We start from the raw sequence: 48,198 nt of genomic DNA, 5'->3' as shown, positions 1-48,198 counted from the left end.
TTAAACCTGTTTGGATAGCTGCAAGTGGAGAGAGGTATTTTGATACGATGAAATAAAGGAGAATGACGCTAATAATACTTGTAAAAATAACAATCGCGGTTTGTATAAATGCAATTTTATATATTGGAGATTCTATTTGTTCTATTGACTCCCCAATACAAGCAGTATAAACTCCAGAAACTTTTGCACATACAGCAAATCTTTCACTACCATCTTTTGGTCTAGTATACTCAAAAGGTTCAAAATCTTTCTTGGTTTTTGCAAGATTTGCAATTGCACTAATATCATAACCTTGTTGTAAAAGAGCTTTGTCTGTAGAAACAAATACTTTATTTTCTTCATCAAATACAAAAGTTCTACCTGGTAAATTTTCAAATTCAGCTTGCAAATCTACTGCAAGAACATCTATGGCCAAAACTCCCATAAATTTACCATCTTTATAAAGCGGAATAGAATATGTAAAGCAAGGTAAATTTGTAGTTACATCAATATAAGATGGGGTAATATAAAGTTTATTTGTTTTAACTGCTTCTATATAATATTCTCTTGTTCTAGCATCATAGTTATCGGCTTTTCCATAAGTTCCAAAATCTAAATTTTTAGCATCAGAGTCTGGATCGCTTACAACAAGTTCGCCATTTGGTTGAGCAATATAAACTGCTAAGAATCTTCCAGCATCTCTAAAATTCTTTAAATCTTTTCCAACATAATGCATTAAAGCATCTTGACTATCTAACTGTTCTACAGGATGCTTTAAAATACTCTTAGCCAAACTTTCAAGAGCTAAAGAATTTCTTGCCTTAAAAGACTCCATAGAATTTTTAGCCGTTTTAACATAATTTATTTCAGCATTCACAACTTCATGAAAAATTGCTTGCTTTACAAATATAAATGTTACAACACCTAAAATTATCAAACACACTACTGCGATTAAATTTGCAATCAGTGAAACCTTCAATTTTACGCTTTTCATAATTTAAGCGCTCCTTTCTAATATTATTTTATAGGGATATTTACATAAAATTTTAGAATTATAACTTTTAAATTTAAATTTTTACTTAAATTTAAAAGTTATAAAAAATTAATTTAATTAATATTAAATTAATTTATATTTATTATTTTTATTTAAATAAATATCGCTTCGAAAATTCTATGTATTAAGCTTAATATCGTTATAATTTAAAAAATTTATATCAAAGGAAATATTTTGAAAAAAATTATATTATTTATCTTATCTTTAGGGATATTTTATACTTTCACGCAAGCTAAAAACTTCGAACAAGATCAAAACAATAACAGCAATTTAGTTAGTGTCAGTATAGCACCTCAAGCATTTTTTGTTAAAAAAATAGCTGCAAATACTCTAGATGTCAATGTTATTTTGCCCCCAAATAGCAATGAGCATAATTTTGAATTTAAACCAAGCACTATGAAAAAACTTGAAAAAAGTGATATTTATTTCACCATGGGCTTAGAATTTGAAAAAGTTTTTACGGATAAATTTAAACAAAATTTTCCAAAACTTCAAGTTGTAAATATGCAAAAAAACATAGCTTTAATTCAAACTCATGACACTCACGAACACTCTCATGAACATGAGCATTTTGATCCTCATACTTGGTTAGATCCTATTTTGGTCCAAACTATGGCTTTAAATATTTATGACACCTTAATTCAAAAATATCCACAAAATAAAAATTTATATAAACAAAATTTAGATAAATTTTTAGCAGAATTAGATAGTTTAAATTTACAAATTGCCTCAAAATTAGAAAAATTAAAAAATAGAGAATTTGTAGTTTATCATCCTTCTTGGACATATTTTGCAAAACGCTATAATCTTACGCAAATTCCTGTAGAAATTTTAGGCAAAGAACCAAAAAGCAAAGATTTGCAAAAACTTATCACTCTAATGAAAGATAAAAATTTAAAAGTCATTTTTGTTCAAAATGGTTTCCCTGAAAATGCAGCAAAAACACTTGCTAAAGAATGTGATGCAAAAATTTACAAAATAGATCATTTATCTTATGATTGGGAAAATGAGCTTTTAAAAACTGCTGATGCCTTTTATCATAATTTATAATCAGGCTTTTTGATGCTTTTTTTTGAAATTTCTAATCTAAACTACGCTTATGATAATGAAATCATCTTAAAAAACATCAATCTTAGCTACGACAATAAAGATTTTCTCTCTATCATAGGTCCAAATGGTGCAGGAAAATCAACACTCGTAAAACTTATCTTAGGACTTTTAAAATCCAAAAATAAAATCCATTTCAAAGCTCTTCAAAGAAAAGAAATAGGCTATGTTCCTCAACACACTCTAGTCAATCCTAATTTTTATCCAAGAGTACTTGAAATCGTTCTTATGGGACTTGTAAGTAAAAAAATTTTTGGTTTTTATGGGAAAAAAGATAAAGAAAAAGCTATGCAAGCTTTAAGAAGCGTAGGGATGGAAAAATTTTGGAACAAAACCATTGATTCTCTAAGCGGAGGACAAAGACAACGTGTTTTTATCGCAAGAGCCTTAGCTAGTGAATGCAAAATGCTTATTTTAGATGAACCTACCGCAAGCGTTGATAACAAGTCTGCTATACAAATTTTTGAACTTCTAAGCTCTTTACACCAAAAAGGCATGGGAATTTTACTCATTTGTCACGATATCAACCTTGTATTAGCTTATAGCGATAAAATTGCACATTTAAACAAAGAACTTTTCTTGCATACCAACACTAAAGAAAAAGAAAAAAGTTCATTTTTAAAACATTTATACGAAAACCACTCTCATTTTTGTGATGTAGAAATGAGTTTAAATACTTGTTTTTGCGATGAAGAAAATTGCGATAGTAAAAAACTATGCGAACAAGAATTTACAAGAAGAAATTTGAAAAAAACAGAATTTAAAAAAGAAAATTTTTGTTTAAAATTTTCAAAGGAAAATAATGCTTGAAATTTTAAATTTCACCTTTTTTCAAAACGCTTTACTAGGAGCGATTTTAGTTAGTATAGCTTGTGGGATCATAGGTACTTTGGTGATGATAAATCGCCTTTTTTCTATGGCTGGAGGTATAACACATGGGGCTTTTGGTGGTATAGGTATAGCTTTTTATTTTTCTTTACCTATTTTATTAAGCACGGGAATATTTACTTTATTTTTGGCTTTTTTAGTAGCTTTTTTAGCTAAACACTATGAACACAGAAGCGATAGTATTATCGCTGTAATTTGGGCTTTTGGAATGGCTGTTGGGATTATTTTAATCGATTTAAGCCCTAGTTATAACACAGATTTAATGGCTTATCTTTTTGGGAGTATTTTGGCTGTAGGAACACAAGATTTATGGCTTATGGCTTTGGTTGATAGCGTGGTCGTACTTTTGATCTTTTTATTTTATAGACAATTTGAAGCATTAAGCTTTGATGCGGAATTTGCAAAAGTTCGTGGCATCAATACAAGTTTTTTTCATTATCTTTTAATCGCCCTTATGGCTTTTTGTATAGTTATTTCCATACGCCTTGTAGGGCTTATTTTAGTTATGGCTTTACTTAGTATCCCAAGCTTTATTGCTGAAAATTTCACTAAAAGACTTGGCTTTATCATGATTTTGGCAAGTTTTTTAAGTATGATTTTTTGTGTTTTAGGACTTATACTTAGTTATTATCTTAATCTTTCAAGCGGTGCTTGCATCATAGCTGTAGCTTGCTTTGGTTTTTTAGTGCATTTGATAGGCAAATTTTTAAAAAGGTAAAGGTGCAAAACACACTTGCACTTTTATATCTTTTTGCCCTTGTTCTTTAAAATACAAATGTTCGCTCGCCTTAAAAACAAAAAATTTTTCTGCGATTTTTCTTTGTAAATCTTGAGTTTTTTCACATAAAGGATACACAAGTTTAATATCATAAATTTTAAATTTGCAAGCATAAGCAAACATTTGATACAAATCGCTTTGTGCTATACCCTGTTTTTTCTCATCTTCGCTATCATTTGGAATTTTCCACTTGGTATCTAGGATCATTTTATTTTCTATATATAAATCAGGCTTTAGCATGAAACAATTTTCATCATTTTTTGAGATTAAATACTTTCCACTGTTTTGAATTTTAATATCTTGAGTTGGATTTACTTTTTTTAGCATATAAGCTACATAATCTTCAAAAATTTTCTCCATAGGAAAAAGCAAAGCAAAAGCTTCATTTTTACCATGATAAGGCATAAAACTTTCATTTTTTAAGAAAATTTTACACCACAAAAGCAAGTTTTCATAATAATCAAAATGTCTTGAAATTTTATAACTAAAATCTTTTTCATAATTTTTAGAAAATTCTACCTCATCAAGCATTTGCATGGCTTTTATAAGTCTAAATTTATTCAAACTTGTTTTGGATTTTAAAAAATTTAGCGTTGATTTTATCAAACGATTGGGTGCTATATCTAAAACAAACTCATCATTGCTTGTAAAAAATCTTTCTTTGTGTATCAAATTTTGCTTGATATGTTCGTTAAATAGTAATTTTCCCTTCAAAAAAGCCCTATTTTCTTCGCAACTTAGATAAGATCTCATCAAGCCTTTTTTATGCACGCTATCAAATTCATCTAAAAACATAGTGATAAACACTTCAAATAAAGGAATTTTAGAACTTTGCAAAGATGAAATTTGCGATTTTTTAAAGGGGGAGTTTTTTAAGGTTTTTAGCATATTTATCAAAAGATTTTTAGGATTAAATTTAAAATCTTTTTCATAAAAATCATTATTTTTAGAAATATTGTCTAATTCATAGTATCTTTTTAGTTTTTCTTTATCGTGATTTGAAGAGCTATCTTCTTTTTTATAGCTATCTAAATTCGTGCATTTTGGCAAGATCTCCAAAACCCCACTTTTAGTCTGTATAATGCCGACATAATTTTTAGCTTTTAAGGTATTTTTATTTTTAAAGCCTAGAAGACTTTCATTGTTTTTTGCAAAGTCTTCTAATTCTTTATAAAATCTTTCAGCTTTTTCTTTGAAAATTTCTTTTAAATCTTCTTTAGAAAAAGCTTGGTGTTCAATGATAGAAAAAGTGCTATTCATTTTCGTTTTTTAATTTATTTGCTATTTCATCATTATAAATTGCTTGATATATTTCTATTTTATCCCAAATTTTATCATCAAATGAAGCAATATTATAAATACTTCTCTCGCTATTAATACTATCTAGATTTTTTATTTTTTGAAGATATTTATCATCTTTTTTATCTTCAAAAATCATACCATTATCATTTAAAACCTCATTAATCAAAGCATAATCATTATAAAAATACTCTTGCAAAAGCGGGATAATTTTGTTTTGAAAAATACTTTTTAAATCATTTAAATTTTCAACACCTATAAAAAATGCATGACCTATGGTTTTTTCTCTATCTAGTAAATATTCTATACGAGTGTTTATAGCTTTTAATAATTCTTGTAAATTAATACCTTCGCAATCCATAGATAATTTGCTCACATCAGGCATCATCTCTACAAATTCAAATCTTCTTCGCAAAGCTGTATCAAGAGAAGTTATGCTTCTATCGGCTGTATTCATAGTGCCTATGATATAAACATTTTTAGGCACTCCAAATTTTTCACCGCTATAAGGCAAAGTCACTTTTAACTCTTCTTTTTCACCTATCCTTTTACTAGGCTCTATCAAGGTTATAAGCTCACCAAAAATCTTACTTACATTACCACGATTGATTTCATCTATTATGATTATAAAAGGCTCTTTTGTATTATCTTGTATAAGTTCTAGATTTTTTACGTTACTAATTTTATCTAATAAAATATTGGGAGAAATTCTCCATAGTTTATAAACTGTTTTTTGGGTTAAATTTATATTATCATTGAGTTCGTATATATTAACTTCATCATCTTTTGATATCCATTCTACTTCTCTATAGGTTTGATATTCACCTTGTTGAGTATATTTAACATCACTCTTAATTATACCTATGCCTTTTATTGTCTTTAAAGAATTAAAAACACATACTAAATCACCCAATTGCATTTCATTTTTAAAACTATTAATGGTATTTTTATCATTATTGCCTAGTTTTAAAAATTCATCTCCCATATTTTTTGGAATTTCATTCCATCCAATGCAAATTTTATTTTCTTTAAAACATTCTTCCCTTAATGAAGCATTATATCCTAATGAAATTTTCCATACAGATGAATAATTACTTATTAAGGTATCATTTTTTAATTTCTGTTCTTTATATAAAGCTTTCTTACAGAGTTTTTTAAAAATACCATCTTTAATTTTATATCTAATTTGTGAATTTTCATTTTCTTTATCTAAATCAGGCTTTATACCTTCTACAAATTCTTCATATCCATAGCTTTGATGAAAAGTAGTAAATACTATTTGTCCCTTTCTTACATACTCATCAAATTTTGCTTTTTTGTCATCTCTACTTTCTAAATTTTCGCCCAAAATTTCCAAAGCTTTATCTATAGTATGATAAGTTTTTCCTGTACCCGGAGGCCCATAAAGAATTTGATTTAAAGGTGGATTTAATTTATTTTTTTTAAAATAATTGTTTAAAAAATTATAATAATGATTTAAAACACCTATATATCGCCTTTTAACATTATCATTTATTTTATTAAATTTTTCATTATTTTCTATTTGCTGTTTGCAATATAAAAAATCATCTATACTATTACAATTTAATAAATTATTATTCTTTAAACAACTAGAAATTTTTTCAATATCTTTAATATATGTTTTTATAGTATCTTCTTTTAGCTTGCTATCGTTATCTTTTGATATATCCTCAAGATATTTTTTAAATAAATCTAAAATTTTATTTGTATATTTTTCCCTATATTGAAACCATAAAGGAATAGATAAATTTTCCACCATTTTGATTAATGATAAATTTTTATTTTCTAACAATTTTTCATAAATTTGATATGTTTTTAATTTTTCTTTAAATTCATTCAAAGATATTAAACCTAAAACATTTTTAGAAAAAATATTAACTATTTTTATATTATTTACATCTTGATAATGAAAAGCTATTTTCCATTTAATGGCGTCTCCAAAATCTATATTTTCTATAGTTTCTAAATCATTATTTTTACTTGCTTGTATTATATCTATAATTGTTTGTTTTATTTTATCAAAAGCTTCATCTTGATTATTTCCATATTTAGATAGCCAAGCATAATTATCATTGTAAATTTTACCTTTTAAATTTTCTTTATCATCATTAGAATTTCTTTTATATATACCAAATTTAAAACTTGAACCACCCCAAATACTTCCTATGTCATCAAGTATATTTTCTATCCAAAAAGTAAAATCATTCCTATCTTGATTATCTTTTTTAATACTAGTATATTCTTCAAGAGTCATACTTTCAACTTTTTCTAAAGTCCAAATTCTTTGAAATTCTAAAAATTTATTTTCTATGTTTTTCTTTTGTTCTTCATTTAAACTAGTATTCATTTAAATTCCTTAAAAACAAAAAATATTTAAATCACCACTCCACAAAGGTTCTAGCTTTTTTTATATCATTAAAATTTATAGTAGTTTTTTCTTTATTTTCTAAATTTTCTAAAGTGATATTTTCATCATCTACAGCAATGATTTTTGCTTCGAATTTTTCTTTTTCATTGGTTGTGATCTTCACAAGTTCACCTATACTTTTAGCAAAGTGTTCTATCTTACTCAGTTTTCTTTCAAGTCCTGGTGAAGATACTTCTAAAAAATACTCCCCATTTACAGGTGGTTCTACATCAAAAATAGGCGATAAAATTTCACTAAGCTTTGCACAATCATCAAGATTTACCCCGCCTTCTTTTTGCACATAAATTCTATAAATTTTTTTACCATTTTCACTTACTAGCTCATCATCATAAAAGCTAAGTTCTGCTTCTTTGCAAAGGGCTTCAAGATTCATTTTTATCCTTTTTTATTTTTTCAAAAAGTGCGTCCATATGGTTTTGATACTCAAGCCTGTCATCAAATTTAAAATGAAAATTCGGACACCTATACCAGCCCTGCTCGCTCATGCAATAATTTTGCAAAGCTCTACTTGCCTTTTTTAAAGAAGATAAAATTTTTTCTTGCTCATGAACATTAAAAAACATTTTATCAAGATACACAAAAGCATCGTATCTACCCTTTTTACATTCCACATCAATCACACAAAGATTTTTTAAATTTTCATCATCTAAATTTGCTAAAGCTTCAGGGATCAGCTCTTTTAAAATACTTTCAGTGCGTAGCTTTTTAATCTCACTTGGATTCATAGACTTGCTTGTTCCTCTACTTCTTTATAGCTTTCTATATAATCACCCACTCTCATATCATCGCACCCTTCTATACCTACGCCACATTCATAGCCTTTTGCCACTTCTTTAGCATCATCTTTAAAGCGTTTAAGCGAACTTACATTGCCTTCATAAACCACAACTCCATCACGGATAAGGCGAATTTTGGCTCCACGGTTAATCACCCCTTCAGTTACCATACAACCTGCGATTTGTCCGATTTTTGGTACATTGATCACTTGTCTAATCTCTGCTTGTCCTAATTGCTCTTCAGAAATAATCGGGCTCATCATACCACCAAGCAAGGCTTTTACATCGTCTAAAAGATTATAAATCACATTATAGGTTTTAATTTCTACGCCTTTATCTTTAGCACGCTCTTTAACTTCCCCTGTTGGGCGTATGTTAAAACCTAGTACGATAGAGTTTTCACTCGCACTTGCAAGCTCTATATCACTTTGTGTGATTCCACCTACTCCGCTATGAATGATATTCACTTTAATCTCATCATTTCTAAGTTTTTCTAAACTTGCTTTTAAGGCTTCTAAAGATCCTTGCACATCAGCTTTTAAAATAACAGGCAAGGCTTTTAGATTACCTTCTTTAATCTTAGCTCCAAGCTCATCAATGCTAACTTTAGTGGATTTGCTAAGTTCTTTTTGGCGATTGTATTCGTGGCGTTTATTAGCGTATTCTCTTGCTTCTTTATCGGTTTTTACTGCGATTAAAATTTCACCTGCATCTGCTACTTCGCTAAGCCCTACGATAACCCCACATTCACCTGGTTTGATTTCTTTTAAAGCTTTACCTTGATCATCACTCATCGCACGCACTTTTCCATAAGCCTCGCCTGCAACCACAGTACTTCCTACAGTAAGTGTTCCATTTTGCACGATGATAGTAGCCACAGCACCACGCCCTTTTTGCACAGAACTTTCTATAATGCTTGCTTTAGCAAAACTTTTTGGATTGGCTTTAAGTTCTAAAATATCAGCTTGTAAAAGCACGATCTCAAGCAAATCTTCAATCCCCATTCCTGTTTTAGCTGAAACCCCTACAAATTCATAAGATCCGCCCCATTCTACTGGCATGATTTCCATTTCTGCGAGTTGAGTTTTTACCATATCAGGATTTGCTGCTTCTTTATCCATTTTGTTAATAGCAATAATAATAGGCACACCTGCTGCTTTAGCATGATTTATCGCTTCTTTAGTTTGTGGTTTTACCCCATCATCTGCGGCTACAACGATGATTACAATATCAGTGATACTTGCACCCCTTGCACGCATAGCAGTAAAAGCTTCGTGACCTGGGGTATCGATAAAAGTAATTTTACGCCCGTTTTTTTCTACCATATAAGCACCCACGTGCTGAGTAATACCCCCTGCTTCACCACTTGCAACGCGTGATTTTCTAATATAATCTAGCAAAGAAGTTTTACCATGATCAACATGCCCCATGATAGTGATCACAGGTGCTCTAGTCACTAAATCTTTTTCATCAATCTCTTCTTCATAGTCTTTTACATAATCAAACTCATCAGCCTCGTTAATGATATTAATCTCTATACCAAATTCAGCAGCCAAAATTTCAATCGCATCTTCATCTAAGAAATCATTTTTTGTTGTCATCATTCCAAGCATGAAAAGTTTTGAAATCACTTCACTAGTGCTTTTTCCTATCTTATCAGCGAATTCATACACACGAATTTCTTTAGAAATAGAAACACTACTTACTTCTTCTACTTCCTTTTTTTCAATCTTTTTAGGTGGTTTTTTACGACTTCTTCTTTGAATTCCACCTTCAAGCCCAAAACCCGCAGAATTTCCAACAGCTTGTCTTATAAAATTAGGTTGTTTTTTATTGATATTTTGTGGTTTTTCTTGTTCTTTTACACTAAAATCAGGTAACACTACCTCATCTTCATCTTCTAAAGAAATATCACCAAAATCATGTTCATCTAAAAAATTCATTTTTTCGGTACTTTCTTTTTTACTCGCAACAAAAGATTTTTTTTCTTTTTTCTTTTTCTTTAAACTCTCATCAGCATTTGAAAACATAGTTTTTAAACTTAAGCGCTCTTCATTATTGATAGATATATCATTTGAATTTTTTACTTCTTCTTTTTTAACTTGAATTTCTTCTTCGTCTTTTTTCTTTTTAACAATGACAAGTCCGCGTCTTTTGGCTAAAGTTGCACTAGCAAGGCTTTGTGGCTTATGAGTATCAATAATTTCTTGTTTTTCTTCCTCTTTTGCATTTTCTTTTTCAACTTTTAATTCTTCTTTTTTAACTTCTTTTTTAAGCTTTTCTTCTTTTTTAGGTTCTTTTTTTTCAGATTCATTTAGCTTTTCTTGTTCTTTTATATTTTCTTTTTTAGGCTTTTTTGCCGTAGGAGTTTTGATATTTTTCTTAAAAGCTTCTGGAATTTCTCTTGTTTGTATATACTCATAAATAGCTGCTGCGATCTCAGGCTCTACAGCATTTGATGCTGTTTTAATTCCAAGTCCTAATTCATTTGCCTTTTCAATAATTTCCTTACTATCATAACCTAATTCTTTTGCGATTTCATGAATTCTAATCTTTGCCATTTAAAAATATCTCCTTAAGTCCTTGCTGAGTAATTTTAGTATTTAAATTTTTACATATTTTAGAAAATGCTTTTTGTAAGATTTTATCTTCTTTCTCAATACAATTTTGACATAAATATCCGCTTCTTCCATGTTCTGCTTTAGGCACAATATCTCCTAAAACAACTTTAAATCTAAATAACATATTTTGCTCAAAGCGGTTTTTACACACTATGCACATTCTAATTGGTATATGTTTTTTCAAAATTATATCTTTTTTTTATATTTTTTAGCAAATTTCAAAGCCATTATCATCAAATTCTAAATATTGCACACGAAAATCTTTAAATTTTGTTTGCATTTTCTTTGCCAAAGCTAAAGCATCATCTTTAAAAGCTAAAGAAAAAAAGCTCGATCCCGAACCTGAAAGTGTGCTCATTAAAGCTTTATTTTCTAAGGCAAATTTTTGCACTTCAAAAAGCTCGGGTAAGTTTTTCATACGATTGATTTCATGGAGCTTATCTTGACTTGCAAATTTTAAAAATTCATATTTTTTCTCCAAAAAACAAGCGGTTAAAAATGAAGCATGGGAAAGGTTGAAAACCGCATCATTAAAACTTAAATTTTTGGCCAAAGCTTGGCGTGATTGTTCTGTGCTCATTGCCAAATTTGGGATCACAACCACAGCAGCTAAATCTTTATCAATCTCTTTTTTGATACTATAAACTTTATTTTTTTCAACCAAAGAACACACAAAACCACCAAGAGTAGCTGGAGCGATATTATCTGGATGGTTTTCGTAAATTAAAGCTTCATCTAAAATACGTTCTTTTTCTACCTTAAATCCACTCATATAATAAGCACTGGCAATAGCTCCAACAATCACAGCTGAAGAGCTTCCTAACCCTCTTGAAAGAGGAATGTTATTTTGAAAAATAAAACGAAAATTATCTTTTTTTCCGCTTAGTTTTTCATAAATTTCATAAAAAATATTTACAAATATATTGTTTTTTTTAAGAAAAATATTATCACTGCCCTCACCTCCAATACTAATACTAAAAACACCTGATTTTTGGATTTGAGTTTCATTAAAAAGCTTTAAACTAAGTCCTAAACAATCAAAACCTGGCCCTAAATTCGCACTCGTAGCGGGAACTAAAATTTTCAAATTTCATCCTAAATTGCATCTAAAAAATAAAAGGGAAGATTATCATTATTTAGTTTAAGCTCTTGTAAATTTTTTGGTAAAAAAAACTCTGCTGGGATATTTTGCTCTAAACAAATTTCACCTTCCTTATATACAAAACAAAAATTTTTATTTGCACTTATGGGTTTATAGCCATTTAATTCAAAAGCACTCACCGCAAATAAAGGAATATTTTTTACTATACTTAAAGTACTCAAACTTACATAAGAAATTTTAATCCCCATATAAGAACCTGGACCATTAGCATAAATTAAACTTGTAAAATCATATTCTTTAAGCAATTCATCTAAAATTTTTGGTAAAAATTCGCTTGCTTTTTCTTCACTTTTATAAGTTTTTATAAGTTCATCATCTTGATAAATTCCGATCATTAAAGGCTTAGATAAAGCATTAAGCAAAAGAGAGATTTTTATGCAAATACCTTTTCATAAGCTTTTTGGGTTGTTTTTTCAAGGCTTACAATTTCATAAGCATCTTTATCTTTTAAAACTTCTTTAGTAAGCAAATGATTTAAATGATGACTCCCAGCATATGAAGTATAATCTCCAAAAACACGATATCCAAGTAAAGTTAAATCTCCAATTGCATCTAAAATTTTATGTCTTACAAACTCATCTTTGAAACGCAAACCCTCAGGATTTAAAATACGATTTTCATCTACCACTATAGTATTTTCTAAACTTCCACCTAGTGCTAAATTCATACTCCTAAGAGCTTGAACATCTTTTAAAAAACCAAAAGTTCTAGCCCTTGCTATGTTTTCTATATAATTTTTTTTGCTAAATTCAAAATTGTAACTTTGTTCACCTATAACAGCATTGTCAAATTTAATTGTGTAATTAATACGGGGTTCTTTAGTAGGAGTTAAACGCACAAATTTATTACCATCTCTTACTTCTATAGGCTTTTTAATTACCATAATTTTTTTAGGCGCATCAAGTTCTTTTACCCCTGCTTCATCAAGCATCATACAAAAACTAATACTTGATCCATCCATAACAGGAGCTTCATTTGCATTTAAAACTATGCGTACATTATCGATTCCATAAGCATTAATCGCACTCATTAAATGCTCTATTGTAGAAATAAATCCACGATCATCTCCTAAAACAGTTGCCATTTGAGTATTGATCACATTTTCAGGACTTGCCTTATAGCTTGCATTAAGATCGCTTCTAAAAAATACTATACCACTATTTGCTTCTAAAGGCTCTAAAGTAATTTCTATAGGTTCACCCTTATGAAGTCCTATACCTACGCCTTTGACAGTTTTTGCTAAAGTTAATTGTTTCATTAATTTTTTCCTAAAATTATCTTTTTACCATCATTTAAAATATTGTAAATATTATTTTCTATCCATTTTTTATCTTGCCATTGTTCAGGACGCGTTTCAACTCCTTGAACCAAAACTCCAAAATGCAAATGATCACCTAAGGCCAAACCACTTGTTCCTGTTTTGCCTATAATACTTTGTTTATTAATCATTTCATCTAAATCAACATTTTTAGAAGAACAGTGCCCGTAAAGACTATAAACACCAAAACCATGATAAACAATTAAATTTAAACCATAAATTCCATTTTCAGCAGCAAAAACAACCTTGCCCGCGTTATTACTTATGATAGGAGCTTGTGCTACGCTTGCTAGATCAAGCCCCATATGATAAGAATCACTCACAAATTGCCCATTATAAGAATAATACCTATGATCAGCAAAATCCGCTACTTTCATACCATTTTTAAGAGGTAAAAATAAATTCAAATCAAAATTATCAATTTTTTCCTCAGGTACTTTTGAAGTGATTTCATGGATAAGTTTTTCATTACTATTTCTTAAAGTTTCATTGACAAACTTAAATTTTTCATAACGATTGAAATTATTATCTTTTGGAGCGTATTGATTTGCTAAATTCTCAATCTTTCCATCTAAAAATTTATCCGTTAGATTGATATTTGAAACACGATATTTACGATTAACAAAATAATACCTTATACGTTCTTTTGAAATATTTCCCGCTTTATCCGTAGCGATAACAAATGCACGAAATTCCTCATCTCTTGCATCCCAAGCAATTAAAGCTGCATAATACCCTTCTTTTATATAAGGCGTAGCTTTAAAAATTTTACCTTTATTTGTCTCTATATATACCTTATCTAAATTAGCATCATCGGCCTTGAAAACAACAGCCCCAGCACCGCCTTGCTCGATTTGGTAAGAATTGCTTATGATATTGATTTTTGGAGCCGTATTATCTACTAATACCGCAATTTGTTTTCTTGCTTCATTACCACTAAAAAAATTCCAAAAACTAGAATCTTTAGCTATCACCTCCAAAACAAAAGATTTTACATTTTCTTTGTAACTAAATTTTGGCAAAGCAACTTGTAAGGTAATATCTTTTAAATTAGAAATCTTTTCATCTGCTATAACCATTGCACTAGTATTGTCGTCTTTATGCAATATAATTTGTACATTTTTGATAGAACTTTCATCATCTTTAACATGCACTAAAATAGGTTTTTTAAGATCAGTATATACAACATCTGGCATTAAAATTTGAGGAGGATTTTTTTCAAAAATACTTAATCTTGAAATAAAAAAAATCAAAATTGCTATTAAAACTAAAATTAAAACAGATAAATAAGTTTTGCCTTTTCTTTTTGCCATAACCTTCCTTAAAAATTTTCGATGTTTTTGTTGTTTTTAGTATAAATTCTATTATATTTTCAGTAAATATCTAGCAAATTTATAAAATTTCTCTTAGAGTATTAGCCTGTTTCATCCATTCTCTTAATTCATCGTTTTTATCTAATTGTATCATTTGTTTACATCTCTCTAATTCTTGTTGAAAAAAATCAATAGAACTTAATAAGTTATCTTTATTTTGTAAAAAAATACTTTCCCACATTTGTGGTGATGATTTGGCAATTCTGCTCATACCTTTAAAAGATCCTCCAGCCAAATGAACAATATTTCTTTTATCCTCTTCTTTCATTACAAAATTAGCCAAAGAAAAACTTATAACATGAGGCAAATGAGAAATAATAGCAGCATGATGATCATGGGCTTTACTATCCATAAAAACAATTTTCATCCCTAAATGAGAAAAAATTTCTACTGCTCTTTTTTGATGCAAATCATCAGCTATTTCACTATCGCAAAGAACACAAACTGCATCTTTATAAAGCTCTTTAAAAGCCGCTTTTGGACCTGAATTTTCAGTTCCTGTCATAGGATGAGCAAAAAGAGTTTGTTTGATTAAATTCTTAGGCAAACTTTCTATAATTTTTCTTTTTGTACTTCCAAGCTCTATAATTGTTACATTAGAAGGCAAATCAACTAACTTTTGCAAAATTTCTATAATAGCATTAACAGGAGTTGCGACAAAAATCATATCACATAAAGCTAAATCTTTAAATTCTATAAGCTCATGAATAAGACCTAATCGCAGGGCATCTTTTTCATTTTCTTTACTTAAATCCATACCATAAACACAAGAAATAAGCTTATTTTCTTTCAAACAAAGCCCTAAAGATCCACCCATAAGCCCAAGCCCTATAATTGCTATTTTCATACTTTCTACCTTAGTTTTTTTGTTAAATTTTTTTTGCTATTATACAGCTTTTAATAAAGCTTTAGGTAAAAAATCAATGAAAAAACATCTTATTAGTATTTGTGCTTTAGTTGCTATAGCCAATGCAGCAACCATTAAGGATATTAAATTTATCGGATTAAACCACTTATCAAATACAAGTGCCATAAATATTACAGGGCTTAAAATAGGAGAAGAAATAAATCCTGCAAAAATCAACACTGCTATTCTTAATCTTTATAAACAAAATTATTTCGAAAATATTGCAGTAGAAAACAACAATGGAATTTTGGAAATTATAGTTACTGAAAAACCAACTATAGCAAAGGTTACTATCACAGGTATAGCTTCAAATGATAGAAAACAAGTTGAAAGTATTTTAGGGATTAAAAGAGGTACGCTACTTGATGAAGGAAGTATAAAAGAAGCTATTGAACGCATTAAAGCTTATTATGAAGCAAAAAGTTATTTTGATACTATTGTAGAATACAAAAAAAAGACTTTAGAAAATACTGATGGACTAGAGCTTGAATTTATAGTAAATCGTGGTGAAAATATCATTATTGATAATGTTCATTTAAGTGGAGCAAAGAAATTTTCATATTCTGATATAGAACCTTCAATTGTCAATAAAGAAAAAGAATTTATGGGATGGATGTGGGGACGCAATGATGGAAAATTAAAAGTTTTTGAACTTAGTAACGATAGTTCAAGAATTGCTGATGAGTACATGAAAAAAGGATATTTAGATGTTCAAGTATCTCCTCCTTATCTTAAAACCTACACAGATACTTATCAAGCAAATTTGACTTATTTTATCAAAGAAGGAAAGCCTTATAAAATTAAAAGTATAAACATAGAAAATCCTTTATTTGATGATAAACAAAATGCACAAACCGTAAAAGATTTAAGATCAAGCGCTGGCAAAACTATCAATATTGAAGACATTAGAAAAGATGTTAAAACCATAGAAACACAAAGTGCTGATTTAGGTTATGCGTTTGTAGAAGTCTATCCTGATATTCAAAAAAATGATCAAACTCAAGAAGCCACCGTTGTATTTAAAGTAATCCCTCACGATAAAGTTTATATAAGAAATGTTATTATTTCAGGAAATTCACGTACTGTAGATCGCGTCATACGCCGAGAATTATATATAACAGAAGGTAATTTATACAATAGAACAGACTTAAGCGAGTCAAAAAATGCTTTAAAAAGAACTTCTTATTTTGACGATGTAAATATCAAAGAAGAAAAAGTTGATGATACACATATTGATTTGATTGTTGATGTTAAAGAAGCTTCTACAGGAGCTATTTCTGGAGGCATTGGCTATGGATCAAGCGATGGTATTTTACTTAATGCTTCTTTATCAGATACAAATATCTTTGGTTCAGGAATAAAAAGCTCTGTAAGCGTAGATAAAAGCGATGATACCTTATCAGGAAGGATTAGTCTCATAAATCCACGCGTTCTTGATAGTCAATATAGCCTAGGTGGAACACTTTATTCAAATGACTATGAATGGGATAATTATTCAGAAAAAAATTACGGCTTTGATATAACAGTTGGACGCCAATTTGCAAGATACTATAATGTAAGCTTAACTTATAATCTTGAACAAAGCGATATTTATCACTTAAGTCCAACTCTTTTAAGAACAGGATATGAACTTGGTAAAAGTATTAAAAGCTCTATAACTCCAGCAATCACCTTTAACAATACAGATGATTATTATCTGCCACGATCAGGTATCATTGCTTCAACCAGTTTAGAATACGCTGGACTTGGCGGAGATCAAGAATTTATTTCATCAAGCTCTAAATTTAACTTTTATCAAGGTTTACAAGACTATATAGGATATGATCTTATTTATCGCTATAAAGCGAGTTTTTATAAAGTATGGGATGAAGGCTATTTGCCAATTAATCAAAGAATTTATTTAGGTGGTATTAGATCGATACGCGGTTTTGAAAGCAGAACGGTAAGTCCTAAAAACCAATGGGGAGATGAAGTAGGTGGAACCATAGCTTTTGCCAATTCCGTAGAACTTAGCTTCCCTTTGATTGATAGAATCAAACTTCGTGGTAGCGTGTTTTTTGATTATGGTATGATAGGGCGTAAAAATTTAGATGAAATAAAAAGAATGAGTACAGGTATAGGCATTGAATGGATTACACCAATTGGGCCTTTACAGCTTGTATTTGCCAAACCTCTTAATGATAAAAAAGGTGATGATACTAATAGTTTTGAATTTAATCTTGGAACACGCTTTTAATGAAAGAATTTTTAGATGCTTGCTTGAATGCAAATTTGCAAATACGCAAGTATCTAAACAATATCCCACAAAATGATCTTAAACTTTGCTCTAAATTAGGCTATGATAAAAATCAAGGCTATGAGCTTGACTTAAAATGTGAACAAATTTTCATAAAATACCTTAGTTGTTTTGGGCAAATTTTTTCTGAAGAAAGTGGCTTGATCGGGAAAGATAACCCAAAACAAATGATTCTTGATCCTTTGGATGGAAGTTCAAATTTTGTTTCTAAAATACCATTTTATGGAACTTCTATAGCTCTCATAGAAAAAGATCAGGCAAAAAGCGCTTTTGTTTGCAATCTTGTCAGTCAAGAAATTTTTGCTTTTAATAACAATCAAGCTTTTAAATCTAATCTTTCCGATCCAAAATACTCACCCTTAACACCTAATCTATTTTCTAAAATAGGTATAGTTGAAAAAATTTCACTTTATCCAGAACTTCTCGATTTTTTAACAAAAAATCAATTAAAATTTCGCTCTTTGGGCGCAACAGCCTTAAGTCTCGCTTATGCTTCGTATTTTAGTTTTGTATTAATTCTTGGAAAAACACGAATTTTTGATACAGTAGCTGCTTTAACAATTCATCAAAATTTATATATAGAAAAAAATGAAAATTTCCTTCTCCTAAGCCAAGACAAGAAAATTTTTGATATAATCTTAAAATTTTTAAAAAATAATTAGGTGAATATATGAATTTTGCAGATATTTTTTCAAAAATAAGAAGACAACAACCTAGCGTTAAAGAAGCTCCAAATCACTGGGTAAAATGCCAAAGTTGTCATGCTTTGATGTATTATAAAGAAATAGAATCTTGTTTTAATGTTTGCCCTAAATGTAATTATCACATGAGAATTTCAGCTGATGAACGTATTAAACTTTTAAGCGATGAAGGCAGTTTTATTGAGTATGATGCAAATTTAGAGGCTATAGATCCTTTAAAATTTGTTGATAGCAAATCCTATAAAAAACGCCTTAGCGAAGGTGAAAGTAAAACAGGTAGAAAAAGTTCTGTTATTAGTGGAGAATGTGAAATCAATGGTTTAAAAACCCAACTTGTTGTATTTGATTTTTCTTTTATGGGCGGATCTTTAGGTTCTGTTGAAGGAGAAAAAATCGTTAGAGCTGTACAAAGAGCCATCACAAGCAAAACCCCTCTTGTCATCGTAAGTGCAAGCGGTGGAGCTAGAATGCAAGAAAGTACTTATTCTTTGATGCAAATGAGCAAAACTAGCGCCGCACTTAAACTTCTTAGCAAAGAAAAACTTCCTTATATTAGCATTTTAACTGATCCTACTATGGGCGGAGTAAGTGCTTCTTTTGCTTGGCTTGGAGATTTAATCATCGCTGAACCTGAAGCTTTAGTCGGTTTTGCTGGTGCAAGAGTTATTAAACAAACTATAGGAGCAGATTTACCTGAAGGCTTTCAAAAAGCAGAGTTCTTGTTAGAACATGGACTTATAGATGCCATAGTTGAAAGAGGAGAACAAAAACAATATCTTAGCGATGTGCTAAAATTTTTCAGTGGAAAATAATTTGCAAGTTAATATCTTTTGTATTCAAAAAAGTGATGAATTTAAAACTTGGAGTGAGAAATACTCTAAACTTATTTCTAAATACTCCACTTTAAAAGAAATAAATGTTTTTAATAAAAAAATAGCCTTAGCTCAAAATTTAAATGCCATAGAAGCAAAAAAAAGCTATGAAGAAGCTTTTATGCCTTATAAAAAAGGCTATTGTATCGCTCTTGATGAAAAAGGGAAAGAACTTACAAGTATAGAATTTGCAAAACTCATCCAAGATAAAAATGAATTAAGTTTTTTTATAGGTGGTGCTTATGGTTTAAGAGAAGAATTTAATCAAAGTTTGGATTTTAGACTATCATTAAGCAAACTTACTTTAGCACATCAATTTGTTAAAACCTTACTTTTAGAACAAATTTATCGTGCATTTTGCATCAACAACAATCACCCTTATCACAAATAGAAAGTTTTAAAATGAAAAAAAATGAAATACAAAATTTCAAAAATATTTTAGAAGAAAGAAAAAAAACCATCTTAGAAAATTTGCAAAGCAATTCAAATGAAATCGAAGCTCTTCACAATAGCGTCCCAAGCGATAGTGTAGATTTTTCTATCATAGAAACAGGCTCTCAAATTGACTTTACTATCAGCACCAATCTCAAAGAAGAACTTATAGAAATCGAAAATTCTTTAGATAAAATCAAAAACGGCACTTATGGAATTTGCGAATCTTGCGATGATGAAATCGACTCTCAAAGACTAAAAGTCAAACCTCACGCAAGATATTGTATCACTTGCCGTCAAATTGCAGAACAAGGAAAAAAACATGAAAATTAAACTCTTTTTACTTGCAAGTTTTATTTATATAGCACTTATTTTTGCCTTTGCTTGGCATCTAGAACTAGGAAGCTATACTCTAAATATCAGTACTTATACCTTTGAACTACCTATTATGATATGGCTTGTTATTCCTTTATTTGTTTATATGATTTTAGCCGTTTTGCACATAGCATTTTATGGATTTTTGCGTTATTTAAAATTTAAGCATTTTTTTAAAGATGCAGCTAAATTTGAAGCTTATACTCAAGATTTGCTCCTTGAAAAAGATCTTAAAACCACTTTTCAAACAAAAGAATTTAGAGCTGTGGCACAACTTTTTAAAACCCTAAAAACACATGAAAAAATTCCACACTCAAATAAAATCAATGAAATTTTAGATCTTATTGATGGTTTAAATAAAAACGAATTTTTTAACCTTAGTAAATTTAAACTCGAAAATAACAATGTTTTATATTTGCAAAATGAAAAAAATCATCTCAAAAACGATGCAAATTATGCCTATAGCAAACTTAAAAACCTTAATGAAATCAAAGATGAATTTGAAGAAATTGCTTTTAATACTCTTATAGAAAAAGCTAGTTATGAACAAATTAAAAATGTAAAAATCCCTAAAAAGCCTTCTGAAGTTCTCACACTTATCAAGCGTTTTAAAGAAGGAAATTTAGAACTTAGTGCAGCAGAATACGAAGTTTTACTTTCACACAATATACTAAGCGAAAAAGACTATCTTAACGCAGCAAAACTAAGTACTAAACTTTTAAATCCTGATGCTATTTTAGGAATTTTTAACAAAATTAAAAATGAAAAAAGCGAAGCTTTAAGAGCACATTTATATCTTTTAGCTGAATTTGGACTTTTAGATGAGTTAAGAGAGCAAATTCACAATGATGATAAGAAATTTAATGATTTTAAGGCCTTTTTAGCCTTGCGTGAAAAAAATATCAAAATCAATCTAAACCAACTCATACAATGATAGATTTTAGCAAAAAACCTTTATTTTTAGCTCCTATGGCAGGTTTTTCAGATCTGCCTTTTCGTAATGTAGTAAAAAAATTTGGTGCTGATATTACCATAAGCGAAATGATAAGTTCTAATGCCTTAGTTTATGAAAGTTCTAAAACTCTACATATGCTAGAAAGAGCTGAATTAGAAAATCCTTATATAGTCCAAATTGCAGGTGGAGATAAAGAAGTGCTAAAAAAAGCAGTGCAAATGCTAAATGAAATGGATTTTGTAGATGGGATTGATTTTAATTGCGGTTGCCCTGTAAATAAAGTTGTTAAACAATGCGCTGGCAGTGCTTTGCTAGAAAATTTAGAGCTTTTTAAAAATCTTGTAGGAGTAATTAAAGAAAACAATAAAAAAAGCCTTACAAGTGTGAAATTTCGACTAGGATTTAATGAAAAATATCCTGAAAAAATGGCTAAAATTTGTGAAAGCTTGGGGGTGGATTTTGTAAGCATCCACGGACGCACAAGAATACAGCTTTATAGCGGAAAAGCCGATTATGAATCCATTGCCAATGCTAAAGCAAGCGTTAGTATTCCTGTGATTGCAAATGGTGATATTAACGCACAAAATGCTAAAGAAGTTTATAAAATCACAAAATGTGATGGACTCATGATAGGGCGTGCAAGCGTAGGAAATCCTTGGATATTTTATGAAATCAAAAGCGGTAAAAGCGTAGATGAAAAACTCAAAAAAGAAATCATACTCACTCATTTTGATGAAATGATAAAACACTACAAAGATCAAGGTGTAAGTATATTTCGCAAGCATTTACACGAGTATTCTAAAGGGCATAAAGACGCTTCAGCCTTTAGAGATGAAGTCAATCGTATCGACAATACAGAAAAAATGCGAAAAAAAATAGAAGAATTTTTTAGTTTAACTTGATCGATTTTTATAATTTAAAAAACCTTAAGCCTTAATATCTATACTTTTTGGTGCAGAATTTAAAGAAAGAATTTTATTAAATTCTCCTGCATCATCATCACTAAATTTCACACCAAAAAGAATTTCTAATTCTTTACTAGTGCTAAATTTACCTTCTAATAGTTTTTTTACAAGTTGGTTTCTTATATTATCATCTTTGTAAGTTTCTTTGTTTTTACTTTCTGCTTGTATAGGTTTAAAAGGCTTTTCTTTGCCTTCTTCTGAAGTTTCTTTGTTATTTGTATTTTTTAAAGGATTGCTATAATCTACACCTTTTGCCTTTTCTGCTTCTTCTAGTGATTTTACAAACTCATCGTGTCTTTGTTTAAAATCAAGATATTTGGTTTTAAATTCTTCTAGGCTCATATTAGAATTAATAAGCTTATTGTATTCATCTCCTAAATTCTCAATAGTTTTTATTAGTTTATCATCTCCTAAATTTTTAGCTCTATTTATATAATTCCATATTGATAAACTATCTCCCATAGGATTGCCCCAGCCATCTTGCTCGTAGGAATATTTTAAAGGATTTTTATTCATAAAGGACAAAAATTCTTTTATTTCATTGTTGTCCGTATCGCTATTAAGTCCAGCTAATTTACCCAGTAAGGTTGTTTGTCCTTTAATTGTGCTAAGATTATTTATAAAAAACGCAATTAAAGCACCACCTTTAGATATTTTGTTATCATGTATTTGATATTTATTAGAACCCAAATCTGCTATATTTTCATCAGTAAGCTTCCAAATGAAAGCATTATCGCTTTGTAATTCTTGCCAATAATTTACCCCATCTTTTTGGGATAGATTTTTTAAATCCTGTTCTTGAAAGCTTTCTCCTAATCCCTTATCTTTAACAAAAGAAGAAAAAGAGTTATAAGCATTTCCTATTGTTTTAGCAATGTCTATTTGAGAGTAAAAAGGTTGTCTTTTAATAAAGTTATTTACAAAATTATTTAAACCATCTGCATAAATCTTATAATCTTTTGGCAAGCCTGCTGCTTCGTTGAAATCACTTGTAAAAAAGCCCTCTTTATCTACGCCATAGCCTAAAATTTTATCTACTGCTTGTGATTTATCACTTACAAGGTTATTATTTGCTATGGCATTAGATGATTTTGTATTTGAAGTAGTATTACTAAAAGTATTTGTGTAATTGCAGCTCGAATAAGAATTTATACCATTAATCATTTTTGCCTTCCTTGTAAATAAAATTTATTAAGATAAATCGGCAAAAATGATTTTTTCTTAAAATATCTACTCATAATTTAAAATATATAATATAAAACCTTCTAACACTCGAAGAAAAAATTCTTACTTAATCTTTTAAAGTCCTTATAATCAAACTTTTAGGCAAATTAAAATGCTCTATAAGTTCTTTCTCTTTTTCTCTCATTTCTCCATTATCATTTTCATGATCAAAACCTAACAAATGAAGCATAGCGTGGATAAAAAGCAAGCTTATTTCTTCTTCATAGCTATGCCCTAACTCTTTAGCCTTCTCTTTTGCCAAATCCACATTGATCACAACAGAACCCAAAGGCAAACTCTCATCGATATTTTCAAGCGGAAAAGAAAGCACATCAGTGGTTTTATCTTGTTTTCTTTGCTCTAAGTTAATTTCTTGCATTTCTTTACTATCCACAAAGACAAGCTCCACATCTTTAGGACTTAAAAAACTTGCTATAGATTCTAAAAAATCACATTTTTCATCACTTAATATCATAAACCTTCCTTAATCAAATGATATAAATTTTCTATTTCTTCATCATCAAAAATCGCACAATTTTTACTGCTATAAAATTGTTTTAGTTTTTTCTCTTCAAACTCAAATCCTAAAGCACATTGAGAATGCGAAGGTAAAAAAGCCCTTAGTAATGTAATGGAATTTTGAATTTTCTCATCACAGGCGAAACAAAAAAAATCTTTATGCAATCTTCCTTCAAATTCCAAAATTTTTAAATAAGCATCAACAATAACACGCTTTGGATTTTGTTTTTCAAACCTTTTCACACACTCATCAAGTAAATCAAAATAAAAACTATCAAGCTCTTCCACATCTTTTAAGTGTCTATATAAAAGACGGATAAATTCTTGCCAAATAAGCATTTTATCCCTTTGCATAATCCATAAAAATCCCAAATGCAATACATCTTTAAGTCTTGGTAAGAAACTAGGATTTTCTTCTAAAGCAAAGTCGATTTTATAGCCGCTTAAAATACTAGAATGTCTAAGTCCATAAAAACGATAAGCCTTAATAAGCATTTTAGGACTTAAAATATAAACGATCAAATCCTCATCTTTAACTTTTTGAGTATGAAGTATAAAGCCTTGCATTAAACAATTTCAATACCATAAGCCCTAAGTATATCAAAAGCGGATTTTTCTAAATTTTCATCAAAACTTGCACTTAAATTTTGGTGTAAAATTATCCTTGCATTAGGCTTAGCGCCAAAAGCTAAAATGATATTACAAAACACACAAATATGAGAAACAAGCCCTGCAAAATGAAGTTCTTCATAATCGCTTTTTTGTATGAAATTAGCTAGTTCTAAGCTACCAAAAGTATTTTTATAAAAAATTTTATGAGCTTTTTGTAAAAAAGGTTCAAATTCCTTTGGCATTTGCCAACCCAAACTCTCTTTAATACAATGTTTTACAGGTAAATTTAAACCTTCTTTACTTTGTAGATAATGCTCATCATGCGTATCATAGGTTAAAAGCAAATGCGTGTTATTAAAATCGATTTGATTTAAGGCTTTAAGAATATTTTCTTTGATTTTTAAAGCCTTATCAAAACCTAAACTTCCATCAATAAAATCATTTTGATAATCCACTAAAACAAAAGCTTTTTTCATGCTTTTATGCCTTTTGAAGCCAAAAACTCTCCGTGTGTAAATTGGCAAAAGCGGTTTTTAAACTTGTAAAAAGCTTAGGATGATCTTTTTCTAAATTTGCTAAAAGCTGTTTAGCTTCTTCTCTAGCGTGGGGGAATTTTACATTTTTTTCGCTGAGTTTCATACCAGGACAAAATTCATTTCCTATCACGCTAAGTTCATTTTGTGTAGCATTATCCCTAAGCTGTCTTTCTCGCACAAAAATCAAAGGGCGTATCACAATTACACCGCGTTTGCTTTGATAAATAGGCGCTAAGGTTCTTAAAGCTCCATTATGAATAAAATTCATAAAAAAGCTTTCTGCTGCATCATCTAAATGATGGGCTATAGCAAGCTTGTTAAAACCTTTTTCAAGAGCGTAAGTATATAAAGCTCCACGACGCATTCTCGAAAAATAACTACAAAAACTTGAATTTTCTCTTATGGTATCACCTGAAACTTCATAAATATTTGAATCAAGCACGCTATGTTTAATGCCGTGTTCTTCACAATGTGCATGAAGATGAGAATAATCCTCGCCCATGCCATAACTCAAAGTTACCGCTTCAAGTTCAAATTTAAAAGGAGCATGAGCTTGCATACGATTTAAAAGATGGGCTAAAGCCAAAGAATCTTTCCCGCCACTAAGCCCTAAAAGAACCCTATCTCCATCTTTAATAAGTCCAAATTTAGCATTAGCTTGTGCAACTTGGCGTATGAGTTTTTTGCTAAGATTTATCATAATTTCTCGCACATTTTAAGCACAAAATTGGCTGAAATTTTAGCTGAATTGATCACAAATTCATCAAAATCAAATTCAGCCTTTTCCCCTGCTTTATCACTCATAGCTCTTAAGATAAAACAAGGCACCTTTAAAGCATCACAAACCAAAGCCACACTTGCGCCTTCCATTTCACAAGCATCCGCATTGAAAATTTCTCTAATTTTTGCTTTTTTTGCTTCATCGCAAATAAACTCATCACCCGTTGCAATAATACCTGCACGAAGTTTGATATTTAATTCCTTAGCAACTTCTAAAGCAAGATTGTTTAATTTCTCATCGGTTTTGATAAAAATTTCATTACCTGGAACAAAACCCAAAGGATGCCCAAAAGCGGTAATATCAAGATCGTATTGAGCTAATTTTGTTGCGTAAAGCAAATCACCAATTTCAAGTTCAGGATTAAAAGCACCTGCAACTCCTGTAAAAAGCAAAGCTTGTGCGCCAAATTTTTCTATCATCACACTAGCACTAAGAGTAGAATTTACCTTGCCGATTTTAGAATACGCTAAAACAAGTTCATGATTTTTATACTTTGCAAAATAATAAGTATTATTAGCGTGTTCTATTTTTGTATAATCTTTAAGTGTTTCAAGCAAAGGAGTGATTTCTTCACTCATGGCTCCTAAAATTGCTATTTTCATCATATAACCTTTAAAAATTCATCAATATCATTCATATTTGTTAAAGCATAAGTTTCTTTTGAAGTGATTTTTTTATTCAAACCCTTAAGCACACTTGCGCCAAATTCTATGAAATAATCTACTTCATTTTCACATGCCTTAATGCTTTGTTTATAAAGCACAGGAGAGATAAGTTGTGCTTTTAAAAGCTCAAGGGCTTCTTCTTTGCTTGTATAAATTTTGGCATTTGCATTAGAAATTACGGCTTTAAAATTTGGTTTTAACACCTTTTCAAGCTCCACACAAAGCTTAGCTGAAGCATTTTCCAAAAGAGGACAATGACTTGCCACGCTCATATTTAAAAGCATAGCTCTTTTAGCTCCTGCTTCTTTAAATACACTTTCATAACTTGCTAAATCAGGTTTTAAACCTGCTACAACGATTTGTCCATCGCAGTTATAATTTGCAGCGAAAATTTGCTTGTTTTCTTTTTGTGCTTTTTGACAAAGCTCTTCAACCTTTTCATCATCAAGCCCTAAAACAACCATCATACCCGCTTCAACTTTTACACAATCTTCTTGCATAAAAAGCCCTCTTTTATTGACCAAAGAAAGAGCCTCTAAAAAATCAAAAGCACCATTGACAGCTAAGGCTGAAAATTCTCCCAAAGAATGCCCTAAAGCAAATTTCGAACTTAAATCAGGTTTTTTTTCAAGTAAAACACTATAAGCCATTAAGGAATTTAAAACGATGGCGGGTTGAGTAAATTCACTTTGATTGAGTTTTTCGTTTTCTTCAAAAAGCAAATGTTTAAAATCAATCTTACAAAAATCACTTGCGTTTTGAAGGAGTTCTTTGGCTTTTATAGAGTTTTCATAAAAATCTTTTCCCATGCCAAGACTTTGTGAGCCTTGACCTGGAAATATAAACGCGGTCTTCATTAATGACAACCGCAACCGCCACCACCACAGCAACCGCCGCCACCGTGTCCGTGATTATGATCGTGTCCATGTCCGCTTCCACAACCACAACTATGACTTCCTGCGATAATACCTGTAAGAATTTCATCTTCACTTGCAGCTCTAGCATCTACGATATTTAAAGAAAAAAGCAAATCACGACCCGCATAAGGGTGATTATAATCAATTGTCACATCATTTTCACTAATTTCTTTTACAGTTACACGAACAGTTTCGCCATTTTCACCTTCGCCAAAAAGCTCCATACCTACCTTTAAATCAATACCTGCAAATTGCTCTTTTGGTAAAGTTTGAACGGCATTTTCATCATATTCGCCTAAACCTTTTTCTTTTTTAATTACCACATCAGCATTGCTAGGACAATCAAGCTTCATCACTTCTTCTTCTAAGCTTTCTAAAATCTGACCTTTGCCTAAAATAAAAGAAATAGGTTGAGAATATAAATTTGATTCTAAAACTTCATTTGTATTTGCGTCTTTTAACTCATAAAACATTGAAACTACACTATTTTTTTCTATAGCCATTTTATCTCCTTAATTTATTTTCTATTGGGTGAAGCTTTTGCTTCGGGTGAATTTGGATAATTAGTTTTTAAAGCTTTATAAAAACCATTTGCTGTTTTTGTATCACCTGTTTTATCCAATGAAATGGCAGTATGATATAAAAGTTTTGGGAAATAATCCCCTTTTGTACTCAAAGAAGAACTTTTTTTATAATAAACAATAGCATTGTTATAATTTTTTTGTTTATACTCGATCTCCCCTAACCAAAAATTTGCTCTTGCGGGTTTATACTGCTTTGTTATGAGAAAATTTAATTTTGCTTTGGAATCTTCAAAAGCATTTTTATCAACATCTTTTATCGCTAATTCTAAAATTTCATTATTTTTTTTCTTTTTCCAAGATTCATCAATTTGTTTTACTTTATCATCTTGGGTATTTTGAGCATTATTGTTTTCAATAGTACTGTTTGAATCTGTAGTTGAAACAACAACACTAGGTGTAGTAGCTTTAACGCTTAAATTTGCATCATTTAATTCGTTTTTAGAAACATAATTTGCATTAATAGCATCTACTAAAGAACTAAGTTCGGCTAAAACTTTTTTTACTTGCTTATTATTAGCTTCTTGAATTTTTCTACTTTCTTCAACATAAGCCTTTAATTTTTGAATTTCACTAGTAAAATTATTTTCAATATTTTGATTATTCTCTTCAACTTGACTTAATCTAGAATTTGATTTAGCATATTGAGAATTTATACCTTCTAAAGTGCTTTGTAAACCCTCGATTCTTTCGTTAATTTCATTAATTCTAGCATTTGTTTGTATATTTTCATTATTTAAATTATCTAACTTTTCTTTAAATAATTTTTCATTTGAAGTTAAACCATAAGAAGAATTGCTTGTTATATCTCCTGCGCCAAAAGCTGAGCTTTCTGCATAAAGTAAAGTAGCTCCAAGAAGAGCTACTGTGAATATTTTTTTCATTAATTATCTTGATAATTTAAATTCAGCACGTCTGTTTTGCGCATCGCAAGCTTTAGTTTTTTCAGTGCACACAGGATTTGTTTCTCCATAGCTTTTAACAGCAATTCTATCAGCATTTACACCTTTAGCGATTAAAGCTTCTTTTACAGCTTTTGCTCTTTTTAAACCTAGAGCTTGGTTATATTCATCAGTTCCCCACTCATCGCAGTTTCCTTCAACAGTAATACTTACACCGCTTACTTCAGTGTTAAAGATATTAGCATTCGTGCTTACAACATTTTGCATATCAGGACGAATGTTGAATTTATCAAAATCAAAATATACTTTATTTAAAGTATCATTAAGTTGAGAAATTTTTGAATCAATATCCCAACCATCACTTCCACCTGAACCACGATTTGAATCAACACTACTATCACCGCTTACGCTAGTGCTTTTTGTGCTACAACCACTAATAACAACTGCAAGAGCTGCAATTGAAGTAAAAAGAATTTTTTTCATTTATGACCTTTCAAAGTTAATAAATTCTTACTATTATATCTAATTTTTAATTAATTTTAACCTAAAATTGAAATTTTTACCAATCAATTGATTGAATTTTTCCAACCCTAAGAGGAAAATAAAAAGTCTTATTTGCATTTACACGAATAACACCTAAAGCACTTTGCGCACCTAAATATTTAATAAATACTATACTTCCACCGTCACTAGAAAATCTTGGAAATAAATTTTTTCCATTTGCTGTAAGTTGACGAATATAATCACTATTAATTGACATCAAATAAATATTAAAAACACCTGCTTGATTTGGTTCACGACTTGAGTAAACCAAAAAATCTTTATAAGTCGAAACAGCCGAATTGTTTCTACCATGAAAAACAACTTGTTCAGCACTATTGCTATTTAAATCTTGCATAAAAATATTAGGATATCCTAAACGATCGCTTACAAATACCACTTTACTATCATCTGAGCCAATAAAATTTCCATTAACATCAATACCAGAATAATTAGTTAATTGTGTTAGATTTTTGGTATTTAAGTCATATAAATAAACATCAGGCTGATCTTTTGGAGCCATGGTAACAAGTAGTTTACTTCCATCTACACTCACATCACTTGCTACAACCATACCGCCGCTTGATAAAATTTTACTAGCTTTATTGGTATTTAAATCATAACGGTATAAAGTTGGCTTATCATGATCATAAGCTGTATAATAAAATAGAGTTTGTTCTTTATTTCCCCATTTTGGAAATAAATTAAGCCCACCATCAACAATAACTTTTTGATAAGTTAAAGTATAATCAGCCATAATAATTTGACTTTTCTTAGAGCTAGAATTTCTCGCGATCAAAATTTTATGATCCATCCAATCAACAGGTGCAAGTCCTAACGCATTTACAGAAGCTTTGACGCTTTTATGTGCCAAAAATGGATATTGCTCTAAACCATTTAAAGTATAAGTTTGCTCTGACTTATCAGAACCGCCAGCTTTTATTTTTACATTTAAACTCAAAGTGTTACCATTTTTATTTAAAGCGTATTCAAAAGTATAATTACTTGTCTCAGTTGCATTAGCAACAACTTCAAAGTTTGAACTTACTTTCAAATCGTTCACAATGATATTATAAAAGCTTTTCTTTAAATTCTCATCACTTAAATTTGAATTATCTTTAACAATAATCTTTGGTAAAACTACACCAGAATTAACAACATCAATCACTGGATCTTCTGCCCAAAGACTTCCTAAAAAGACTAAAAAAATTGCTACAATTTTTTTCATTTTTTTCTCCTAATCATTTTTAACTTTTGCTTCATCTCTTAAATTCATGGTAATGCTTATATTTTTATTTTGCGGAGGATAAGTAATAAATTTACCTTTTTGACTTTCTAAAAATTCAGCCACTTTAGCATCATATAAAGGATTCCCACTTTTTTCAACTGAAGTATAGCCAAATTTTCCATTTTCATCAATAAAAATTTTTACCTTAACAGAAATTTTTTCACTATTTGGATAATACTGAGTCCATCTTTGAGTGATAATACGCACAACTTTCCCTAAAAATTCATCATAAATTCCAATCTTTTGCGCCTTTGTGCTTTCGCCTTGCGTTGAACTTTCTTCTTGAAGTAAACTATCATTAAGTTGCTTTACAAGTTCGGAAGCTTGAGGTTTTGGGGCACTAGAAGCTCCTGATTTAGCACTTGATTGAATTTTTGTAGTCTTTTCTTCTTGTATTTCTTTGATATTTCCAAAAAGCTCATTAAAATTACTTGCCTTTTGGTCAATATCTTCGGTTTTAACTGTTTTATTTGTAGTCTGAGCAAAAAGCTTTTCTATATCAATTTGCTCTGTTGGTTTTTGTATTTCTTTAGGAGTGTTGCTTTGAGTAATAACTTGTTTTGATGGTTCGGCAAGTTCAATATCTACAAAACTATCTTTTATATCAGTATATTGTATAGCAGGTTCAACCTCGCTTACAAGTCTAAAAAAAACAAGAATTACTATACTAATATATATTGCTAAAGCAAGTAAAAACGAATTTAAATTACTCAAACCATAATTTTTCATGATTATTCAGTCTGTAAAGCAACTTTATTAAATCCTAAATTTTTTACACTTCTTAAGACTGAAATAACATCGTCATATTTTAAGCTTTTATCAGCGCGTATAAAAACCGGATCTTCGGTATTAAATTGTGCTTTTCTTTGAGCAAGATTGTCAGCAAAACTTATAAAATCGTATTTTTCTTGATTTAAAAAAATTTCTTTTTTTGCATTAACACTAATAATTAAACTCTTAACAGTTGGAGCACTAGTATTTTTTTGACTACCTTGTGGAAGATTAATTTTTTCTTCATAAGTAATGCTTGGAGCTGTTACCATTAAAATCGCAAGCAATACAAGCATAATATCTACTAAAGGTGTGATATTAAGTTCAGGTTTTTCATCATCAAATGGCATTTTTAACCTTATTTACTCGAACTTATAACTTTAATCTCGCTATCAATAATGCTTAAAAGTTCAAAAGCTTTTCTTTTAATGATGAGATGAAATGTATAAGCAGGAATTGCTACTAAAATACCACAACCTGTAGCAACTAAAGCCTCGCTGATTTTAGGAGCTATGATACTTAAAGAATTTTGAGTTCCAAGCCCACCAAAAGTTTCAAGTATAGAAATAACTGTCCCAAAAAGACCTATAAAAGGTGAAGTTGAAGCAATAATACTAAGCCAAGTAAGTCCAGCAGAAGCGCGACGACTTGCTAAATTTTTATAAATTTCTAAATGATTTGAAGTTGTATCATTGCATTTTCTTAAAATCGAATCAGTACGACTTAAATCCTTCTCACCCAAGAGCAAAGTTTCTAAACTTTCTTTTTCTTTATCTCTCCATGTAGCCAAATAAGTCAATCTAGCAAACAAAATACTAAACGCTAAAATAAAATATAAAGAAAGCCATAATAAAACTATATAAGTAATAATACTTGAACTATTGAAAAAATGAAATATAGCTTCAAAATTCATTAATGCATCCTTGCATTATCAAATTTTGAAAAAGTTGCTGCTAAGGCTACATTATCAGAACTCATAGATTTAATCAAATCTTTTGCTTGAGCAAGATTTTTTTCAATCTCACTTTCATCACTTCCACAAATCCAAATCGCACCCTTTGCTAGCACGCAAATCTTATCTTCATCTACCTTTGCATGTCCAGCATCAATAGCAATTAATTCATGATTTAAATCAGCTTTTTCAATATCAATTACTCCAGATTTTAAAGAAGAAACCAAAGCAGCATGTCCTTTAAGCACGCCAAATTCTCCTTCGCTACCTGGTAAAGTAACAGATTTTACTTCTCCTTGATAGATTACACCCAAAGGCGTAACTATCTCGAAATTAATCAAATCATTCATAAATTAACCTTTTAATTTATCTGCTTTTGCAATAGCTTCATCTATATTTCCAACCATATAGAAAGCATTTTCTGGTAAATGATCATATTTACCTTCTAAAATTCCTTTAAATCCTGCTATTGTATCTTCAAGACTTATATATTTTCCTGGGCTACCCGTGAAAACTTCTGCAACGAAAAATGGTTGTGATAAGAATTTTTCAATCTTTCTTGCTCTTTCAACTACAAGTTTATCCTCTTCGCTAAGCTCATCCATACCTAAAATGGCAATGATATCTTGTAAATCTTTGTATTTTTGAAGTACTGATTGAACACCACGAGCAACTTTATAATGTTCTTCTCCAATGATATTTGGATCAAGCATTCTTGAAGTTGAATCAAGCGGGTCAACTGCAGGATAAATACCCTTTTCAGCAATAGCTCTATTTAAAACTGTTGTAGCATCTAAGTGAGCAAAAACAGTTGCTGGAGCTGGATCGGTTAAGTCATCAGCTGGAACGTAAACAGCTTGAACTGAAGTAATTGAGCCTTTTTTAGTTGAAGTAATTCTTTCTTGGAATTTACCCATTTCACTTGCTAAGGTTGGTTGATAACCCACAGCTGATGGAATTCTTCCTAAAAGTGCTGACATTTCAGAACCTGATTGTGAAAATCTAAAGATATTATCAATAAACATAAGCACATCAAGACCCATTTCATCTCTAAAATACTCAGCCATTGTTAAACCTGTTAAAGCAATACGATTTCTTGCCCCTGGTGGTTCATTCATTTGTCCATAACATAGAGCAACTTTGTCTAAAACATTACTTTCTTTCATTTCATTATAAAGGTCATTTCCTTCACGAGTTCTCTCACCCACACCTGCAAATACAGAATAGCCGCTATGCTTAAATGCAACATTGTGAATAAGCTCCATAATAATAACAGTCTTACCAACACCTGCACCGCCAAAAAGACCTACTTTACCACCTTTTGCATAAGGAGCAAGTAAATCTACAACTTTAATTCCTGTTTCAAAAATCTCACTTTTTGTGCTTTGATCTTCAAAAGCTGGCGGATCTCTATGAATTGCCCATTTTTTATCAAAAGGAATTTCTTCACCTTCATCAATCAAATCTCCAGTAACATTGAAAATTCTTCCTAAAACTTTCTCACCAACAGGAACACTAATAGGAGCACCTAAAGCCTCAGCTTTTAAGCCCCTTACCAAACCATCTGTCATATCCATAGCAATAGTTCTAACTCTATTATCTCCTAAATGAGCTGCTACTTCTAAAACAAGTTTATGCTTTTTTCCTTCACTTTCAAAATTTACAACAATTGCTTCATTAATTTGAGGTAAATAGTCGTTAAAATCTACATCAACAACCGGACCTAATACCTGTGAAATAAATCCTTGCATTATTTATCTTCTCCTTAAAATTTACTATTTCATTGATTCAACACCACTGATAATTTCTATAAGCTCAGTAGTAATAGATTCTTGTCTTGCTTTGTTATAAGCTAAATTTAGTTGTTTCACTCTTGCCTTTGCGTTATTAGTTGCATTATCCATAGCTTGCATTCTTGCGCTATGCTCTGCCGCCAAAGAATCGATTAACGCATAATACATATTATACTCAAAATATGTTTTCATTAAATCTTCTAAAAGCTCAGTTCCTTCCGGTTCAAGCTCTAAAAGAGAATTATGAGTCTGTTTAATACTCTTTGGTTCAACTGGAATAAGATGATTAATTTTAAGTTCTTGGGTAATCATATTTTTATAACCATTATGAACTAAAATCACTTCATCTGTATTTCCATTTAAAAAATCATCTACAGCAGCATGAATTACTTCACATGCTTTCTCATAATCAGGACTAGAACTAAGATGGAAATATTTCTCTAACAATTCTATTTTTTGAAAATTAAAATATTCAATCCCAGTTTTACCTATAGCTCTAAGACGAATATTAATATTTTTTGCTTCATATTCTTTTAGCATTTCACTTACTGTTTTTAAAGTCTTAATATTAAAACCACCACATAAACCTTTATCTGCAGTGATAAATATTAAATCTACGGTTTTAATTTGTTCTTTTTTATGGAACAAAGATAAACGCACATCATCTTCATTGTGAACAATTTTATTGATCTGAAATGAAATTTCACTCAAAATTTCATCGATTTTTTGTGCATAAATTTTTGATCTTTTAGCTGCTTCTTCTGCTTTTTTTAACTTAGCAGTAGAAACTAGCTTCATAGCATTTGTAGTCTTTTGAGTGTTATGAACACTTTTAATTTTTCTTTTAATTTCTTTTAAATTAGACATAAAAGACCTTATAAATGATTTGCTTTAAACTCATTAATTGCTTTAGCTAGTTTTTCTTCCAAGTCAGAATCTAAAGCTTTTTTAGAGCGAATTTGCTCAAAAATATCTGGATGTTTTGCCTCAATAAAAGGATAAATTCCATCTTCAAATTCTTTAATTCTAGAAACAGCAATATCATCTAAGAAACCTTTGGTTCCTGCAAAAATTAAAACTACTTGTTTTTCAACGCTAAGCGGAGAATAAGGTGGTTGTTTTAAGAGTTCAACCATTCTTTGTCCACGTTCAAGTTGTTTTCTACTTGCCTCATCTAAATCACTAGCAAATTGTGCAAAAGCTTGGAGCTCTCTATATTGAGCAAGGTCAAGTCTTAATGTACCTGAAACTTGTTTTGTAGCTTTAATTTGAGCAGCCCCACCTACACGAGATACCGATAAACCAACGTTGATTGCAGGACGAATTCCTGAGTTAAATAAATCAGTTTCTAAGAAAATTTGTCCATCTGTAATTGAAATAACATTAGTTGGAATATAAGCAGAAACATCTCCTGCTTGTGTTTCAATTATCGGCAATGCCGTCAAAGAACCAGCACCTAATTCATCATTTAGCTTGCTTGCTCTTTCAAGCAATCTTGAATGAAGATAAAAAACATCGCCTGGATAAGCTTCACGACCTGGGGGACGACGCAAAATCAAAGACATTTCGCGATAAGCTACAGCGTGCTTACTCAAATCATCATAAACAATTAAAGCATGTTTTGCATTGTCTCTAAAAAATTCGCCCATGGTTACACCAGTATATGGAGCTAAGTACTGTAAAGCTGCAGGATCTGAAGCACCAGCATTTACAACAATAGTATATCCCATAGCACCATGTTCTTCTAGTCTTTTAACCACTTGTGCTACTGTACTTTGCTTTTGACCAATTGCAACATATATACAGATAACCCCTTGACCTCTTTGAGATATAATAGTATCAACAGCAACAGTAGTTTTACCTGTTTGTCTATCACCTATGATAAGCTCTCTTTGACCACGACCAATTGGCACAAGCGCATCAATAGCTTTAATTCCTGTATGCAAAGGCTCATGAACACTTTTTCTCGCCATAATACCTTTTGCTTTTTCTTCAACAAAACGATATTCATTAGCATTGATTACACCTTTAGCATCAATTGGTTCACCTAAAGCATTTACAACACGACCGATCAAAGCCTCACCTACTGGAACTTTAAGTAATTTCTTAAGTCTTTTTACAGAAGCACCTTCTTTTAAACCTTCTCCTTTTCCAAGTATAACAATACCTACACTCGACTCTTCAAGGTTTAAGGCCATTCCTTTATCACCATTTTCAAATTCTACCATTTCTCCAGCCATAATATTCTTAAGTCCATATACCTTAGCAACACCATCAGCTACAGAAATAATCTTTCCTGTTTCTTCAATTTCAAGATTTAAATCAAAATTTTCAATTCTTTCTTTGATTATTGAACTGATCTCATCAGCTTTAAATTTCATTTACTTTTTCTCCTTAGATAATTTTCAATATATATTCATTTAGCTTATTTTGAAGAGCTTTCATAGAAAAAGAAAGTTCATAACCTAATTCTTCCAATTCTATTTTAATGCTATCATCTTGACTGATTTTATTATTTAATTTAATATTTGCATTAAATTTTTTATTAAGTTTTACTTCAAGATCTTTAAGATTTTCTTGATTTAATTTTTCTTTAGAATATACAATACCAACAAAAATATTTTCTTTAAAAGCTTTTTGTCTTTCAAGTTCTTTAACTATTTGAGGAATGCATTCTAATCTTGAATTTTCAATCAAAAGTCTTAAAAAATTTTGAAAACTAGAATTTTTAATATCAAAAAAAGAATCAAGAAATTCCATTTTTCTTTCTTTTTTAATCTCATTAGATTCTATAATATTTTTAAATTTTGGCAAAACAAAAGCAGAATTTAAAATACACAAATTCTGATAAAAATCATTTATATCAGCTCTTGAAGCTATCGCTTTTGCATATCTTCTTGCAATTATATTTTCCATATTTAAGATACCTTCTTCATCATAAGTTCTATTATTTCACTCTGTTTTAATGTCATATTTGGATCAGAAAAAATTTCATTTAAAGTATTTGATACTAATTCTTTTTCCATTTTTCTAAATTCATAATCTTTCTGTTCCTCGAAATGTTTTTGAAGCAAATCCAACTCATCTTGAGTTTCTTTCTTAATATTTTGAACTAAGATTTCAGCTTCTTTTCTTGCTGTAACTAAAGCAGCAGCAGCATTTGCTTTAGCTTCTTCAAGTTTTTTCATCGTATCTAATTTCTTAGCTTTACTTTCTAAAAGTTTTTTTTGAATTTCATCAAGCTTAGAAGAAATTTTTACAATACGGTTTTTGTAAAAATTTTTAAATGGAGTTGCAACAAAATAATACAATATAGCCACAAAAATTAGAAAATTAATAGTCCTTGGAATAATATCATATTCTCCACTAACATTTGATGCACCAAAAGCATACAAAGGTAGCAAAAATATAATAAAGAATAACTTACTCATTTCTCTCCTCTTAAATTCTCTTTATGTTATTTTGCAAAGCTTGCTTAAGCTCAGGTAAATGTATGTTTAAATGTTCTTGTAATTCTTGTTTTTGAATAGCTAAATCTGCATAAAAGCTGGCCATTTTTCTTTCTAATTCTTCTTTCTTGCTTCTAAGAATTTGCTCCGCTTCTTCTTTAGCAGTAGCTATAGCACTTTGTTTAATTTTTTGAATTTCTTCTCTAGTGTTAATATGAATAGCTTCTAATTCATTATTCACATCTAAAACTTCTTGAGAATTTTCTTTTACTTTATTCTCGTCATTTTCTATAGAATCATTTCTTTCATCCATAAATTTTAAAAGTGGCTTATACAGCATACTATTTAAAATAACTATCATAGCTAAAAAAATAGCCATAGTAGCAAGCATTATGGAAGGATGCATATCTTCAAACATAATTCTCCTTGGTTAGAATTTTTGAAGGACTATTCTACCATAAAAAAACTAAGATTTTGGTTAAAACTTTTCAAGCATTTTGATTAATTTTTTAATTTTATCAATATTTTCTAAATGAATTACAAAATCATTATTTTTATTTTTGCAGTCAAATCCAAAGCGATTTAGTATGTGTTTTAATTTCTTTATTTCATCTTCAAATTCTTGATTAGGTAAGCTTTCATTATTTTTTATTTTTTTAACTATTTTTTCGGTATCTCTAACATTAAGTTTTTGACCTATTATACTATCAACCAACATTTTTTCATCTTTTTGATCTAAACCAACCAAAACTTTAGCATGACCCTGAGAAATTTTTCCAGAAGCAATCAACTCTTGAGTTCTAATATCTAAATTCAGAAGTCTTAAAGTATTTGTTATTTGAGTACGAGACTTATGAATAAGTTCTGCTAAATTCTCTTGTGTAATTTTATGAACTTGCATTAAATCCTTATAAGAATTAGCAAGCTCAATAGGGTTTAAATTCTCTCTTTGTATATTTTCAATAAGAGCCAATTCTCTAAGCTTATTCTCATCAATATCAGCAATAAAAGCTAGAATTTCTTTTTTTCCTAATGCTTTCACTGCTCTTAAGCGACGTTCTCCAGCAATTAAAATAAATTTACTATTTTTTTTAAATACAATAATAGGCTGAATAAGTCCAAATTCTTTGATAGAATTAGCAAGCTCATCTAAAGCTTCTTGATCAAATTTCTTTCTTGGCTGAAATGGATTGGGTGAAATTTGATCAATTTCTATCATAGTGCTTTGATTTTTATCAAAACCCAATTCTTTACTATAAACAGTATCCATATCACTGATTAAACTGCTTAAACCCCTATCTTTATTTAACCCCATTATAATTATCCTAATATAGAATACGCCAAATTTTGATAAGCAACAGAACCTGGCGATTTAATATCATAAAGAATTATAGGCTTTCCAAAACTTGGACTTTCTGCAAGTTTTACATTGCGAGGGATCACAATAAAGTCATCTTCGTTTCCATTAATAGTAAAAAGTTGTTTTTTAAAATTTTGTTTCAAATCATCTACAACATCTTTAGAAAGATTATTTTGAGAGCTATACATTGTCGGTAAAAATCCACGAACCCTGAGTTTAGAATTAATAGTTTTTTTGATAATTTTAATTGTATTTAAAACCATAGCTACACCCTCAAGCGCATAAAATTCACACTGTATAGGGATAATTACACTATCGCTTGCTGCAAAAGCATTTATAGTAATACTTCCAAGAGCAGGTGGAGAATCAATAATAATAAAATCATACTCATCAATCACTTCTTGAATTTGATTTTTAAGCAGCATTTTTTTCTCATTATTTTCACCTTTAGCAAGCTCTTGTTCTATACCTACAAGACCTATATTTGAAGGAGCTAAATGAAGTTGTGGCAATTCTGTTTTTAAAATAATATCTGAAAGCTTTTTTCTTCCTATAAAAACATGGTAAATATTATACTCATAATTATTACGATTAAAACCAAGTCCTGTAGTCGCATTAGCTTGCGGATCAACATCAATCAAAAGTACTTTTTTCTCAGCCACAGCTAAAGAAGCGGCTAAATTTACTGCTGTTGTAGTCTTTCCTACTCCACCTTTTTGGTTTGCTATTGTAATAATTTCGCTCATCTTAAACTATACACCCTTTTATCACCTAGTAAAATTGAACCATCTTCATACAAAAAAGAATTTTCAAGTGAAAAAACTTTACCTTCATGATGGACGCTAAATTTTCTTGATTTTTCGAATTCTAACATATACTTGCTAAAAATATTCTTCCATAAAAATTTTTTTTCTACTTTTTGCAAAAACTCACTCACTAAATCTTTAAGCGAAATTTCTATATCGCATAAAGCTGTATTTTGAGGTGAAAATTTCAGATTTAAACCCATACCGCCTATGATAAAATTTGAAATTTTAGCACTTATAACCCCTCCAGCTTTTTTATCATCTAAATATAGATCGTTAGGCCATTTAAGCCAAATTTTAGAACCTTTTTCTTGTAAAACTTCTTTAAGTAAATAAGCAAAATAAATGCTCACAGAGGCCAAAGGTAAATCTTTTGGTAAATCTTCTTCTTTAATACAAAAAGAAAGATGTAAATTTCCTTTAGAGCTTTGCCAAGAATTTTCCCTGCTTCCAACTCCATTTGTTTGTTCTAAAGCATAAATAGCAAAATTTCCATCAATCTTTCCATTGCGTATTTGCTCGCATAAAAAAAGATGAGTTGAGTCTATACTTTCAACACAAACTATCTTCACTTTTAAGCCTTTTTCCATTTAAATAAGTCCTACCATCAAGAACTTTTTTTCCACTTTCTTGAAGTTTTTTAATACGCAAAACTCCTTGTTTGCAAGCAAGCAAAAAACTTTCTTTTTCTAATTCTAAAATTTCACCCATCCTAGCATTTTGTTTTAATTCATCCACAAGTTCAAGTTCTAAGAATTTAAGTCCATTTTCCAAAAAAACTCCAGGCCAAGGAGTAAAAGCTAGATATTTTTGATAAAGTTCTCTTGCATTTTGCAAATTTATAAGTCCATCTTCTTTTTTGATTTTTCTACAAAGTGTTGCTAGACTTTCCTCTTGTTTTTTAGGGGTGATTTTATCGAAATTTAAAAGAGTAGAGAGGATGAGCTTAGCGGCCAAATTTGCTAAAAGTTCAAAAACTTCACTTGAATTTTTATCTTTTATATCACATTCTAAGCTTTCAAGTATAGCACCTGTGTCAAGCCCTTCTTCCATCAGCATGGTGCAAACTCCACTTTTTTCATCTTTGTTTAAAATTGCACTTTGGATCGGACTGGCACCACGGTATTTTGGAAGTAAAGAAGCGTGCAAATTCACACAAGGTGCTAAATCTAAAATGGCTTTAGGTAAAATTTTTCCATAGGCAGCAACCACGATAAAATCAGGATTTAAATCCTTAATCTCTCTTATAATATTTTCATCTTTTAAAGAACTTGGAGTAAAAATAGGAATACTAGGATAATTTTGACTTAAAAAAGCCTTAGTATCACTTGGAGTTAAAATTTGCTTTCTACCTACAGCTTTATCAGGCTGGGTAAAAAGTGCTACGAGTTTAAAATTTTCATTTTCTACTAGTGCTTTTAAAATACAAGTTGCGTAAGATGGAGTACCCATAAAAATAATTTTTTTCATTTTTTCGCTTTGTGTGAAATTAAAAGTTTTAATTATAACTTATTTGATTTTAAAAGAGAATTTAATAAATTAATCACTCAAACAAAGTTCCACCTATTTGTTTATCTTCTAATAAAAATGTCTTTGCCGCACTTAAATCAAATCCACTTGCTAAAAACATTTTTTTATTGTGTTCAAGTAAAAATTTAGCTGCTTTAAGTTTGGTTACTATACCGCCTGTTCCGTGTTCACTGCCTGTTTTTATGGTTGCTTGTAGCCATTCTTCTTTAATATGAGTGATTTTTTCTAAACGCTTTGCATCACTAAATTCACTAGGATTTTTATCATAAAATCCATCAATATCGCTTAAAATCACAAGCAAATCCGCATCAAAAAAATGCGTAGCATAAGCACTTAAGCTATCATTATCACCAAAGACAATTTCTTCTATAGCTGTAGCGTCATTTTCATTGATAATAGGCAAAATTCCTAAATTTATCATCATATCGATAGCATTTTTTGCGTGTTTGGTAGCTTTTCTAGAGTCAAAATCCTTACCTGTAAGTAAAATTTGTCCACCTAGTTTATTAAATTTGGCTAAAAGCTCGTTATAAACATTGATTAAAAAAGGTTGTCCAATAGCGGCTAAAACTTGTTTATTAATGAGGTTTTTTCTATCGATATCTAGTTTGGTGTGTCCTGCTGAAATAGCCGCTGAAGTTACTAAAATCACTTCATATTTTTCCATGAGTTTAGCTAAAAATGCGACTAAATTTTTAAGACGCTCAAAACTTAAAGTGTTTTCTTCGCTAATCACATGAGAACCCACTTTAACAACTATTCTTTTCATGCTTATTCCTTGAAAAATTTTTATAATTTTAGCCAAAATTTCATATAAACTAGTTATTTTTTGAAAAAATAGGGAGTGTTTGAAATTTTTAATATAAAACACTTCCTAGATTGTTAAAATTTTTATTTGTTATTTCTTAAAGTTTTAATTTCTTCTAAAAGCATGAATTTAAGTTCTTTAAGTCCTGTTTTTTCAAGGCTTGAGACTTTGATTAAAAAGCTTTGCGGATTATTTATTTCTTTGAGATAATTTTCTAACTCATTAATGTTTAAAGCAATTTGCTCGGCAAATTCTTCTCCTAAATTAACACTATCACTTTTTGAAATCATGATGCCAAATTTACGCCCAAAAAGTTCATTGGAAAATTTTTCAAGTTCTTTTCTTAGTACTATAAATTGTTCTTTTAAAGGCATTTCTCTCATAGGATCAAGCACGAAAAGTAAAAAGCTCGTTCTTTCTATGTGCTTTAAAAAAGCAAGTCCTAAGCCTTTACCCCCACTTGCTCCTTCGATAATCCCTGGAATATCAGCCATAACAAAGGAATTATACTCATCTACATCTACGAGTCCAAGTTTTGGAGTAAGGGTGGTAAATTCATAATTTGCAATTTCAGGTTTTGCATTTGAAACAACGCTTATAAGAGTAGATTTTCCCACATTTGGAAAGCCCACAAGCCCTACATCGGCAATAAGTTTAAGTTCAAGTCTAACTAAGCGACTTTCTCCTTTTATACCAGGTTGTGCGTAATCGGGGCGTTGATTAGTGGCGTGTTTAAAATGAGTGTTGCCAAGTCCGCCTTTTCCACCTTTTAAAAAAAGCTCTTTTTGTCCTTCTTTGGTAAGATCGAGTAAAATTTCATTAGTTTGTGCATCGATAACTTGCGTTCCTTCGGGCACTATAAGTTCTAAATTTTCACCCTTTTTGCCATTTTTATTGCGTCCCATTCCACCAGCACCATTTTGTGCGCGTAATTCTCTTTTGCCTTTGAAATTTACAAGAGTGTGGGTATTATTATCACATACGAAAATAATATCGCCACCATTTCCACCATCTCCTCCATCAGGGCCACCAAGTGGAACATGTTTTTCACGGCGAAAACTTACAGCACCTTTACCGCCATCGCCTGAAGCTAAAGTAATTTTAACACTATCAATAAACATTTAAATTGCCTTTGACTTTAAATTTATAAAGCTAAATTTGAGTAAATAAAAGAAGTTAAATTTATAAATTTAAAGTTTTCAAGACGCTAAAAAAGCGTCCTGAAAACTTATGCAGGATATACAGAAACTTTTTTTCTATCTTTATCTTTTCTTTCGAATTTTACAAAACCATCAATTAGAGCAAAGATAGTATGATCTTTTCCCATACCTACATTGTTACCTGCATGAGTTGCAGTTCCTCTTTGGCGGATGATGATATTTCCAGCTCTAACAAACTCGCCACCAAATTTTTTAACACCTAAACGACGACCTATAGAATCGCGGTTATTCTGAGTTGAACCTTGACCTTTCTTGTGTGCCATTCTTTACTCCTTAAGCTTTGATATCTTTTACTACAACGCGAGTAAATTGTCTTCTAAAACCGCGTTTGAGTTTAGAATCTTTTCTGCGTCTTTTTTTGTAAATCACAACTTTTTTATCTTTTCCGTGATTGATCACTTCTAAAACAACTTTTGCACCTGCTACGAAAGGCGCACCTACCTTTAATTCTTTATCATTGATAGCAAGAACTTCGCTTACTTCAATACTTGCTTTGCTTTCAGCTTCAAAGTGATCTAGTTTTAGCTCATCGCCAACACTTACTTTGTATTGCTTTCCGCTGTGTTTGATAATAGCATACATTGCTTTTCCTTATAAATTGGTAGTACCATAAAGCACCGCAATAACGGATTTAAAAGCTTTAGTGGTTTAATAAAATTTCAATTTTACACAATTTTTCTTTAATTTTTGATGAATTTAAGAAAGGATTTAGAGTTTGAGAAAAATCAAACTCTAAAAATTTAAAAGCCTAGATTTACTCCGCCACCTTCTTGGGTTTCATAATTTGCATCACGACCTATAGTATAACCATTTCCACTATTGCTACCAATTAAAGGTCTACAAATATCGCCTACTTTTACACTACCTTCTGTGATTTTTGCATAAGAAAGTTTAGGGCTTGTGCGAGTGATTTCAATACTTCCTGTTTTGCTTTCTACTCTTCCTGTATTTTCTTTTGTATAAGCATCTTTTATAACCTTCCCAAGAGCAAAACATTCATAAATATCACCTTGATTTAAGCTTTGAGAAAATACTACTTCATTGTTTTCAACGCTTGCAACTTTCAAAGGATAAATTGCATTTAAAATATCTCCTGCAATACGATTTGCAATTTGTTTGAGTGCGGTTTCATTGGCACTAAGACTATTGTCTTTAAGATTGACTTTCATACTTAAAGTATTAGAAAATTTAATTTGTCTTGTAGCAAATAAAAGCACACGATAATCTACGATAACTTCAATTTCAGTTTTGCTTTTTCCTGTTAAATTGCTTGTTTTTTGTTTACCTTCAAGTCCTGAAATAGAAAACAATAAAATATAATCTGTTGCTAACACATTTTTAAGTTTATAAACTTCATCGCTAGCTGCGTCGCCACTTTTGATTAAAGCTTTTTCCATTTCATAATAACCACTAGAATCACGGTCTAAAACATTAAATTTACGACTTTGCAATAAATCAGAAATGATTTTTTGTTGCAAAGCTGAGCCTATGCCTCTTTTTGCAGCATCTGGAGTAGAATCAAAAACAGTAATACTTCTTCTATTATCTGCACTTAAACCTGGAACTTGATACTTTTTTGTTGTTGTGGTTTTAAAAATCGTTACATTGGCTGTATATTTACCATTTGCATCTTGTTCAACACTATTGATTTCATAAGTATCGGCTCTACCTTTGGTGGCTTTTGAAATTTGCTCGCTGTAATTATCTTGTATGTTTGAACCTGAATTACCAGTTGAAACGCTAGTGTTAGATTTCTTAAGAGAATTGATGCTTACTCCGCTCATTTTTCCTATAGCTTCTATAATGGCATTGTTTATCGCATCTTCCCTAGTTAAACCTGTGCCTTCGCCTGTGCTTGATTTTGTTGAAGTTGTGGTTATAACTTTAGCATTAAGACTTAGGCTTAAAAATAAGCCTAAAAAAAGAATTTTAGTTATTTTCATCTTTTACCTTTAAAAATCATCCATGCTATTTACAACATTAGAACTTCTTTGTATGCTAGAAGATTTTTTAGCTTCATTTTTTGTTGCATTTGACTTTGAATTTAAAGCCTCATTTGTGTTGGCTAAATTTTCATAAGAATAAAATCTCACAGCTCCTACATGTTCAATACCATTTTCACTTGTATAGCTCCATTTTTTAAGAGTACGAATACCACGAATTTTACCGCTTGCGCTTGCTTTTATTTTACTATTTACTTTATCAATAATATTTGTTATGTTTTGAGTTTGTTCTTGAGTGGAACTATCATTAACATTAATACTTTGTTTGATGATTTCCTCGTAAGTATCACCAGTTGTTCTTTCATCTTTAAGACTTAAATTTGTATTAATAAACTCTATAATAGCAGCATCAGCCATAGCAAGTGCTGTTTCTTTGGCTCTATCTTCTAAAATATTTGTTTTTTTAGCATTGCTAGGATCTGCTACATAACCCCAGTTTCCATAACTTAAAATAATAGGCGCACCATTTTCATCATAAACTAAGCGAATTCCATATTCATTTAAAAAGCCTTTTGTATCTTTTGGCAGATACTCACTTATTGCCTTGCCTTTACCCTTAATAGCACTCTGTCTTGCTAGTGCCATATCTTTTGCTAATTGGCGAGTTTTATTGGAAATAACAGCAATAACACCTACATCATACTCACCTCTTCTTTGTGTAACTATAGTTTGCACAGGAACAAGTCCACTCATAGAACCTATGGCATTTGTCATAGTTTTGTTAAGAAATTCTTGCTTTAATAAAGTCTTTTTTCTGTCTTCGCTTAAAGAATTTGCATCTATACCTAAATCTTTTAATGCCTTATCAAGCTGAGCACCAGCTAATTGTGTAAGTTTATTTAAAATTTGATCAACCTTATCACCTTTTGGCAATTCATCAAATTCCTTAGCATTAGTAGAATTGTCTGCTTCATAATTTTGAATCCTGCTTGTAGCAATTCTTCCAAAAGCATCTCTTATAAATTCGCTTTGCAAATTTAACATTGCTTTTTGATAAGCATTTTGTAAAGCTTGTGCAAATTGTGGATCAGTATCATTTACAGCAACAGTACTTTTTCCCGTATAAAAAGTTTTTCCATCTTTGGTTATACCATATTCTATACCGAAATTATCGGCAAATTCTTCAAAAAAATCTTCAATTGATTTTGGGGTAATATCCTTAGTACTTGCGTCAGACATTTCATTTTGAGTATTTATATCTTGTTGTGTAATTTCTACAGGCTGGGAACCTTGTGCATAAAGTAAACTTGCCATAACTAAAGAGCCGATAAATAATATTTTTTTCATTTCGTATCCTTTTAAAAATGATAAAAAAAGCCCAAGCTAAACACTTGAGCTAAAAATTTTATTCATAAATTAATTTTTATTTTACCAAGTAACTGATTTACTAGAACCGGTTTTATCAATAGTTTGTTCATCTTCCCAATAAACTAAACCTGATGTTAAATCAGTAAGTCTTAGTAAGAAAAAGTATTCTACTTGAGTTTTACCATTGCTAAGTTTTACATTATCTTGTCTAATTTTACCCGCAAGAGAAAAATCAGGCGATACCAATGTACCCTTTTTTGCTATGGTTTTTTGATTAAACTCATCATTATCTCTTAATTCTCTTACATCTTCACTCATGCTATCAAGTGCTCCGCCTGCAGCAACTGCTGAAGTTAGAACAAATTTACCTGATTTTCTTAATGCAGAAGTGATTTTTGCGGTGAGTTTTTCAGTATCGATTCTTTGTGGGGTATCATTTACAACCCTACCAATAGCAATAACCTTTCTTGTACCTGGTTTAATATTTGCAAAAGCAGGATCGCTTAACATACTATTTATCATAGTTTCAGCTGCACTTTCAAAATCTTGTCTATCAAGACCCAAGGTTAAAGCATCGCCTTTTTTCACTTGACTTGCCTTTCCATCTGTATAAGCTGTTTGCGCACAACCACTAAAAAGCAAAGCTCCAATCAGAGCTGTTCCTAAAATTTTTGTTTTTTTCATGATTTATCCTTCCTAAAATGAGATTAATTTTTTGCTTTAATTTCTAATCTAAAATCCTTCGCTCTTATATCAGATGCAAGTTTACGAAGAATCACCTCTTGTCCTGCTGGAATTCTAAGGGCTTGATAGTCCTCATTTAAAACATCTCTTAGCACAAAACCATCTTTATCTAACCAATCTACTTTATAAATTACATCTTTAACAAAAGTACTGCGTAAAATCACTTCAAATTCTAAATAACCATTGCTATTTATACGCTTTTGAAATTGTTTTACTAAACTTTTTGGTAAATTTGAACCTAAAATTACAGTATTTTGATTTGAATTTATTTGATAACTTGGTGCACAAGCACTAAGTAAAAACATTAAAATAAATAAAATAATTTTTTTCATCTTTTAGCCTTATTTTTCCATGATAGCAACACTTGCAGGTAAATACGGAGCGAAAGAACGCACTATCACAAGAGCATTTTTATTTTTGTCCAATGATTTTTGAAACAAAATATTGCCTTGTGGATCTTTGATTTCTAAATTTCCGTCGTTTTCTATTGTTGCTATGGCAATACTTTTTGGTAAACCTCTCCAAGAACGCACATCAGCTTTATTGGTTGCAGCAGTTGCTACTGCTGTTGCAAGACTTAGC

56 protein-coding genes (1 of these 56 cut by a window edge) are annotated in these 48,198 nt (G+C 30.3%); 10 read left to right on the top strand and 46 right to left on the bottom strand.

The window, feature by feature from the left end:
- Positions 1-973, bottom strand: a 973-nt coding sequence (locus tag ELQ11_RS06075) for a cache domain-containing protein (RefSeq protein WP_193551210.1), incomplete at its 3' end; no start/stop codon positions are given.
- A gap of 234 nt (positions 974-1,207) precedes the next feature.
- Here ELQ11_RS06075 and ELQ11_RS06070 point away from each other — a divergent pair.
- The 3 genes from ELQ11_RS06070 to ELQ11_RS06060 are packed head-to-tail and all read left to right on the top strand — an operon-like array spanning position 1,208 to position 3,746.
- Positions 1,208-2,083, top strand: coding sequence for a zinc ABC transporter substrate-binding protein (locus ELQ11_RS06070; protein WP_126264492.1), 876 nt, complete (start codon positions 1,208-1,210; stop codon positions 2,081-2,083).
- Between the two features lie 12 nt (positions 2,084-2,095).
- Entirely contained in the window at positions 2,096-2,950 is an 855-nt protein-coding gene (locus ELQ11_RS06065) for a metal ABC transporter ATP-binding protein (protein ID WP_126264493.1), read from the top strand.
- Positions 2,943-3,746 carry a metal ABC transporter permease gene (locus ELQ11_RS06060; protein WP_002903408.1) on the top strand — a complete coding sequence of 268 codons (804 nt, stop codon included), beginning with the start codon at positions 2,943-2,945 and terminating at the stop codon, positions 3,744-3,746. The genes ELQ11_RS06065 and ELQ11_RS06060 overlap by 8 nt, the downstream gene beginning before the upstream one ends.
- Here the strand turns inward: ELQ11_RS06060 and ELQ11_RS06055 are convergent.
- The 11 genes from ELQ11_RS06055 to ELQ11_RS06005 all read right to left on the bottom strand — a co-directional run bounded on the left by ELQ11_RS06055 (position 3,735) and on the right by ELQ11_RS06005 (position 15,651).
- Entirely contained in the window at positions 3,735-5,066 is a 1,332-nt protein-coding gene (locus tag ELQ11_RS06055; protein ID WP_126264494.1) for an McrC family protein, read from the bottom strand. The genes ELQ11_RS06060 and ELQ11_RS06055 overlap by 12 nt on opposite strands.
- Positions 5,059-7,473 (bottom strand): AAA family ATPase, encoded by a 2,415-nt coding sequence (locus tag ELQ11_RS06050; RefSeq protein ID WP_126230394.1) that lies wholly within the window; start codon positions 7,471-7,473, stop codon positions 5,059-5,061. Before ELQ11_RS06050 ends, ELQ11_RS06055 begins: the two co-directional genes overlap by 8 nt.
- Positions 7,474-7,504: 31 nt before the next feature.
- Complete coding sequence (rimP, locus tag ELQ11_RS06045) at positions 7,505-7,927, bottom strand: ribosome maturation factor RimP (RefSeq protein ID WP_052854211.1); 423 nt, start codon at positions 7,925-7,927, stop codon at positions 7,505-7,507.
- Positions 7,917-8,279: a 30S ribosome-binding factor RbfA gene (gene rbfA, locus ELQ11_RS06040; protein ID WP_070252779.1), complete on the bottom strand. Its 363-nt coding sequence runs from the start codon at positions 8,277-8,279 to the stop codon at positions 7,917-7,919. Before rbfA ends, rimP begins: the two co-directional genes overlap by 11 nt.
- Complete coding sequence (infB, locus tag ELQ11_RS06035; protein ID WP_126264496.1) at positions 8,276-10,891, bottom strand: translation initiation factor IF-2; 2,616 nt, start codon at positions 10,889-10,891, stop codon at positions 8,276-8,278. Before infB ends, rbfA begins: the two co-directional genes overlap by 4 nt.
- Positions 10,878-11,135 (bottom strand): YlxR family protein, encoded by a 258-nt coding sequence (locus ELQ11_RS06030; RefSeq protein ID WP_002870410.1) that lies wholly within the window; start codon positions 11,133-11,135, stop codon positions 10,878-10,880. Before ELQ11_RS06030 ends, infB begins: the two co-directional genes overlap by 14 nt.
- Positions 11,136-11,159: 24 nt before the next feature.
- On the bottom strand, positions 11,160-12,038 hold the full coding sequence (gene thrB, locus ELQ11_RS06025; RefSeq protein WP_002857455.1) for a homoserine kinase: 879 nt from the start codon (positions 12,036-12,038) through the stop codon (positions 11,160-11,162).
- An 8-nt stretch (positions 12,039-12,046) separates the two neighbouring features.
- A complete protein-coding gene (locus tag ELQ11_RS06020) occupies positions 12,047-12,448 on the bottom strand; it encodes a tRNA (adenosine(37)-N6)-threonylcarbamoyltransferase complex dimerization subunit type 1 TsaB (protein WP_032599159.1) in 402 nt (133 codons plus the stop codon).
- Between the two features lie 38 nt (positions 12,449-12,486).
- Complete coding sequence (gene lpxC / locus ELQ11_RS06015) at positions 12,487-13,371, bottom strand: UDP-3-O-acyl-N-acetylglucosamine deacetylase (protein WP_002859351.1); 885 nt, start codon at positions 13,369-13,371, stop codon at positions 12,487-12,489.
- Positions 13,371-14,744: a M23 family metallopeptidase gene (locus tag ELQ11_RS06010; RefSeq protein ID WP_134225199.1), complete on the bottom strand. Its 1,374-nt coding sequence runs from the start codon at positions 14,742-14,744 to the stop codon at positions 13,371-13,373. The genes lpxC and ELQ11_RS06010 overlap by 1 nt, the downstream gene beginning before the upstream one ends.
- 79 nt (positions 14,745-14,823) lie before the next feature.
- Positions 14,824-15,651, bottom strand: a complete 828-nt coding sequence (locus ELQ11_RS06005; RefSeq protein WP_002860956.1) for a prephenate dehydrogenase — start codon at positions 15,649-15,651, stop codon at positions 14,824-14,826.
- Between the two features lie 76 nt (positions 15,652-15,727).
- Between ELQ11_RS06005 and bamA the strand changes: the two genes are divergently transcribed.
- From bamA to ELQ11_RS05970, 7 genes are read left to right on the top strand one after another with little or no spacing between them, the layout of a single operon-like run.
- Complete coding sequence (bamA, locus tag ELQ11_RS06000; RefSeq protein ID WP_070240291.1) at positions 15,728-17,947, top strand: outer membrane protein assembly factor BamA; 2,220 nt, start codon at positions 15,728-15,730, stop codon at positions 17,945-17,947.
- Positions 17,947-18,669, top strand: a complete 723-nt coding sequence (locus tag ELQ11_RS05995; RefSeq protein ID WP_002870405.1) for an inositol monophosphatase family protein — start codon at positions 17,947-17,949, stop codon at positions 18,667-18,669. Before bamA ends, ELQ11_RS05995 begins: the two co-directional genes overlap by 1 nt.
- 8 nt (positions 18,670-18,677) lie before the next feature.
- Positions 18,678-19,520, top strand: coding sequence for an acetyl-CoA carboxylase, carboxyltransferase subunit beta (gene accD / locus ELQ11_RS05990; RefSeq protein WP_002877210.1), 843 nt, complete (start codon positions 18,678-18,680; stop codon positions 19,518-19,520).
- A 1-nt stretch (position 19,521) separates the two neighbouring features.
- The gene (locus ELQ11_RS05985) at positions 19,522-19,971 is read left to right on the top strand and encodes a 23S rRNA (pseudouridine(1915)-N(3))-methyltransferase RlmH (RefSeq protein WP_171824247.1); all 450 of its coding nucleotides are present in this window, start codon (positions 19,522-19,524) and stop codon (positions 19,969-19,971) included.
- Positions 19,972-19,982: 11 nt separating this feature from the next.
- Positions 19,983-20,345: a molecular chaperone DnaK suppressor DksA gene (gene dksA / locus ELQ11_RS05980; protein ID WP_002870403.1), complete on the top strand. Its 363-nt coding sequence runs from the start codon at positions 19,983-19,985 to the stop codon at positions 20,343-20,345.
- Positions 20,335-21,321, top strand: coding sequence for a hypothetical protein (locus ELQ11_RS05975; RefSeq protein WP_002877207.1), 987 nt, complete (start codon positions 20,335-20,337; stop codon positions 21,319-21,321). Before dksA ends, ELQ11_RS05975 begins: the two co-directional genes overlap by 11 nt.
- Positions 21,318-22,244, top strand: a complete 927-nt coding sequence (locus ELQ11_RS05970; RefSeq protein WP_134225198.1) for a tRNA-dihydrouridine synthase — start codon at positions 21,318-21,320, stop codon at positions 22,242-22,244. The genes ELQ11_RS05975 and ELQ11_RS05970 overlap by 4 nt, the downstream gene beginning before the upstream one ends.
- 24 nt (positions 22,245-22,268) lie before the next feature.
- On the opposite strand, the gene ELQ11_RS05965 is transcribed toward ELQ11_RS05970, so the two are convergent.
- The 34 genes from ELQ11_RS05965 to ELQ11_RS05800 all read right to left on the bottom strand — a co-directional run.
- Positions 22,269-23,471 (bottom strand): hypothetical protein, encoded by a 1,203-nt coding sequence (locus ELQ11_RS05965; RefSeq protein WP_134225197.1) that lies wholly within the window; start codon positions 23,469-23,471, stop codon positions 22,269-22,271.
- A 127-nt stretch (positions 23,472-23,598) separates the two neighbouring features.
- The gene (ybeY, locus tag ELQ11_RS05960; RefSeq protein WP_002871111.1) at positions 23,599-24,006 is read right to left on the bottom strand and encodes an rRNA maturation RNase YbeY; all 408 of its coding nucleotides are present in this window, start codon (positions 24,004-24,006) and stop codon (positions 23,599-23,601) included.
- Positions 24,003-24,617 carry a recombination protein RecO gene (gene recO, locus ELQ11_RS05955; protein WP_002851895.1) on the bottom strand — a complete coding sequence of 205 codons (615 nt, stop codon included), beginning with the start codon at positions 24,615-24,617 and terminating at the stop codon, positions 24,003-24,005. Before recO ends, ybeY begins: the two co-directional genes overlap by 4 nt.
- Entirely contained in the window at positions 24,617-25,138 is a 522-nt protein-coding gene (locus ELQ11_RS05950) for a cysteine hydrolase family protein (protein ID WP_002785057.1), read from the bottom strand. The genes recO and ELQ11_RS05950 overlap by 1 nt, the downstream gene beginning before the upstream one ends.
- A gap of 4 nt (positions 25,139-25,142) precedes the next feature.
- Positions 25,143-25,898: a tRNA 2-thiocytidine(32) synthetase TtcA gene (locus ELQ11_RS05945; RefSeq protein ID WP_002860947.1), complete on the bottom strand. Its 756-nt coding sequence runs from the start codon at positions 25,896-25,898 to the stop codon at positions 25,143-25,145.
- The gene (gene pfs / locus ELQ11_RS05940; RefSeq protein WP_002859787.1) at positions 25,895-26,584 is read right to left on the bottom strand and encodes an aminodeoxyfutalosine nucleosidase; all 690 of its coding nucleotides are present in this window, start codon (positions 26,582-26,584) and stop codon (positions 25,895-25,897) included. Before pfs ends, ELQ11_RS05945 begins: the two co-directional genes overlap by 4 nt.
- The gene (locus ELQ11_RS05935) at positions 26,581-27,453 is read right to left on the bottom strand and encodes an ACP S-malonyltransferase (RefSeq protein WP_230099754.1); all 873 of its coding nucleotides are present in this window, start codon (positions 27,451-27,453) and stop codon (positions 26,581-26,583) included. The genes pfs and ELQ11_RS05935 overlap by 4 nt, the downstream gene beginning before the upstream one ends.
- 47 nt (positions 27,454-27,500) lie before the next feature.
- On the bottom strand, positions 27,501-28,064 hold the full coding sequence (locus ELQ11_RS05930) for a peptidylprolyl isomerase (protein WP_070233950.1): 564 nt from the start codon (positions 28,062-28,064) through the stop codon (positions 27,501-27,503).
- Positions 28,065-28,078: 14 nt separating this feature from the next.
- Positions 28,079-29,026 (bottom strand): tetratricopeptide repeat protein, encoded by a 948-nt coding sequence (locus ELQ11_RS05925; RefSeq protein WP_070276136.1) that lies wholly within the window; start codon positions 29,024-29,026, stop codon positions 28,079-28,081.
- 3 nt (positions 29,027-29,029) lie between these two features.
- Complete coding sequence (pal, locus tag ELQ11_RS05920; protein ID WP_002851617.1) at positions 29,030-29,527, bottom strand: peptidoglycan-associated lipoprotein Pal; 498 nt, start codon at positions 29,525-29,527, stop codon at positions 29,030-29,032.
- Positions 29,528-29,603: 76 nt separating this feature from the next.
- Positions 29,604-30,812: a Tol-Pal system protein TolB gene (gene tolB / locus ELQ11_RS05915; protein WP_002860943.1), complete on the bottom strand. Its 1,209-nt coding sequence runs from the start codon at positions 30,810-30,812 to the stop codon at positions 29,604-29,606.
- A gap of 9 nt (positions 30,813-30,821) precedes the next feature.
- A complete protein-coding gene (locus tag ELQ11_RS05910; RefSeq protein ID WP_002876984.1) occupies positions 30,822-31,601 on the bottom strand; it encodes a TonB C-terminal domain-containing protein in 780 nt (259 codons plus the stop codon).
- 2 nt (positions 31,602-31,603) lie between these two features.
- Entirely contained in the window at positions 31,604-31,993 is a 390-nt protein-coding gene (locus ELQ11_RS05905) for an ExbD/TolR family protein (RefSeq protein ID WP_002871103.1), read from the bottom strand.
- An 8-nt stretch (positions 31,994-32,001) separates the two neighbouring features.
- The gene (locus tag ELQ11_RS05900) at positions 32,002-32,556 is read right to left on the bottom strand and encodes a MotA/TolQ/ExbB proton channel family protein (protein WP_072223635.1); all 555 of its coding nucleotides are present in this window, start codon (positions 32,554-32,556) and stop codon (positions 32,002-32,004) included.
- A complete protein-coding gene (gene atpC, locus ELQ11_RS05895; protein WP_002871102.1) occupies positions 32,556-32,945 on the bottom strand; it encodes an ATP synthase F1 subunit epsilon in 390 nt (129 codons plus the stop codon). Before atpC ends, ELQ11_RS05900 begins: the two co-directional genes overlap by 1 nt.
- A 3-nt stretch (positions 32,946-32,948) precedes the next feature.
- Positions 32,949-34,346, bottom strand: coding sequence for a F0F1 ATP synthase subunit beta (gene atpD / locus ELQ11_RS05890; protein WP_002860940.1), 1,398 nt, complete (start codon positions 34,344-34,346; stop codon positions 32,949-32,951).
- 24 nt (positions 34,347-34,370) lie between these two features.
- Positions 34,371-35,255, bottom strand: a complete 885-nt coding sequence (atpG, locus tag ELQ11_RS05885; protein WP_052949426.1) for an ATP synthase F1 subunit gamma — start codon at positions 35,253-35,255, stop codon at positions 34,371-34,373.
- An 8-nt stretch (positions 35,256-35,263) separates the two neighbouring features.
- Positions 35,264-36,769: a F0F1 ATP synthase subunit alpha gene (atpA, locus tag ELQ11_RS05880; protein ID WP_002860939.1), complete on the bottom strand. Its 1,506-nt coding sequence runs from the start codon at positions 36,767-36,769 to the stop codon at positions 35,264-35,266.
- Positions 36,770-36,782: 13 nt separating this feature from the next.
- On the bottom strand, positions 36,783-37,304 hold the full coding sequence (locus ELQ11_RS05875) for a F0F1 ATP synthase subunit delta (protein ID WP_002871100.1): 522 nt from the start codon (positions 37,302-37,304) through the stop codon (positions 36,783-36,785).
- A 2-nt stretch (positions 37,305-37,306) separates the two neighbouring features.
- Positions 37,307-37,819, bottom strand: a complete 513-nt coding sequence (locus tag ELQ11_RS05870) for a F0F1 ATP synthase subunit B (RefSeq protein ID WP_002860937.1) — start codon at positions 37,817-37,819, stop codon at positions 37,307-37,309.
- A gap of 10 nt (positions 37,820-37,829) precedes the next feature.
- Positions 37,830-38,255 carry a FoF1 ATP synthase subunit B' gene (locus ELQ11_RS05865; RefSeq protein ID WP_002871099.1) on the bottom strand — a complete coding sequence of 142 codons (426 nt, stop codon included), beginning with the start codon at positions 38,253-38,255 and terminating at the stop codon, positions 37,830-37,832.
- 60 nt (positions 38,256-38,315) lie between these two features.
- Positions 38,316-39,152: a ParB/RepB/Spo0J family partition protein gene (locus tag ELQ11_RS05860; RefSeq protein ID WP_002871098.1), complete on the bottom strand. Its 837-nt coding sequence runs from the start codon at positions 39,150-39,152 to the stop codon at positions 38,316-38,318.
- 5 nt (positions 39,153-39,157) lie between these two features.
- Entirely contained in the window at positions 39,158-39,943 is a 786-nt protein-coding gene (locus ELQ11_RS05855; RefSeq protein ID WP_002851697.1) for an AAA family ATPase, read from the bottom strand.
- On the bottom strand, positions 39,940-40,593 hold the full coding sequence (locus tag ELQ11_RS05850) for a biotin--[acetyl-CoA-carboxylase] ligase (RefSeq protein ID WP_002860934.1): 654 nt from the start codon (positions 40,591-40,593) through the stop codon (positions 39,940-39,942). Before ELQ11_RS05850 ends, ELQ11_RS05855 begins: the two co-directional genes overlap by 4 nt.
- Positions 40,556-41,473: a methionyl-tRNA formyltransferase gene (gene fmt, locus ELQ11_RS05845; protein WP_002860933.1), complete on the bottom strand. Its 918-nt coding sequence runs from the start codon at positions 41,471-41,473 to the stop codon at positions 40,556-40,558. Before fmt ends, ELQ11_RS05850 begins: the two co-directional genes overlap by 38 nt.
- Before the next feature lie 73 nt (positions 41,474-41,546).
- On the bottom strand, positions 41,547-42,302 hold the full coding sequence (gene proB / locus ELQ11_RS05840) for a glutamate 5-kinase (protein WP_126236768.1): 756 nt from the start codon (positions 42,300-42,302) through the stop codon (positions 41,547-41,549).
- A 122-nt stretch (positions 42,303-42,424) separates the two neighbouring features.
- Entirely contained in the window at positions 42,425-43,462 is a 1,038-nt protein-coding gene (obgE, locus tag ELQ11_RS05835; RefSeq protein ID WP_002860931.1) for a GTPase ObgE, read from the bottom strand.
- A gap of 107 nt (positions 43,463-43,569) precedes the next feature.
- On the bottom strand, positions 43,570-43,824 hold the full coding sequence (rpmA, locus tag ELQ11_RS05830; protein ID WP_002800974.1) for a 50S ribosomal protein L27: 255 nt from the start codon (positions 43,822-43,824) through the stop codon (positions 43,570-43,572).
- A 10-nt stretch (positions 43,825-43,834) separates the two neighbouring features.
- A complete protein-coding gene (gene rplU / locus ELQ11_RS05825; RefSeq protein WP_002778820.1) occupies positions 43,835-44,143 on the bottom strand; it encodes a 50S ribosomal protein L21 in 309 nt (102 codons plus the stop codon).
- 158 nt (positions 44,144-44,301) lie between these two features.
- A complete protein-coding gene (locus ELQ11_RS05820; protein ID WP_052949427.1) occupies positions 44,302-45,504 on the bottom strand; it encodes a CsgG/HfaB family protein in 1,203 nt (400 codons plus the stop codon).
- Between the two features lie 9 nt (positions 45,505-45,513).
- Positions 45,514-46,851 (bottom strand): DUF6844 domain-containing protein, encoded by a 1,338-nt coding sequence (locus ELQ11_RS05815; protein WP_002871095.1) that lies wholly within the window; start codon positions 46,849-46,851, stop codon positions 45,514-45,516.
- An 81-nt stretch (positions 46,852-46,932) separates the two neighbouring features.
- The gene (gene lpoB, locus ELQ11_RS05810; protein ID WP_002851945.1) at positions 46,933-47,556 is read right to left on the bottom strand and encodes a penicillin-binding protein activator LpoB; all 624 of its coding nucleotides are present in this window, start codon (positions 47,554-47,556) and stop codon (positions 46,933-46,935) included.
- A 23-nt stretch (positions 47,557-47,579) separates the two neighbouring features.
- Positions 47,580-47,948, bottom strand: coding sequence for a YcfL family protein (locus tag ELQ11_RS05805; protein ID WP_002871094.1), 369 nt, complete (start codon positions 47,946-47,948; stop codon positions 47,580-47,582).
- A 9-nt stretch (positions 47,949-47,957) separates the two neighbouring features.
- Positions 47,958-48,198, bottom strand: partial view of a COG3014 family protein gene (locus ELQ11_RS05800; protein WP_002871093.1) — the 3' end only. It continues 1,121 nt past the right edge of the window; only the last 241 of its 1,362 coding nucleotides appear in the window; its start codon lies off the right edge, out of view — the gene reads right to left on this strand; it ends in the stop codon at positions 47,958-47,960.

The organism is Campylobacter sp. US50a (assembly GCF_004379015.1).
GTDB classification, from domain to species: domain Bacteria; phylum Campylobacterota; class Campylobacteria; order Campylobacterales; family Campylobacteraceae; genus Campylobacter_D; species Campylobacter_D jejuni.
This window is presented reverse-complemented; position numbering and strand designations above follow the sequence as displayed.

Coding starts and splice junctions, on each gene's coding strand:
- ELQ11_RS06065 (WP_126264493.1), top strand. CDS start 2,096: ATGCTTTTTTTTGAAATTTCTAATCTAAACTACGCTTATGATAATGAA.
- ELQ11_RS06060 (WP_002903408.1), top strand. CDS start 2,943: ATGCTTGAAATTTTAAATTTCACCTTTTTTCAAAACGCTTTACTAGGA.
- ELQ11_RS06055 (WP_126264494.1), bottom strand. CDS start 5,066: ATGAATAGCACTTTTTCTATCATTGAACACCAAGCTTTTTCTAAAGAA.
- ELQ11_RS06050 (WP_126230394.1), bottom strand. CDS start 7,473: ATGAATACTAGTTTAAATGAAGAACAAAAGAAAAACATAGAAAATAAA.
- rimP (WP_052854211.1), bottom strand. CDS start 7,927: ATGAATCTTGAAGCCCTTTGCAAAGAAGCAGAACTTAGCTTTTATGAT.
- rbfA (WP_070252779.1), bottom strand. CDS start 8,279: ATGAATCCAAGTGAGATTAAAAAGCTACGCACTGAAAGTATTTTAAAA.
- infB (WP_126264496.1), bottom strand. CDS start 10,891: ATGGCAAAGATTAGAATTCATGAAATCGCAAAAGAATTAGGTTATGAT.
- ELQ11_RS06020 (WP_032599159.1), bottom strand. CDS start 12,448: ATGATCGGAATTTATCAAGATGATGAACTTATAAAAACTTATAAAAGT.
- lpxC (WP_002859351.1), bottom strand. CDS start 13,371: ATGAAACAATTAACTTTAGCAAAAACTGTCAAAGGCGTAGGTATAGGA.
- ELQ11_RS06010 (WP_134225199.1), bottom strand. CDS start 14,744: ATGGCAAAAAGAAAAGGCAAAACTTATTTATCTGTTTTAATTTTAGTT.
- ELQ11_RS06005 (WP_002860956.1), bottom strand. CDS start 15,651: ATGAAAATAGCAATTATAGGGCTTGGGCTTATGGGTGGATCTTTAGGG.
- bamA (WP_070240291.1), top strand. CDS start 15,728: ATGAAAAAACATCTTATTAGTATTTGTGCTTTAGTTGCTATAGCCAAT.
- ELQ11_RS05995 (WP_002870405.1), top strand. CDS start 17,947: ATGAAAGAATTTTTAGATGCTTGCTTGAATGCAAATTTGCAAATACGC.
- accD (WP_002877210.1), top strand. CDS start 18,678: ATGAATTTTGCAGATATTTTTTCAAAAATAAGAAGACAACAACCTAGC.
- dksA (WP_002870403.1), top strand. CDS start 19,983: ATGAAAAAAAATGAAATACAAAATTTCAAAAATATTTTAGAAGAAAGA.
- ELQ11_RS05975 (WP_002877207.1), top strand. CDS start 20,335: ATGAAAATTAAACTCTTTTTACTTGCAAGTTTTATTTATATAGCACTT.
- ELQ11_RS05970 (WP_134225198.1), top strand. CDS start 21,318: ATGATAGATTTTAGCAAAAAACCTTTATTTTTAGCTCCTATGGCAGGT.
- ELQ11_RS05965 (WP_134225197.1), bottom strand. CDS start 23,471: ATGATTAATGGTATAAATTCTTATTCGAGCTGCAATTACACAAATACT.
- ybeY (WP_002871111.1), bottom strand. CDS start 24,006: ATGATATTAAGTGATGAAAAATGTGATTTTTTAGAATCTATAGCAAGT.
- recO (WP_002851895.1), bottom strand. CDS start 24,617: ATGCAAGGCTTTATACTTCATACTCAAAAAGTTAAAGATGAGGATTTG.
- ELQ11_RS05950 (WP_002785057.1), bottom strand. CDS start 25,138: ATGAAAAAAGCTTTTGTTTTAGTGGATTATCAAAATGATTTTATTGAT.
- ELQ11_RS05945 (WP_002860947.1), bottom strand. CDS start 25,898: ATGATAAATCTTAGCAAAAAACTCATACGCCAAGTTGCACAAGCTAAT.
- pfs (WP_002859787.1), bottom strand. CDS start 26,584: ATGATGAAAATAGCAATTTTAGGAGCCATGAGTGAAGAAATCACTCCT.
- ELQ11_RS05935 (WP_230099754.1), bottom strand. CDS start 27,453: ATGGGAAAAGATTTTTATGAAAACTCTATAAAAGCCAAAGAACTCCTT.
- ELQ11_RS05930 (WP_070233950.1), bottom strand. CDS start 28,064: ATGGCTATAGAAAAAAATAGTGTAGTTTCAATGTTTTATGAGTTAAAA.
- ELQ11_RS05925 (WP_070276136.1), bottom strand. CDS start 29,026: ATGAAAAAAATATTCACAGTAGCTCTTCTTGGAGCTACTTTACTTTAT.
- pal (WP_002851617.1), bottom strand. CDS start 29,527: ATGAAAAAAATTCTTTTTACTTCAATTGCAGCTCTTGCAGTTGTTATT.
- tolB (WP_002860943.1), bottom strand. CDS start 30,812: ATGAAAAAAATTGTAGCAATTTTTTTAGTCTTTTTAGGAAGTCTTTGG.
- ELQ11_RS05910 (WP_002876984.1), bottom strand. CDS start 31,601: ATGAAAAATTATGGTTTGAGTAATTTAAATTCGTTTTTACTTGCTTTA.
- ELQ11_RS05905 (WP_002871103.1), bottom strand. CDS start 31,993: ATGCCATTTGATGATGAAAAACCTGAACTTAATATCACACCTTTAGTA.
- ELQ11_RS05900 (WP_072223635.1), bottom strand. CDS start 32,556: ATGAATTTTGAAGCTATATTTCATTTTTTCAATAGTTCAAGTATTATT.
- atpC (WP_002871102.1), bottom strand. CDS start 32,945: ATGAATGATTTGATTAATTTCGAGATAGTTACGCCTTTGGGTGTAATC.
- atpD (WP_002860940.1), bottom strand. CDS start 34,346: ATGCAAGGATTTATTTCACAGGTATTAGGTCCGGTTGTTGATGTAGAT.
- atpG (WP_052949426.1), bottom strand. CDS start 35,255: ATGTCTAATTTAAAAGAAATTAAAAGAAAAATTAAAAGTGTTCATAAC.
- atpA (WP_002860939.1), bottom strand. CDS start 36,769: ATGAAATTTAAAGCTGATGAGATCAGTTCAATAATCAAAGAAAGAATT.
- ELQ11_RS05875 (WP_002871100.1), bottom strand. CDS start 37,304: ATGGAAAATATAATTGCAAGAAGATATGCAAAAGCGATAGCTTCAAGA.
- ELQ11_RS05870 (WP_002860937.1), bottom strand. CDS start 37,819: ATGAGTAAGTTATTCTTTATTATATTTTTGCTACCTTTGTATGCTTTT.
- ELQ11_RS05865 (WP_002871099.1), bottom strand. CDS start 38,255: ATGTTTGAAGATATGCATCCTTCCATAATGCTTGCTACTATGGCTATT.
- ELQ11_RS05860 (WP_002871098.1), bottom strand. CDS start 39,152: ATGGGGTTAAATAAAGATAGGGGTTTAAGCAGTTTAATCAGTGATATG.
- ELQ11_RS05855 (WP_002851697.1), bottom strand. CDS start 39,943: ATGAGCGAAATTATTACAATAGCAAACCAAAAAGGTGGAGTAGGAAAG.
- ELQ11_RS05850 (WP_002860934.1), bottom strand. CDS start 40,593: ATGGAAAAAGGCTTAAAAGTGAAGATAGTTTGTGTTGAAAGTATAGAC.
- fmt (WP_002860933.1), bottom strand. CDS start 41,473: ATGAAAAAAATTATTTTTATGGGTACTCCATCTTACGCAACTTGTATT.
- proB (WP_126236768.1), bottom strand. CDS start 42,302: ATGAAAAGAATAGTTGTTAAAGTGGGTTCTCATGTGATTAGCGAAGAA.
- obgE (WP_002860931.1), bottom strand. CDS start 43,462: ATGTTTATTGATAGTGTTAAAATTACTTTAGCTTCAGGCGATGGCGGT.
- rpmA (WP_002800974.1), bottom strand. CDS start 43,824: ATGGCACACAAGAAAGGTCAAGGTTCAACTCAGAATAACCGCGATTCT.
- rplU (WP_002778820.1), bottom strand. CDS start 44,143: ATGTATGCTATTATCAAACACAGCGGAAAGCAATACAAAGTAAGTGTT.
- ELQ11_RS05820 (WP_052949427.1), bottom strand. CDS start 45,504: ATGAAAATAACTAAAATTCTTTTTTTAGGCTTATTTTTAAGCCTAAGT.
- ELQ11_RS05815 (WP_002871095.1), bottom strand. CDS start 46,851: ATGAAAAAAATATTATTTATCGGCTCTTTAGTTATGGCAAGTTTACTT.
- lpoB (WP_002851945.1), bottom strand. CDS start 47,556: ATGAAAAAAACAAAAATTTTAGGAACAGCTCTGATTGGAGCTTTGCTT.
- ELQ11_RS05805 (WP_002871094.1), bottom strand. CDS start 47,948: ATGAAAAAAATTATTTTATTTATTTTAATGTTTTTACTTAGTGCTTGT.